We start from the raw sequence: 56977 nt of genomic DNA on the forward strand, positions 1-56977 counted from the left end.
CCGTGCTGCGCAACGGCATGATCGAGCAGGCCAAGGGCATGAGCGGCGTCGAGTTGCAGGTCGAGGACGCGCAGAACGACGTCGCCAAGCAACTCGACCAGATCAAGAACTTCGCCGCTTCGGGCGTCGACGCCATCATCGTCAACCCGGTCGACACCTCGGCCACGCAGGCGATGTCGGATGCGGCGGCCGCGGCCAAGATCCCGCTGGTCTATGTCAACCGCCAGCCGGTCAATGTCGACACGCTGCCAGACAACCAGGCCTTCGTCGCCTCGAACGAGGCCGATTCCGGCACGCTCGAAACCAAGGAAGTCTGCCGCCTGTTCAAGGAAGCCGGCAAGAAGGAAGCCAATGTCTATGTGATCATGGGCGAGCTTTCCAACCAGGCCGCCGTGCAGCGCACCAAGGACATCGACGATGTCATCGCCACACCGGACTGCAGCTTCATCAAGATCATCGACAAGCAGACCTCGAACTGGGATCGCGACCAGGCGCAGAACCTGATGACCAACTGGCTGTCGACCGGCAAGAAGTTCGACGGCGTCATTGCCAACAATGACGAAAGCGCCATCGGCGCCATCCAGGCGATGAAGGCCGCCAACATCGACATGAAGTCGGTTGTCGTCGGCGGCGTCGACGCCACCCAGGACGCGCTTGCCGCCATGCAGGCGGGCGACCTTGATGCCACCGTCTTCCAGGACGCCGCCGGCCAGGGCGCGGGGGCGCTGGATGCCGCGCTGAAGCTCGCCAAGGGCGAGAAGGTCGAGCACAAGGTCTATGTCCCGTTCCAGCTGGTCACGCCGGCCAACATCGACAAGTTCCTGAAGAAGAACTGAGCCGCGGACATACGGAGCGGCGCTCTCGCGCAGCGACAGCGCCGCTCCGCTTCCCTCGGCGCCCGAAGATGCTCGGGGAACGACCGCGGCTGACGGAGGATAGAAGAATTGGCACAGACATCTCACGGCGTCGGCGGGGTCAGCTATGACGCCAGGAAGCGCACATGGCCGGCCGAATTCAACGTCTTCCTGGCGCTCGTCATCCTCGTCGTCGTCTTCGAACTGATCGGCCGGGTCTTTCTCGGCGACAGCTTCCTGTTCAACACCCGCAGTGACGTCTCCGGCCTCTTCAACGAGGCGCGCCTGCAGATCATCATTCTGCAGGTGTCGATCGTCGGCATCATCGCCATCGGCGTCACGCAGGTGATCATTACGGGTGGCATCGACCTGTCCTCCGGCTCGATCGTCGGCGCGACGGCCATGATCGCTATGAGCTTTGCCCAGGTGGCGACCGTCAACGGCAATCCCAACCCCAAGGCGATGTTCCTGGCCCAGGGCTGGACCGACCTGCCCGTGATCGTCCCGGTGCTGGTGGCGATCGGCTGCGGCCTGCTCGCCGGCCTCGTCAATGGCGCGCTGATCGCCTACACGCGCATCCCGCCCTTCATCGCCACGCTCGGCATGATGGTGACCGCGCGGGGCATCGCCAAATGGTGGTCGAAGGGCCAGCCGATCTCGTTCCCGACGGACAGTTTCGCCGCCATCGGCAAGGGCCTGATGCCCGTCATCATCTTCCTGTCGCTGGCCGTGCTGTTCCAGCTGATCATGACCTACACCAGATATGGCAAGCACTGCTACGCGATCGGCTCCAACGAGGACGCAGCGCGCATGTCTGGCATCAAGATCGCCAACCACAAGATCCTCGTCTATGTCATCGCCGGCATTCTCGCCGCGCTCGCCGCCGTCGTGCTCTCCTCCAAGAACCTCACCGCCCAGGCCGGCATGGGCGTCATGTACGAACTCGATGCCATCGCCATGGCGGTCATCGGCGGCGTCTCGCTGTCGGGCGGCCGCGGCTCCATCATCGGCACGGTGATCGGCGCGCTGATTTTCGGCGTTATCATCTCCGGCTTCACCTTCCTGCGCCTCGACGCCTACTACCAGGAGATGGTCAAGGGCGTGATCATCGTAGGCGCGGTCGTTCTCGACCAGTGGCGTCAACGCATGCGGGCATTGAGGGCTTGACCATGCCAGATATCTCCACGACAGACATCGTCCTGAAGACCGAAAACCTGACCAAGCGCTATGGCGGCGTGCATGCGCTTGAAGGCGCCAATTTCGAGCTGCGCAAGGGCGAGCATGTCGCCATCATGGGTGACAACGGCGCCGGCAAGTCGACCTTCGTGCGCCAGATCACCGCCGTCGAGCAGCGGACCAGCGGCCAGGTCTGGTTCGATGGCAAGGAAGTGAATTTCGCCGGTCCGATCGAGGCCCGCGAGGCAGGCATCGAGACGGTGTTCCAGAACCTGGCGCTGGCCGACGACCTCGACGTGCCGTCGAACCTGTTCCTCGGCCGCGAAAAAGTGCTGTTCAATCTCGGACCGTTCTCGATCCTCGACCGCAAATACATGCGCAAGGCAACCGAGGCGGCGCTGGTCCGCACCGCGGTCAAGATCCCCAACCTCTCCAACACCATCCGCCATATGTCGGGCGGCCAGCGGCAGTGCGTGGCGATCGCCAGGACGGCGACCTTTGCCTCCAAGCTGATCATCATGGACGAGCCGACGGCGGCTCTCGGCGTGCAGGAGACGGCGCAGGTCGAAAACATCATCCGCACGCTGAAGGACAATGGCGAGCCGCTGATCCTGATCAGCCACAACATGCGCCAGGTGTTCGACCTTTGCGACCGCATCGTGGTGTTCCGGCGCGGCCGCATCGTCGCCAATCTGCGCAAGGAAAATACCGACGGCCAGGACATCGTATCCTATATCACCGGCGCCAAGACCGGCGAGGCGGAACTCGCGGCCTAAGGGCCGGGCTCGGAGGCGATGGTCATCGCCTTCCCGTCGATTTGTCTTGACCGGAAAATCATTCAGCGCCCATGACCGGCGCCCCGCTTCGAACCATCCCCAGAGGAAAATATCCATGACTGTTCGCTTCGCCCTCCTTGGTGCCGGCCGCATCGGCAAGGTCCACGCCCGCGCCGTGGGTTCCAACCCCCAGGCAAAACTGGTCGCCGTGGCCGATGCCTTCGAGAAGGCGGCGAGCGAATTGGCTGTTGCCTATGGCGCCGAGGTGCGCAGCATCGACGAAATCGAGAAGTCCAAGGACATCGACGCGGTCGTCATCTGCACGCCGACCGACACCCATGCCGATTTGATCGAGCGCTTCGCCAAAGCCGGCAAGGCGATCTTCTGCGAGAAGCCGATCGACCTCGACGTCAAGCGGGTCGAGCAGTGCCTGGCCGTTGTCGACAAGGTCAAGGCGACGCTGATGGTCGGCTTCAATAGGCGTTTCGACCCGCATTTCGCCGCCGTGCGCAAGGCGATCGACGACGGAGCCATCGGCACCGTCGAGATGGTCACCATCACCTCGCGCGATCCCGGCGCGCCACCCATCGACTACATCAAGCGCTCGGGCGGCATTTTCCGCGACATGACCATCCATGATTTCGACATGGCGCGCTTCCTGCTCGGCGAGGAGCCTGTCGCGGTCAGCGCGCACGCCTCGGTGCTGGTCGACAAGAAAATCGGCGAAGCCGGCGATTTCGACTCGGTCAGCGTCATCCTCGAAACGGCTTCGGGCAAGCAGGCAGTCATCTCCAATTCGCGCCGCGCCACCTATGGCTACGACCAGCGCATAGAGGTGCACGGCTCGAAGGGCATGGTGGCGGCCGAGAACCAGCGGCCGGTGTCGATCGAGCTCGCCAACGAGAAGGGCTACACGCGCCCGCCGCTGCACGACTTCTTCATGACCCGCTACCTCGACGCCTATGCCCTCGAGATCGCCGCCTTCATCGCGGCGGCGACATCAGGCAAGAAGGCGGCGCCGAGCGGCGCTGATGGCCTCGTGGCGCTGAAGCTGGCAGATGCCGCTCTGAAGTCGGCGACCACGGGCAAGACCATTCGTCTCGACAAGTAAGAACCGGACCCAACGCACAGGAGCAGAGCGATGAGCGCATCCGCCGATCGCAATTCGAACACACGCGCCATCGTCACCGGCGGTGCGCAAGGCATAGGATTCGCGGTCGCCGAAGCGCTGGCCAACGAAGGCTGCCGGGCGCTGGCGCTCATCGGCCGCTCGCAGGAGAAGGGCGACAAGGCAGTCGCTCATTTCAGGAAATCAGGCGTCGACGCGATCTTCATCAGCGCCGACGTCTCGAAGGTGGCCGACTGCAAGCGCGCGGTCGCCACCGCGCTCTCGCATTTCGGTACGATCAACGCGCTGGTCAACGCCGCCGCCACCTCGGCGCGCGGCTCGCTGGTCGAGACCTCAGAAGAGCTGTTCGACCAGATATTCGACACCAATGTGCGCGGCCCGTTTTTCCTGATGCAGGGCGTGGTGGCGCATCTCTTGGAGAAGAAGGCGCCCGGATCGATCGTCAACGTGCTGTCGATGTCGGCGCATACCGGGCAGTCCTTCCTGACGCCCTATTCGACCAGCAAGGGCGCGCTGATGACGCTGACCAAGAACGTCGCCAACGCCTATCGCTTCAACCGCATCCGCTGCAACGCCGTGCTGCCCGGCTGGATGGACACCGAGGGCGAAGACATCGTGCAGAAGAAATGGCACGATGCGCCCGACGACTGGCTGGCGAAGGCCGAAGCCGCGCAGCCGATGGGCCAATTGGTCAAGCCGGACCAGCTCGCGCGGCTGATCAGCTATATGGTCAGCCCGCAATCGGGCGTCATGACCGGATCGCTGGTCGACTACGACCAGAGCATCGCGGGGTCGGCGCCGGAGTAGGTTCATGCGAGCGATCTGCGTGGCGCACCTTGAATCTATCCTATGTCTGTCTTTGTGAAATCCTGGCCGGTGTAGAGCAAAGCCAAATGATATGCCTTGCAACAGGCGTAGGAAAAGCAATCGCCCATGTTGAGCTGCGCCGGCGAATCGACACCCTTGCCGTAACTGCGTGCGGCTTCGATGGCGAGCCGCCCGACTTCGGCCGAAATGAGGACCTCGCCGATCCCCAAATCCTGCACGAAACGGTCCACGGCCGCATTCGCCTTTGCGACTGCCGCCGGTTGGATGGGTGAAGGCAGGGGGGTCTTTGAACGCGCCAAGGCCATTGCGGTCTCGAAACGAACGATCGCCGAAATGAAGAAAGGCCCGCCATGGGCATCCATCCGGGCGGCGAGTTCTCCTGCCGTGGACTCCGGACGCAACAGAGCGACGACCGCCGAAGCGTCAATGAATAAGCTCATAGCCCCCCTGAAAGCTCGTCCGAATAGGCTCTCATGTCGAAGTCAGGATTATCCGCTCCGATTTCGCCAGCCATTCTGACTGCCTCCGCCAAGCGTTCCGACACAGTTTGGGCACTGCGGGCGCGCTCAATTTCATGCGTCAGGGCCCGGCGAACCGCCTCGGCTTTGCTCGGCGCCTTCGTGAGGCGCTGCACCTCAAGTACCAGCCGGTCGACTTCCCGGTCCTTCACATAAAGCGGCATTGGAGCATATCCTCTTTGGAATATCCAACATATACCTTCTTACATATTCAAACAAGACGCCAATCAGGTGCGTGACATTCAACGCGAGTTCAGCTATAGCCCACGCATGATCAACCTGACCGCCACGTATTGGTACTTTAGGAGCTCGCTGGCGGCGGGAGGATTGCGCTCGATCTGAAGATTGCAGCAACAAGATCCGAACAGCCGCCAGACCTGGCGGCTTTTTTGTTTCAGCCGGCAGGTTCCCAAACAGGAGCAGAAAGCCGTGTTGACCACCACAGACGACCTCCGGGTCAAGGAACTGAGACTGCTGAGCACGCCGGACGAGGTGATGCGCGAGATACCGCGCTCACTCACGGCGACACGCACCGTTGCCGCCTCGCGCAACGCCATTCACTCCATCCTCACCGGGGCCGACGATCGGCTTGTCGTCATCGTGGGCCCTTGTTCCATCCACGATCCGGTCGCGGCCGTTGATTATGCCAGCCGTCTGGCGGCGCTGCGCGAGGCTCTGTCCGACCGGCTCGAGATCGTCATGCGCGTCTATTTCGAGAAGCCGCGCACCACGGTCGGCTGGAAAGGCCTCATCAACGATCCCGACCTGGATGGCAGCTTCAACATCGACAAGGGGTTGCGGATGGCACGCAACGTGCTTTCCGCCGTCAACAATCTCGGCCTGCCGGCGGCGACCGAATTCCTCGATATGACGACGCCGCAATACATTGCCGACCTCGTCGCCTGGGGCGCCATTGGCGCGCGCACGACCGAGAGCCAGATCCATCGCGAGCTGGCCTCGGGTCTCTCCTGCCCGGTCGGCTTCAAGAACGGCACCGACGGCAATCTCAGGATCGCCGGCGAGGCGGTGAAGTCGGCCGCCCAGCCGCATCATTTCATGGCGGTGACCAAAGGCGGACGCAGCGCCATCGCGGCGACCACCGGCAATGAGGATTGCCATGTCATCCTGCGCGGTGGCGTTCAGCCCAACTACGATGCGGCAAGCGTCGAAGCCGCATCGGTCGAACTCGTCCGCATCGGTATCGCCCCCCGTCTGATGATCGACGTCAGCCATGCCAACTCAGCCAAGAAGCCGGAGAACCAGCCCAAGGTCGCGGCCGATGTCGCGGGCCAAGTGGCGGCTGGCGACGAGCACATCATCGGCGTCATGATCGAGAGCAATCTCGTCGCCGGCCGGCAGGATGTCGTGCCCGGCAAGCCACTGGTCTACGGCCAGAGCATCACCGATGGCTGCATCGACTGGGCGACCACGGAGACGGTGCTGCACGGTCTCGCGGGCGCTGTCGAATGGCGCCGGTCGGCGCGCCGCAACTTGCTGGACAGCCGGCAAGGCGCCGCCTGATCTGGGGGAGCATAAGGGCGGCGCTTCCAGTTTCAGTCCAGGACCACGCCGCTCCTAGGCCCCGCAGCGCTCACCTCCTTGCATGTCACCGATCCGCGTGTTACATACTGAACCAAATGGTTCAGTATTCTCCTGCCCGCCTGGATGCCTCGTTCGCCGCGCTTTCGGACGCCACCCGACGCGGCGTTCTGGAGCAGCTCGGCCGTGCGGATGCCTCGATCACGGACTTGGCCCAGAAATTCCATATGACCCTCACGGGCATGAAGAAGCATGTCGGCGTTCTGGAGCAGGCAGGCCTCGTCACGACGCGGAAGGTCGGGCGCGTGCGGACCTGCAAGCTCGGCCTGCGCCGCCTGGAGGAGGAGACGGGATGGATCGAGAGATACCGCCAGCTCTGGGCCGCACGCTTCGACGAGCTGGACAAGGTTGTCGAGGAAATGAAACGGAAGGAGGAAGCCGATGGACGAAACAAGAGCGAATGAGCCCACCCCCATGCAGAACCGCACGACGGTGGAACGGAAGTCCGACCGCGAGCTGGTCGTCACGCGAAGCTTCGACGCGCCGGCCCGCATCGTGTTCGAGGCCTGGACAAAGCCCGAGCTGTTCAAGCAGTGGTGGACGCCGAAATCGATGGGCATGTTCCTGCGTTCCTGTGAGATGGATGTTCGTGTCGGAGGCGGGTACCGTTTGGTGTTCGGGCATGATGACTCGCACCCTGCCGAGTTCTTCGGCAGGTATCTCGAAGTGACACCGCCCACGCGTCTCGTCTGGACCAATGACGAAGGTGGTGACGGTGGACCCGTGACCACAGTGACCTTCGAGGAAAAAGGCGGCAAGACGCTGCTGGTCATGCACGAGGTCTATCCCTCGAAGGAGGCCCTCGACGCCGCCGGCACCGGGGCGGCGGATGCGATGGCCGAGACGTTCGGGCAGTTGGACGAGCTTCTCGCCACGCTTCGGCACGGCGCCGCCTGATCCGGCAGGCGCCAGAAGGCGGCGGTTCGGTTCAGCCCGAGACTACGCCGCCCTCAGCCCTTCCCATGCGGTGAACACGGAGACCGCGAAGAGCAGCAGCCCGGCCGCCCGGCCGGCAAGGATGGTCACCCGTGGATTGGCGATCAGAAGCTTGCGGCTGCGGCCGGCCGATATTGCGAGCCCGCCATAGACCGCGGCCTGCGTCAGCACGGTCAGCAGGCCCATGATCGTCGCCTGCATCCAGATCGGGCCGTAGTCCGGTTTCAGGAACTGCGGATAGACGGCGAGCACGAAGAGGTAGGCCTTCGGGTTGATCAGGCACGTCACCAAGCCCTGGCGAAACGCCTTCCATGCCGAGCGGCTGCCGGCGGGGCCCTCGTTGCCGACGGTGATGGAGCTGCGCATCAGCGTGATGCCGATGAAGGCCATATAGGCGGCGCCCGCAAGCAGCAGCGGCTTGAACAGGATCGGCAAGAAATGCACCAGCAGGCCGACGCCGATAGCGCCGTTCAGCGTGTGCACCATGCCGCCGACCATGATGCCGCCGGTCGCGGCAAGACCCCTGTCGCGGCCGCCGGTCAACGCATTGGCAAGCACGAACAGCATGTCCATGCCTGGAACGGCGATGATGCCGAACAGGAGGATAAAGAACAGCCAGAGATTTTCAGCATAGCCCATGTCAGTTGCCTTTTGTTCCGCTCGGCCCAGCCTCGGCGGAACCTGTTGATTTTCAAATCGATAGGCAGTCCTATAGGCAGGCCCAACTGACGATGGTGTGTCAGTTGTGATCGGTACCGGGTTAGAAAAATGCGCAAGGCGTCACGCCTGTTCGAGATCATCCAGATCCTGCGGCTGGCGCGGCAGCCGGTGACGGCGGCAATGATCGCCGGGCAACTGGAAGTGACGATCCGCTCGATCTATCGCGACATCGCGGCGCTGCAGGCGATGCGCGTGCCGATCGAGGGTGGCCGTGGCATCGGCTACATCCTGCGCCCCGGCTTCGACTTGCCGCCACTGATGTTTTCGATCGAGGAAATGGAGGCGATCGTCCTGTCGCTGGCGCTGCTCGAGCGCACGGGCGACGACGAGCTCAAGCAGGCGGCCAAGCGCGTCGGCGCCAAGATCGCCGGCGCGGTGCCGTCGCCCTTGCGCCAGACGCTCGACGCCAATGCGTTGCACGCCTGGGGCTTCGCCGCGCCCTCCGCAGGCGCGATCGATCTGGCGCTGGTGCGCCGCGCCATACGCGACGAGGAGAAGCTCGAGCTCTCCTATCGCGACGAGCTTGGCCGCGCTTCCGAGCGCCTCATCCGCCCGATCGCTCTGATCTATTACGCCGAAACCGCCAACATCGTCGCCTGGTGCGAGTTGCGCCAGGCGATCCGCAACTTCCGCAGCGACCGCATCGAGGATTGCCGGCCGACCGGGCTACGTTTCAAGGGCGAAGGCGATCGTTTGCGGCAGGTCTGGGTCGACGGATGGGAAGTCAATGCAGCGGCCGCCGGCTAAAGCGACCAGCATAGCGAACCCTACCTTACGTCCACCCAGCGCTTCTCCTCGAAGGAGCGCGCCATGGCGTGCACGGTGCGCTCGATCTCCAGTCCTTCGGCGAACTCGATGAGCCGGGCCGGCTTGCCGGCAAGCCGTGTCAGCAATTCATGGCATTCGATGATCTTGAGGTCGTTGAAGCCGAGGCTGTGGCCGGGCGCCGGCACGAAGAGGTCATAGGGCCTGTGCTGCGGCGCCACCAGAATGGTGCGGTAGCCCTGTTCGGTGGGTCGGTCGGACGTCAGGTAGAGCTGGAATTCGTTCATCCGCTCCTGGTCGAACAGGATCGATCCCTTGGACCCGAAGATCTGGATGGCGATGCGGCCCTTGCGGCCCCAGGCCGAGCGGTTGACCTGCAGCGTGCCGGCAATGCCGTTGTCCAGATGCATCAGCACGCTGGCGATGTCGTAGGTCTCCACCGCGCGCCGGCCGCCTGAAGCCAGCTTGCGGTCGGCATAGGGTTTGGCCATGTCGCAGATGACGCTGCCGACGCGGCCGAACAGCGCCGAGACCAGCGACAGCGGATGCACGGCGAAATCGTCGAGCGCGCCATAGCCGGAAGTCGCCTCGTGCTTCCAGAAGAACAGCGCCTCGGGATCAGCCATGAAATCCTCGTCCATCTCGATGCGCAGATGGTTGACCTCGCCGATGATCTTCTCGTCGAGCAGCGCGCCGATGTGGCGGATGGCCGGGCTCTGGATGTAGTTGTAGCCAAGCGCGGCGACCCTGCCTGATTTCTTCGCCGCGGCCGCCATCGCCTCGGCTTCGGCAAAGCTCGGCGCCATCGGTTTTTCGCACCACAGATGCTTGCCGGCTTCGAGGACAGCGATGGCCATTTCCGGGTGGAACTGGTTCGGCGTTGTCAGCGAGACGATATCCACCTCCGGGTCGTTGACGACGGCGCGCCAGTCACTGGTGGCTTTGGCGAAGCCGAACTCGCCTGCCTTGCGCCTGGCGAGCTCCTCATTGACCTCGCCCAGATGGACGAGCCGTGGTTTGGCCGCATCGGGGAAGACGGCCCCAACGGCGCTCCACGCGATGGCATGGCATTTGCCCATGAAACCCGTGCCGATAAGACCGACGCCAACCATTTTTCGTTCCTCCGCTGCCATAAGCTGAGTGGATGAATTAGTCCATTTTTTCCAGGAATGGAATGTCTGCCTCATTTTTTATGGCGTTCTTGCGCAGGCTCGCTATGATGGGGCAGAGAGGGTGTCCAGACAGGCTTGGGCAGAGGGACGATGGACGAACAGGTACCTCGCGACTTCGAGACGCTGCGTGCCACGATTCTGGACCGGCGCGAGAGCCTGCCCAAGCGCATCGCCCAGATCGCCGCCTACGCGCTCGACAATCCCGACGACATCGCCTTTGGTACCGCCGCCAGCATCGCCGCTTCGGCCGGCGTGCAGCCCTCGACCCTGATCCGTTTTGCCCAGCAACTCGGCTTCGACGGTTTTACCAGCCTGCAGCAGGTGTTCCGCGAGCGGCTGCGCGAGCGCAACTCTTCCTATGACGAGCGGCTGCAGGCGCTGCGCGCCAAGGCCGAGGGCGGTGCCGGCCACCGGGCGATCTTCGATGGCTTCATCGCCGCCGCCAGCACCTCCCTCAACGACATTTCCCGCACGCTGGACGATGCGCATCTGGAAGACGCGATTTCGCTGCTGGCGAAGGCGCAGACCATCTATGTCTTGGCCAAGCGACGCTCCTATCCAGTGGCTTCCTACATCGCCTATGCGCTCGGCAAGCTGAAGATCCGCAACCAACTGATCGAATCGGCCGCCGGCCTGAATGCCGAGATGGTCGGCTTCGCCACACCGGCGGACGCCGTCATCGCCATCAGCTTCTCGCCCTACGCGCCGGCCACGATCGAGGAGGCGCGCGCCATTTCCGAGCAGGGCGTGCCGATCGTCGCCATCACCGACAGCTCGTTCTCGCCGCTCGCCCAGTTCGCCAGGGTCTGGTTCGAGGTTGCCGAGGCGGATTTCGCCGGCTTCCGTTCGCTGTCGGCGACAATGGCGCTGGCCATGGCGCTGACCGTCGGCGTCGGCGAGAAGCGGCGCGACGCGAGCCGTAAGCGCAAGGCTTGATCAGGCGTCCCATCAAGGCAATTTTAGCCTAGGGAATGCTCATTCCATATTGACTATGGATTGGAATTATTATTTCATATTGCCGGCGCCACGCAGCCGCTCGCGCGTGTTACCCAAAACAATGTTGTCCATGACGACAAGACCGACGGGAGGTTCCAATGAGCGAAGCCGTGGACGCAAGACAGGCGCCGCTCGATGTCATCACCATCGGCCGCGCGTCCGTCGACCTCTATGGCCAGCAGATCGGCTCGCGGCTGGAGGACATCACCTCCTTCGCCAAGTCGGTCGGCGGCTGCCCGGCCAATATTTCGGTCGGTACGGCAAGGCTCGGGCTGCGCTCGGCTCTGCTGACGCGCGTCGGCGACGAGCAGATGGGCCGCTTCATCCGCGAGCAGCTGAAACGCGAAGGCGTCAACACCGACGGTCTGAAGACCGACAAGGAGCGGTTGACCGCTCTGGTTCTGCTTTCGGTCGAGAGCGAAGGCGTTTCGCCGATGATTTTCTACCGATCCGACTGTGCCGACATGGCGCTGGCCGAGGAGGATATCGATGAGGCGTTTATTGCCTCGGCCCGTTCGATCGTCGTCACCGGCACGCATTTTTCCCGCCCCAACAGCGATGCCGCCCAGCGCAAGGCGATCCGCATCATGAAGGCCAGGGGTGGCAAGGTCGTGTTCGATATCGACTATCGCCCGAATTTGTGGGGCCTTGCCGGCCACGCCGAAGGCTTTGAGCGCTATGTCAAATCCGACCGCGTCTCGGCCCAGTTGAAGACGGTGCTGCCCGATTGCGACCTCATCGTCGGCACCGAGGAAGAGATCATGATCGCGTCCGGCGCCGACGACTGCCTGAGCGCGCTGAAGACGATCCGCTCCCTGTCCTCGGCCACCATCGTCCTGAAGCGCGGCGCCATGGGCTGCATCGTCTATGACGGACCGATCAGCGACGATCTCGAGGACGGCGTCGTCGGCAAGGGTTTCCCGATCGAGATCTACAATGTGCTGGGCGCCGGTGACGCCTTCATGTCCGGTCTGCTGCGCGGCTGGCTCGGCGGTGAAAGCCTTGCCACGGCGGCGACCTGGGCCAATGCCTGCGGCGCCTTCGCCGTGTCGCGGCTGCTCTGCGCGCCGGAATATCCGACCTTCGAGGAGCTGCGGTTCTTTCTCGAGAACGGCAGCAAGCATCGCGCGCTGCGCAAGGACGAGGCGATCAATCACATCCATTGGGCGACGACACGCCGGCGCGACATCCCCTCGCTGATGGCGCTCGCCTGCGATCACCGTGTGCAGCTCGAGGATGTGGCGACCAAGACCGGCGCCGATCCGGCACGCATCCGTAATTTCAAGGTGCTGGCGGTCAAGGCAGCGGCCAAGGTCGCGGCCGGCCGCGACGGCTATGGCATGCTGATAGACGAGAAACATGGCCGCGAGGCGATGTTCGAATTCGCTCGCCACCCCTTCGCCTGGCTCGGACGCCCGGTGGAACTGCCGGGCTCGCGGCCGTTGCGCTTCGAATTCTCGCAGGACATCGGCTCGCAGCTTACCGAATGGCCCGTCGACCACTGCATCAAGTGCCTGTGCTTCTATCATCCCGACGATCCGGCGGAACTGAAGGAAGAACAGCAGCAGAAGCTGCGCGCGCTGTTCGAGGCCGCGCGCAAAGTTGGACGCGAACTTCTCATCGAGATCATCGCCGGCAAGCACGGCAAGCTCGACGACACGACGATCCCGCGCGCGCTGGAGGAACTCTATGCACTCGGCATCAAGCCGGACTGGTGGAAGCTCGAACCGCAGGCGTCGAGCGGCGCGTGGGCCAAGATCGAGGCGGTGATCCTGAAGCATGATCCCTGGTGCCGGGGCATCGTGCTGCTTGGCCTGGAGGCGCCGCAGGACGAGTTGGAGGCCGCTTTTGCCGCCACGGCCAACGCGCCCATCGTCAAGGGCTTTGCCGTCGGGCGCACCATCTTCGTCCACGCAGCCGAACAATGGCTGGCCGGCAGGATGTCCGACGACGAGGCTGTCGCCGACATGGCGTCGCGCTTCGAACAGTTGACCGAAGCGTGGCTTGCCGCGCGCGGCCGCAAGGCGGCATAACAAGGCGCAACGGCGTAGGGACTGCGGAGGAAAACACCATGAGCAAGACAATCCGCCTGACGATGGCGCAGGCGCTGACCCGCTTCCTGTCCCGCCAGATGACCGAGATCGACGGGAGAAAAACGCCAATCTTCGGCGGCGTCTGGGCGATCTTCGGCCACGGCAATGTCGCCGGCATCGGCGAGGCGCTCTACCAGGTGCGCGACGAGTTGCCGACCTTCCGCGCCCACAATGAGCAGGCGATGGCGCATGCGGCGATCGCCTATGGCAAGGCCAATTTCCGCCGCCGTTTCATGGCCGCGACCTCTTCGATCGGCCCTGGCGCGCTGAACATGGTGACGGCGGCGGCCCTCGCCCACGTAAACAGGTTGCCCGTCCTGTTTTTGCCGGGCGACGTCTTTGCCAACCGCATTCCCGATCCCGTGCTGCAGCAGGCCGAGGATTTTTCCGACGGCACGGCGACGGTCAACGACTGCTTCCGCCCGGTGTCGCGCTATTTCGACCGCATCACCCGGCCGGAGCAGATCATCCCGGCGCTGAGCCGCGCCATGCAGGTGCTGACCGATCCGGCCGAATGCGGCCCGGTGACTTTGTCGCTTTGCCAGGACGTGCAGGCCGAGGCCTATGACTATCCCGAGAGTTTCTTTGCCGAGCGGATCTGGCGCCAGCGCCGGCCGCGTCCGGACCGTGACGAACTGGCGGCGGCCGTGGCGGCGCTCAAGGGAGCCAGGAAGCCGCTGATCATCGCCGGCGGCGGCGTGCTCTACTCCCAGGCTTCCGACGAACTGGCCAAGTTCGCCCAAGCCGCCGGCATTCCGGTCTGCGAAACGCAAGGCGGCAAGTCCTCGCTGCCGGACGATCACCAACTCAACATGGCGGCCGTCGGTGTTACCGGCACTTCGGCCGCCAACCGACTGGCGGAAGAGGCCGACGTCGTGCTGGCCATCGGCACGCGGCTGCAGGATTTCACCACCGGCTCGTGGGCGCTGTTCAAGAATTCCGGCAAGACCATCATCGGGCTCAACGTGCAGCCCTTCGATGCCGGCAAGCACCGGGCGCTGCCGCTGGTCGCGGATGCCTGGGAAGGGCTGGCCGAGTTGGCAACCGCTCTGCAAGGCTGGAAGGCGCCCGCCGCCTGGACCGACAATGCGGCCGCCGGCAAGAAGGCTTGGCAGGCCGATGCGGCCAAGGTGACGGCCTCGACCAACGCTGCTTTCCCCTCGGATGCGCAGGTGATCGGCGCCGTGCAGCGCGCCATGGGCTCAGGCGTGACGCTGCTGCATGCGGCAGGCGGACTTCCCGGCGAACTGCACAAGCTCTGGCAGGCCGGTGCGCCGGGCTCCTACCACGCCGAATATGGCTTCTCGACGATGGGTTACGAGATCGCCGGCGGGCTCGGCACCAAGATGGCCAAGCCCGACGAGGAGGTCGTCGTCATGATCGGCGACGGCTCCTACTTGATGCTCAACTCCGAGATCGTCACCTCGGTGATGCTCGGCCTGAAGCTGACCGTGGTGCTGCTCGACAATAGGGGTTTTGGCTGCATCAACCGGCTGCAGATGGCGACCGGCGGCGCCAACTTCAACAATCTCTTGCAGGACTCGCGCCATGAAATCCTGCCCGACATCGACTTTGCCGCGCATGCGGCGAGCATGGGCGCGATATCAGAGAAAGTGCCGTCGATCGCCGAGCTGGAAAACGCGCTGCAAAAAGCCAAGAAGAACGACCGCACCACCGTGCTGGTCATCGACACCGATCCGCTGGTTTCGACCGATGCCGGCGGCCATTGGTGGGACGTAGCGGTGCCCGAGGTCTCGGCACGGCCTCAAGTGAACGCCGCGCGCAAGGCCTATGACGAGAAGCGGCGGATGCAGAGCGTCGGCGATTGACGCCAGCTCCCTTCTCCCCGTCACGATACGGGGAGAAGGTGCCGGCAGGCGGATGAGGGGCGGCGCTAGCGCCAAAAAATTGAACTGTCTAATCCCGGAGTGACGACTTGAAAGCCAAATTGGGCATGTCCCCCATCGCGTGGTGGAACGACGATCTTGCCGAACTGAGCGATGACGTGTCGCTGGAGGAATGTCTGCGCCAGTCGCGCTCTGCCGGCTTCACCGGCATGGAGATGGGCCGGCGCTTTCCCAACGACCCCGCCATCATGCTGCCGATCCTGAAGGCCGCCGACGTGACGCTGTGCGGCGGCTGGTTTTCCGGCACGCTGGTCGATGAGGAGATGGCTGCCAACAAGGACCGCATCCAGCCGATGATCGACCTGTTCAAGGCAGTCGACGCGCCCTGCATCGTCTATGGCGAGGTCGGCCGCTCGATCCAGGGCGACCGTTCCAAGCCGCTCGCCACCAAGCCGAAGCTCACTGGCGACGAGATGAAGGCCTACGCGCGGCGCCTGACCGAATTCGGCGAATGGTGCGCCGAGCAAGGCATGCCGCTGTCCTATCACCATCACATGGCGGCCGTGGTCGAGACCGAGCCGGAGCTCGACGCCTTCATGCGCCATTCCGGCGAAGGCATCCCACTGCTGCTCGATGCCGGACACCTCGCCTTTGCCGGCGGCGACGTGCTGCGCGCCATCGACCATCATCACAAGCGCATCAGCCACGTCCATGTGAAGGACGTGCGCATGGGCGTGATCGAGAAGCTCGACCGTACGAGGCAGTCCTTCCTCGATGCCGTGGCGCTCGGCGCCTTCACCGTGCCGGGCGACGGTTCCCTCGATTTCGGCGCCATCGTGCAGCGCTTCGCCGACCACGGCTATGAAGGCTGGTTCGTGGTCGAGGCCGAGCAGGACCCGAAGAAGAACCCGCCGCTGAAGATGGCGCAGGTTGGCCACAAGGAGCTGATGCGGGTGATGACATCAGCCGGCTACACGGTGGAGACGCAAGGGTTTCCGAATGCCTGAAGACTGGATTAGCCGTGACGCGCGGTCTATCTGAGGACAGGCTGCTGAATTTCGGATGGCGCGATGAAAGACTATGAACACCCGTTCTTCCGCCCGCTGTGGCGGCGCATCGCCGTCGTGGCCGTCTGCCTCATCTGGTCGGTCATCGAGTTCGCCACCGGCACGCCGTTCTGGGGCGTCATCGCGCTCGGCTTTGCCGGCTACGGCGCATGGCAATTTTTTTATCTTTATAAGCCGGCCGACGAGACGAAGCCTCCGGCCGATCCGAAGGAATAGGCGGTCCATGGCGCGAGCAGTTTTGTGGATTGGATACTGCGAGCGTAACGGATCGCACACGTCGGCGATTGGCCGAAACGCCCCTCGCTTCGTCATCCTAGGGTCTTCGCGACGGAGCTTCGCTCCTGCTCCGCCCCAGGATGACGAAGTTGGAAGGCTAGGATAGGAGAGACAAAATGTCGAAACTGCTCGTCAAGGCCGACAAGGGCCATGGCCGCGTCGCCCATGTGACGCCGAAAAGCGCCGGCTGGACCTATGTCGGTTTCGACCTGCATCGGCTGAAGCCGGGCGAAAGCGCCTCGGGAACGACGGAAGACCGCGAAGTCTGCCTGGTGTTCCTGACCGGCAAGGGTACCGCGAAAGCCGGCGGCAAGGATCTCGGCCTGCTCGGCGAGCGCATGTCGCCCTTCGATGGCAAGCCGTGGTCGGTCTACGTGCCGCAGGGATCGGACTGGTCGGTAACGGCCGATACCGAGCTGGAACTTGGCGTCTGCTCGGCGCCTGGTCTTGGCGGTGGCCTGCCGGTCCGGGTGATCGGACCGGACGATCTCGGCCAGGAGGTGCGCGGCAAGGGCACCAATACGCGCTACGTCACCAACATCCTGCCGGAAGGCCAGCCGGCCGACTCGTTGCTGGTCGTCGAGGTCATCACGCCCGGCGGTCACACGTCGAGCTACCCGCCGCACAAGCATGACCAGGACAATCTGCCTGCCGAATCCTATCTGGAGGAAACCTACTACCATCGCCTCAACCCGCCGCAGGGCTTTGCCTTCCAGCGCGTCTACACCGATGCCGACAAAAGCGGACATCGTGCGCTGGACGAAGCCATGGCGATCGAGGACGGCGATGTGGTCCTGGTGCCCAAGGGCTATCACCCCTGTGCCGCCTGCCACGGCTATGACCTCTATTATCTCAATGTGATGGCCGGACCGAAGCGGACCTGGAAATTCCACAATGCGCCCGAGCACGAATGGTTGATGAAGGCCTGACCGTCTCGCGTTTCCGGCCGAACTTATTGGTCCAGCTGGGAAAAATCGTCGGCTAAGGACCCTAGGGGTCGATTTGCCTTCTAAAACCCGTCAAAGCTTCGTCAATCCGTCATGGAAATCACCTATGGCAGCAGTTCTGACGAGGACTTCCCATGCGTTATGCCATTTATTTCACCCCCCGGCAGGACGAGCCGCTGGCGCGCATCGCCGCCGACTGGCTGGGCCGCGATCCGTTCGGTGCCGCGACCAGGCCGGTTGAGGCCGTTGCCGATCTGTCGGCGGCGGAAGTGGCCTTCCACACCGCCTCGGCACGCCGCTACGGCTTTCACGCGACGCTGAAGGCGCCCTTCCACCTGGCTGCCACGGAGACCGAGACCTCGCTGCGCGCGGCGCTGGATCATTTTGCCGAGGTTACGCCTGTCGTCACGATCCCGCGCCTGGTCGTCAGCCAGATCGACAGCTTCTTCGCGCTGGTGCCGGAAGGGCCGCTGCCGCCGCTCAACCGCTTCGCCGACAATGTGGTACGCGATTTCGACCGGTTTCGCGCGCCGCTGTCCGAGGCCGAGATCGAGCGGCGCAGCCCGGATTCGCTGAAGCCGGCCGAGTTTCGCAATCTCTGCCAATGGGGCTATCCCTATGTCTTCGAGACCTTCCGCTTCCACATGACCCTGTCCGGCCGGGCCGGCCCACAGGAAAGCCCTCGCCTGCGCGCGGCGATCGACAGCCTGTTCGCCGATGTGTTGCGCCAGCCCGTGCTCGTGGACGCGCTGACATTGTTCGTCGAACCCGAACCCGGCGCGCCATTCATGGTGCTTTCCCAGCACGCGCTCGGACGCCGCCCGGCCCGGAAAACCGCCTGAACGAAACCCGACTGCAAGAACCAAGGACTACCCGCAATGACCGCCGAAACTGTTCTTTCCAACGCCCGCATCGTTCTTGCCGACGAGATCGTCGAAGGCTCACTGGTGCTGCGCGATGGCTTGATCGCCGGCATCGATGCCGGTGCTGCCCGGACCGGCGAGGACATGGGCGGCGACTTTATCATTCCAGGGCTGGTCGAACTCCACACCGACCATCTCGAGGGCCATTATGCGCCGCGGCCGAAAGTGCGCTGGAACCCGATCGCCGCGGTGCTCGCCCATGACGCGCAGGTGGCGACCGCCGGCATCACGACCGTGCTAGATGCCTTGCGCGTCGGCATGGACGAGGACGCCGACCTGACATTGGACGACATCCGCAAGCTGGCCGATGCGATCGAGGACAGCGTCGCGCGGGATCGTCTGCGGGCCGATCACTTCCTGCATCTTCGCTGCGAGGTTTCAGCGCCGGATTGCCTCAACGCATTCGCCAATTTCGACGGTGACGAACGGGTCAAGCTGGCGTCGCTGATGGACCACGCGCCGGGCCAGCGCCAGTTCGTCAACCTTGAAACCTATGCCTACTACTACCAGCGCAAGCTGAAACTCTCGGATCGCGATTTCCAGAAATTCTGCGAGAAGCGGATGGACGAATCGGCACGCAACTCCGGGCCGAACCGCGTCTTCATCGCCGCCGCCTGCCAGGAGCGCGGCATCGTGCTCGCCAGCCATGACGATGCGACGTCCGCTCATGTCGACGAGGCCATCGAGCAGGGCGTGCGGGTCGCCGAGTTCCCGACCACCGAGGAAGCGGCGCGGGCCTCGAAGGCCGCCGGGCTCGGCGTGCTGATGGGCGCGCCGAATGTCATGCGCGGCGCCTCGCATTCGGGCAATGTCTCGGCACGCACCTTGGCCAGCGATGGCCTGCTCGACATCCTGTCGTCCGACTACATTCCCTTCAGCCTGATCCAGTCGGCCTTCTTCCTGGGCGACATGGTGGAAGGCATTTCGCTGCCGCAGGCCGTCGCCATGGTTTCCAAAAACCCGGCGCAGGCAGTCGGCCTCGACGACCGCGGCGTCATCGAGCAGGGTCGTCGCGCCGATCTGGTGCGCGTGCGCGTCGACGATCATGTTCCGGTCGTGCGCACCGTCTGGCGGCAGGGGCGCCGGGTGGCATGATGGTGTCGGCCTCGATCGAGCGCGAACTGTCCGCCGAAACCTTTCCGATCCGTCACGGCGTCTTTGTCGCCGTCGTGGGCCCCAGCGGTGCCGGCAAGGACACGGTGATCGGCTACGCCAAGGCGCTGTTTGCCGACGAGACGCAGCTGGAGTTCGTGCGCCGCGTCATCACCAGGCCGAGCGATGCGGCGAGCGAGGACCACGATACGCTGGCCGACGCCGCCTTCGCCGAGGCCGATGCCGACGGCGCTTTCGCCGTCTCCTGGGAAGCGCATGGCCTGCGCTATGGCCTGCCTGCCGATGTCGACTGGTCTGTTTCCAATGGACATGTCGCCGTCGCCAACGTGTCGCGCGCGATCATCCCCACCTTGCGCGAGCGCTATGCCAATCTGGCGATCGTCGAGATCACCGCTTCGCCCGAGGTGCTGGCCGAGCGGCTGGCCATGCGCGGCCGCGAGTCGCGCGGCGAGGTGCTGGCGCGGCTGGCGCGCAGCGCCAATATGAGCTTGTCCGGCCCTGGCGTCACATCGATCGACAACAGCGGTCCGCGCGAAGTGGCCGGCGAGCGTTTCGCCGAAGTGCTGCGCAAGGCCATGGCCTTTTCCGACATATCGGGCCTGATCTGATCCGGACTTGTTTCACCCGCCTGCTTGCGCTGTCGCTGGAAACGCTCCGGGCTGCTGGCCGCATGGGGTGATTCTGGATTACGCTCCGGGGATTCGCCCCAGGGAATCAGGGGTCGAGCCAGACAGGAAGCTTCATGCAGACACTGACACCCGTCCTCTCGACAATCACGGCGGCATTTCTCGCCTCGCTGGTCGAGGTCGTCGAAGCTTTCACCATCGTGCTCGCGGTGGGGGTGACACGCAGCTGGCGCCCGGCATTGACCGGCGCCGCGCTGGCGCTGGCGGTGCTGGCGGCCCTGGTGCTGGCCTTCGGCCCGCTGCTGGCGCTGGTCCCGATCACCACGCTGCAGTTCGTCGTCGGGGTGCTGCTCATCCTGTTTGGTATGCGCTGGCTTCGAAAAGCCATCCTGCGCAGCGTCGGCGTCATTGCTCTGCATGACGAGGAAGCGGCCTTCGCCAAGGAAACCGCGGCCCTCCACCGGCAGGCCGCCGACCGGCGCGCCGACTACCTCGCCGGGCTGGCCTCGTTCAAGGCGGTGCTGCTCGAGGGTGTCGAGGTGGTGTTCATTGTCATTGCCGTCGGCGCCGCGCATGGGCAGACATTTTACGCCAGCATGGGTGCGCTGGCGGCTTTCATCCTGGTGATGCTTGTCGGCCTGGCCGTCCACCGGCCGCTGGCGCGCGTGCCCGAGAATGCGCTCAAATTCGTGGTCGGGCTGATGCTGACCAGCTTTGGCATCTTCTGGACCGGCGAAGGCATCGGCGCCCATTGGCCTGGCGCCGATCTTGCCCTGCTCGCCATCTTCGCCATCGTCGCGCTGGCGTCCTTCGCCATGGTGCGCTGGCTGCGCGGCATCCTTCCAACGGCAGCCGGAGGGCTCGCCCGATGAACGTCCTTCGTCTCGTTGCCAGGGAGGTCTTCGGCATGTTCGTCGATGACGGCAATCTGGCGCTGCTGTCGCTGGTCCTGGTGGCCGCCGTTACCGCGGCGGTGAAGTTGCTCGCGCTGCCGCCGCTGCTTGGCGGTGGGCTGTTGCTGGTCGGCTGCCTTGCCATCCTGTTGCAAAGCGTTCGCCGCGCCGCACGCCAGAGCGGCAGGTAATTTCAGCCAAGGCCGCACGGCGGATCACCAGAGGGTGGCCGCGAAAGGCACGCCACCCCGTCAGCGCCCAGCACCGGTAAGCTATTTCTGCCGGGACTGACCTATTCCGCGGCGGCGCCGACCGCGCCCTTGCGGGCGGCATCGACCATCCGCCGGCGCGCCCGGAACACACCCCATTGCTGGTCGACCAGCACGCCGATGAGGATGACGCCACCCATCACCGCGAAGTTGAGGGAGGAGGGAATGCCGAGCAGGTTGACGAGGTTCTGCAGTTCCTGCAGCAGCACCGTGCCGAGGATGACGCCGATCAGCGAGCCCTCGCCGCCGCGCAGAGAGAAGCCGCCGAGCACCGCGGCCGCAATGGCGTAGAGCTCGTAGAACTGGCCGTGGCTGGCCGGCGAGATCGAGCGCGTGTACATGGCGAAATAGATCGCCGACAGGGCGGTGAGCACGCCGCAGATGACGTAAGCCGCCATGACGACGCGGCCGGTGCGAATGCCGGAATATTTTGCCGCTTCCTCGTTCTTGCCGATGGCGTAGAGATAGCGCCCGAACACCGAGCGGTGCAGCACCACCCACATGACGATGGCGATGACGATCAGCGCGAAGAAGGAGTTCGGCACGCCCCAGGAGCGGCCGGCGGTCAGGAATTCGAGATCGGGAAAATTCTGCCCGAAGGCGAAACCGGCGGTGCCGTCGGCGGTGTAGAAGCGCGCGACGCCGCGATAGATCAAAAGCCCGCACAAGGTGACGACGAAGGGCTGCAGCTTGAGCCGCGTGATCAGCCAGCCATGCGCCAGGCCGATGATGGCGCCGAGCACCAGGATGAGCACGAAGGCAACAGGCCATCCCACGCCGCGCACGGCGATGAAGTCGATGAACAGCGTGCCCAGCAACGCGACAACGGAGCCGACGGACAGTTCGATGCCGCCGGTGATGATGACGAACGCCTGGCCGATGGAGAGGATGCCGAACAGGCCGATCAGGTTCGAGGTGTTGGCGAGGTTGATCGGCAAGAGGAAGCGCGGATTGATGATGGCGACGATCGCCCCGACCACCAGGATCAGGATCAGCAGGCCGAGATCTTTCTTTGTCATCGTCGTCTCCGCTTACGGCCTGTTCGCCGGTTTGCCCACCGCGAGCAAAAGCACGTTTTCCTGGCTGAACTGATCCTTGTCGAGAATGCCCGAGATCTGGCCCTCATGCATGACGGCGATGCGATCGGAGACGCCGATCACCTCTTCCATGTCGGAAGAGATCATCAGCACGGCGACGCCGGCGTCGGCCAATGCCCGCATCAGCCCGTAGATCTCGGCCTTGGCGCCGATATCGATGCCGCGCGTCGGCTCGTCGAGGATCATCACCTTCGGGTTCATGGCCAGCCATTTGCCGAGCACGACCTTCTGCTGGTTGCCGCCCGACAGCGTGCCGGTGCGCGTCTGCACCGAGGGCGCCTTGATGCCGAGGTTTTTCTTCTGCTTCTCGGCGGTGGCGGTCTCGGCGCTTGCGGAGACCAGCGAGCGCCTGGCATGCGCCGGCAGATTGGGGAGTGAAATATTCTGCGCGATCGACAGGTCGAGCAGGATGCCGGTCAGCTTGCGGTCTTCCGGCACAAGGAAGATGCCTTGCGCGACTGCGTCCGCCGCGCTGGCCAGCGTTAACGGCTTGCCGTTGAGCTCCAGCGTGCCGCCAAGGCTGGCTTCGATGCCGAAGAACACCCGCGCCAGTTCGGTTCGGCCGGAGCCGACAAGGCCGGCAAGGCCGAGGATTTCGCCGCGCCTGACGTCGAGATCGACCGGCCGGCTGGGGTAGGTGGGGGTGCGGACGGCCTTGGCCGCAAGCGCCACGGCGCCAGGCGCACGCGCCGCCTCGGAGGCCTTTTCGCGCTCCTTCAGCATGCGGCCGATCATCAGCTTGACCATCTGGTCGTGATTGATGTCGCGCTTGCCGAGCGTCCCGGCCAGCATGCCGTCGCGCAGCACCACGACGCGGTCGGCGACGCGCTCGATCTCATGCAGGCGGTGCGAGATGAAGATGACGCTGATGCCGTCGGCCTTCAGTGCCTTGATGACGTCGAGCAGCTTGTCGGTCTCGGCCAGCGGCAAGCTCGATGTAGGCTCGTCGAGGATCACCAGGCGCGCCTTGATCGACAGCGCCTTGGCGATCTCGACCATCTGCTGCTGCGCCAGCGACAGATCCGCGACCTGCGTGTCGGCGGAGAAGTTGGCGCCGACGCGCTTCAGCAGCGGCGCCACCATGTCGCGCAGTTTCGCGCGGTCGACCAGTCTCAGCGGTCCGGCGCGCAGCGGCTCGCGGCCGAAGAAGATGTTGGCGGCGACGTCGAGGTTTTCGAAGAGGTTGAGTTCCTGGTGGACGAAGGCGATGCCCGAACCCAGGCTCCCCTCCACGCTCAGGCCTTTGTGGGCGGCGCCGTCGACCGTGATGGCGCCGCTATCGGGCGTGGTAACGCCGCCGAGGATCTTCATCAGCGTCGATTTGCCGGCGCCATTCTCGCCGACCAGGCCGATGACCTCGCCCGGCCTGACCTCCATGGAAAACCCGTCGAGCGCCACGACGCCCGGATAGGTCTTGCGCACGTTCTCGAGGCTGAGAAACGGGGTGGTCGCCGCGATGGATGTGTCGGAATAATTCATCATGCCTGACAGCAGCCGGTGGGCCGAAATGGCCCGTTCTGCAGACTGACGACCCCGGCAGGGTTCGTCAATGCGAACAGCCGGCTCAAGCGAAGTTGAGCCGGCTGAACTGCTTCTGGTCTTAGTTTCCAGCCATCGCCTTGAGATTGGCGGCGTAAGCGTCGACGTCATCCTTGCCGATGATCTTGGTCGGGATGATGATCAAATTGCCGGCCGGGATGCCCGACTTGTCGCCCTTGAGATAGGCGGCCATCAGCTTCATGCCCTGATAGGCCCACTCGAAGGGCTGCTGCACGACGGTGGCGGCAATGGTGCCTTCCTTGACGCCGCCCAGCGTGATCGGATCGTCGTCGAAGCCGACGACGGTGATCGAGCCAAGCTTGCCGGCATCGCGCAGCGCTTCATAGATGCGTGGCGTGTTGTAGGAGTAGAAGCCGACCATGCAGGTGACGTCGGGGCTGGCGACCAGCGCGTCCTCGACATTCTTCTTGGCACGCGCCTGGTCAATGTCGTCGCCGCGTACGTCGACGAGTTCGATCTTGGTGCCGGCGAGGCCGTCCTTCATGCCCTGGATGCGCTCCTTGGCATTGTCGGCGCCGAGCAGGCCGACGAAGCCCAGGCACTTGCCGCCGTCCGGCATCGCCTTCTTGGCGATTTCGGCCGCCTGCTTGCCGGCGTCGACATTGGACGAGCCGATATAGGCGACACGCTTGGTCTGCGGGGCGTCGCTATCGGTGGTGAACAGCGCCGTTTGCGAAGCGATCTTGTTCAGGCCATCCGTCGAGGTCTTGGGATCGACGGCCGAGACCATGATGCCCTTGACGCCGGCGGTCACCAGGTCGTCCATCAGCCGCTGCTGGATGGCGACGGAGGATTGTTCGGGATATTTGAGTTCGAGCGTATAGTCGGGCAGTTCGCCCTGCGCCTTCTTGACGCCGGCTTCGGCCGCTTTCCAGAAGTCGGAAGCGCCGTTGACGACGAAGGCCAGCGTCGGCTTGTCGTCGGCGCGCGCGATTGCCGTCGCCGTCAGGCCGACAGCCAGGGCCGCGGCGGCCACGGATGCATTGCGTATCAAGGATTTCATGTTCAACCTCCCGTTTTGGTCAGTCGTAGGGCTGACCGGACTTGCTCACTGGATTGTCTTGCACACTAAATTTGTCTTGCTCACCTGAATTGCCGTCTGCGGCGTGGACGCCCTCCTCCTCAAGGGGTTCCCGGCAGTGAAAGAATGGCGTCGTTACCAGCCACGGCCACGGACTTTAGAGACTCATTCCTCGTTCGTAAATAGTCCGATTTGTCTGACATATCACATATCTGAGACATGGTTTGCGGAAGTCATATCCGCTCCCCATCGGGCCATTCACAGACACTTCCATCGCAGCCGGACCAATGGGGCCGGAGGCGATGGATTGACGGTATAGCGCATCCTTGTATTAGTAAACACTATTAGCAAACGACCGTTCCGGTGGCGCTCTGGTGTCACGGCCGAATCGGTTTGCCGACGCGGTGATGGCTGATCCCACGCAGCGGGGGCTTTGCGACCTCTGGTTTTGCGAGGGCTCGAGCCTGTATGGCGGGAGTGGGCCTAAGGATGGTAATAGTTATTAGTTCGGTCGATGCGCATGTGAATCGGAAGCGTCGCCTCATCTTGTCGGCCCGGCGGGCTACAGCTAGACAGGCTGGGAATTTGGGGGCGGCATGAGCGAGACGACGGACCAGGCCATCAGGAAGCGCCGCAAGGCGGCGGCAAAGCCCAAGGGCCGCGTCACCATGACCGACATCGCACGCGCCGCCGGCTGCTCGCAGGCGACGGTTTCCTTCGTGCTCAACAATTCACCTGGCATTCGCCTGTCGCGGCAGACGCGGGAGCGGGTAATCGAGGCGGCGCGCGCGCTCGGCTACAGCGCCCCCGCCTTCTCCGCGCTGAAGCCCGTTGCGGCTTTTGATGGCCCGGCCTTCGAGGGACTTGACGGCGTGATCGGCTTCGCCGTCGACCAGCTCGCCACCAGCCCGGAAGCGGTGGTCGCCATCGAAGGCGCGCGCCAGGCCTCGTGGAATGCCGGCAACGTGCTTCTGGTGGCGCAGACCATGGGCGACGCCGTGATGGAGCCGCGCGCCATCTCGGCGCTGACCAGGCGCGGCATTTCGGCATTGATCTACATGACCATCTTCACCCGCGAAATCACGGCGCCCGATTTCCTCTACGGCCTCGACATCCCGGTCATCCTGCTCAACTGCTACACGGCGGACTATGCATTCCCCGCCGTGGTGCCCTCCGAAATCGCCGGCGGCCAGAGCTCGACGCGACACCTGATCAGCCACGGCCACCGCCGCATCGCCACCATCACGGGCGAACCCTGGATGCAGGCAGCACAGGACCGGCTGAAAGGCTACCGCCGCGCGCTCGCCACCGCCGACATCCCCTTCGACCCCGAACTGGTGGTCGAGGGCGACTGGTCGGCCAGCGCCGGCTACGCCGCGACAGTGAAGCTCTTGGCCCTGAAGGACCGCCCGACCGCCATCTTCTGCCAGAACGACCGCACCGCGATCGGCTGCTACGAAGCCCTGAAGGAAGCCGGCCTGCACATTCCCGCCGACATCTCGGTCGTTGGCTATGACGACGAGGAAATCGCCCGGCATTTGTTCCCGCCGCTGACGACGTCGATCCTTCCGCACATGGCCATGGGCCAATGGGCGATCGAGCAGCTGGAAGCGCCTGCGATAGTGGGGCGGGGGCGACATCCAATCACCAAGCTGGAATGCCCGCTGGTGGAGCGCGAGAGCGTGGCGGCATTCAAGGGTGTCGCATAAGAGCCGGACTTTTCCTCCCGCACTCGGAGGCAGGCGTCCGCCGTGCTCCCCTGCCTTGGCTTCATCCTGATAGAGGTCTAGCCTGCGCCCGCAGCCAAGGGAGGGGCATATGACGTCGAGTTTCACCGTTCATGACGCGTCCGGCTATGAGCAACTGATGGGCCGCTGGAGCCGAAAGCTCGCGCCCAGCTTCATCGGCTTCGCCGGGCTCGCCCCCAGCGAAAAGATCCTCGACGTCGGCTGCGGCACCGGCAGCCTGGCGTTCGAACTGGCGAAATCCGCCGACCTCGCGGCGATCGCGGCCATCGACTTTTCGCCTGTTTTCGTCGAGGCCGCAAAGCGACGCAACACCGATCCGCGCATCGAGATATCGCAGGCCGACGCCACCGCCTTGCCGTTCGCCGACAATGCGTTCGACCGCGCGTTGGCGCTGCTGGTGCTTCACTTCGTGCCGGAAGCCGGCAAGGCGGTTGCCGAAATGCGCCGGGTGACGCGGCCGGGCGGCGTGGTCGCGGCCGTGGTGTGGGACCATCTCGGCGGCATGGCGGGCATGCGCATGATGATCGACACGGTCGCCGCGCTCAGCGAGAGCGGGCGCCAGCTGCGCGGCCGCTATTGCTTCCAGCCGATGATGCAGCCCGGCGAAATGAAGCGGACCTTCATCGAGCAGGGGCTGGCCGACGTGACCGAAACCGAGCTGATGATCCGCATGGATTACCAGGACTTCGCCGATTACTGGGCGCCGATTTCAGCCGGCGAGGGCCCGCTCGGCAAATACGTGACCACGCTGGAGGCAGCCGAGCGCGAGCGCACCGAGGCTGCCGTGCGCGATGCCTATCAGGCCGGGCGACCGGACGGCCCGAGGTCGTTCGCCAATGTCGCCTGGGCGTGCAGGGGCGTGGCGCCCTGACCGCCCAGGCGCGAAGCGCCTTTGAACCGTGATCAGGCCTGCCGAGCAACCAGATCGGCATAGCGCTGCAGGTAAAGCGGCCAGCCCTGATCGCCGGCGACGCTGTCGCGCACACCTTCCCAGCCCTGGCCATGGCGCTCCAGGTTGCGGTGCTCGATCTCGACGCGGGTACGCCCAGCCGTTTCGGCGGTGAACCGCACTTCCCACTCGCTGGTCTTGGCCGGGTCGGTCTCGATGCGCCATTGCGGGCTGATGTCCCAGCTCAGGAGCACGCGGTTGGGGGGCTCATAGGCCAGCACGCGCGCCCAGCGGCACTCGCTGCCGTCGACGCCGCGGTCATAGACGTGGCCGCCGACGCGAGGCTCGAACACCGTCTCGGCGATCTGGGCTGCAAGCAGGTTATGCTCGGGCGGTTTGAAACTGCCGAAATCCTCGGTGAAGACCTTGAAGGCGCGCTCGATCGGCGCCTCGACGACGACGGATTGTTTCACGGAGGCGATGGGGATCTGGGTGTTCATGGTCACTCCTCTGGTGGGGTCTCGACGGCCAGCTTGTAGGCCGCGAGCGTCTTGCTCCAGAACCGGTCGAGCCAGGCGCGCATCTGGCCCAGCCCGTGCGGATCGATGTGGTAGACGTTGCTGGCGCCCTTCGGCTCCGCGCGCACCAGCCGCGAGTCGCGAAGCACCTTGAGATGCTGCGACACCGCGGACTGCGACACGCTGACCTGCCGCGTGACCTCCGCCACCGAGCGCGGACGCTCCGCGATCAGCTCGAAAATCTGCCTTCGGGTCGGATCGCCCAGGGCGGCAAGCTGTGCGCTATCAACAGTCATGACTTATGATTAGTGCAGGCTGATGGTTGAGTCAAGTGACGGTGCCAGCGGCCAGGTGGCGGCGGGGAAATTTCTAACGAGATAGAGGTTACACTTCATTACGGTGGAAGGAGTTGCGCCAAGGTGGAAATCCGCCAAGGCATGAGACTGGCCGCGCCGTCTATCCCTTGCGTTCTTCAAGGCTGTTGCCGCCATCGACCACCAGCAAGGCGCCGTTGATATAGCTGGCGCTCTCGGAAGCCAGGAACACGACCGCCGCCGCGACCTCGTCGGGCCGGCCGGCGCGGCCCGGCGGCGCATGCAGGGCCGCCATCCGCTCCGCCTCGCTCGACGCGCCGGTTTCGATCCAGCCGGGCGCGACGGCATTGGCGGTGACCCCGTGGCGCGCCGCTTCCAGCGCCAATGTCCGGGTCAGGCCGACCATGCCGGCCTTCGCCGCGGAATAGGCGGCGGTGCCCTGGTAGGATACCAGCGGCCCGGTCACCGACGCGACGTTGACGATGCGCCCATACCCCGTTTCGACCATCGCCGGCAGAAACGCCCTGGTGACGAGAAACGCGGTCTTCAGGCTGGTCTCGATGCCCCGGTCCCACTCGGCCTCGCTCATCGCCAGGAACGTCTTGTCCACGGACGGCGACGCCAGCGATCCCATGCCGGCATTGTTGACCAGGATATCGACAGCGCCGGCCTCGGCCCGCAGCCGCTCCACCTCCGCGGCGATGGTGAGATCGGCGACCCCAGCCGTGGCATCGACGCCATCGCCGCGAAGCTCGCCAGCGCGCTCCAGCACCCGCGCGCTGGCGCCGGTCAGGAAAACCGCATGCCCGGCCCGGCCAAACTGCCGCGCAATGGCAAAGCCGATGCCGTCAGCCGCGCCGGCGCCGGTGATCAGGACACGTCTGGTGGTGGTTGTGGCCAAGTCTGGCTCCAAAACCCCTTCGGGCCAAAAGTGTTACCCATGTCTCCGGTATAAACCGTAACCTATGTGTCCGGAACGGACCTTGGAAGCATGGCGCACCCGACAGGATTCGAACCTGTGACCTCTGCCTTCGGAGGGCAGCGCTCTATCCAGCTGAGCTACGGGTGCAGCCCCACAGATAGGGATTTTTGCCACCAGAAAAGCCTTCGTTCCCAAATACTTATCCGGTCATTAATTGAATTCTTATCCTGCGCGGCTTTGGCGCGCAAGGCGCTCGTTTGACGCATTTTCTCGACCTCGCTGTGACGCCGTTGTGACACTGTCAAGCCGAAGGGGTACACCATTTTCTGAACTCCCACAGGCAGCTTGGCGGGGAACAGGCCGGCACATGGTCCGCTCACCACCCAGAAAAAGTACTATTTCACCAAAGGCTATCTAAGGGGCGAGTGAACCTGCAAGTCTGGCCGGCAGCCCTCGTCCCCGTACCGTCCAGCCTACCGCTTTGCACGCTCCCGTGCGGCTTGGCGCGCAAGAGCCTCTCGGATTGCTTCGCCATAGCCGCGCGCATCAAGCAGCTTGTCGAGTAAATTCACAGGCTCTTGGTAGACAAGATCGGTTCGGCCATTCCACGCCTTAAATCGGGTTGGGGCAATTCTGATCACCTCAGCTTCAAGCAACTGGATAGTGGCTTCGTTCCCCGGAATGGGCACATAGACCGCTCCACAATAAGCCGCGATGAATTCGTTTCGAACCGCTTTGGCAACTTTTGCATCAGCGACGTTGCTCCGGTCAAAAGGGTCACGCCACATCCGGCCGCAGCAGTAGACTTTCGAGAAGTAATGGCTGTGCGTTTCCGACCCGGTGCGGTGACGCTGATGAATTCGCTTGTGGAAATTCTCCGCCGCTCGCGAGGTCGAGCCAATGTAGCGGAGCTCGCCTTCGTGATTGATGAGCCCGTAGATACCTCGCTGCCGCTGGGGAAGGTCAGGCGTCCGCACGGCATCTTGAGTCGCAAGGGAATGCAAAATATCAGCTGGGGTCATGTTAAGATCTCCTCCTTGGCACAAGTACAGGGGTCCCGCCTCATTCCAGGCGGGGTGAAAATCACTTTTACGGGTATGAGATCGGCGATTAGGGCCGGAAGGTATTAAGTTCCTTTTTCGTTATGAACGTCCACCCCGTAGCCTTCACGATGCCCCAATTTCCTTGCGCGTTGGGGCGGCGCCAGCGTGGTTCTCGTATTTCGTGAAGGGCGGCAAGCGCTTGGTCGAACGTATCAAAGAGGCGTTCTGATCCTTTCTCACCGACCATGAACCCGCTACGACGTCGAAGGCCTGGGTGAAAGATAGTGCCATCAGAAGCAACAGGTACACGGAAGCGTTCGGATGTATCTGCTGCGTCCTTGGGTTCCTGCCAGATCGAAGGCCAAAACGCGCTGCGGCCTGCTAGCCAAGCTGCTGCCTGTTCTACGGGGATACGCCCGTTTTCCGAGGCAAACTGAGCATCTTTGCCGGACATGAGATTGTGGACTCGCCCCACTGAAAGCCCAGCAAAGGTCGCAAGAGAGGTCGGATCGATGGATCCATGTCCTTCGTCGAGCGCCCTTCGCGATGCCGCGAGGTCCAGGATGAAACCCGGCACAGAACGACTGGGGCGATCGCCCAAGGCTACCATTTTTTCGCCGTCCTGAAGACCGAGCTCAATTATCCTCCTCGCGTCTTCGGGCTCGGGCTCCTCCAGAACAGCGCCATAGAGTCCGAAAAAGGCCAGGTTCTCAAAGAGCAAAACAGCCTTCCAAGCGCCGAAGTCCTGAAACTGTTCGATCTCGCGGCCCCGGGCTTTCAAAACGAATTCCTCGAATGCTGCGCAGGTGCTCTTCAGCCAAGGACGCACATCCCAATCCTCATTGCTCTCGCTTATCCTTCGCGATTGCCAGTGCTGATATCGGAGGAGGTATTCGTCCGAGAGTTTCATGGGTGACCTCAATTTTGTGAAAAACGTATCACACGCTCAGCCTTCTTTTGTCAAGGCTGGCGTGAATTTATTTTTTCACGAATATGAGGCTACTGGCGACGCTGAACCGCGAACCACACCATCCGATTGATCCGAGGACAACCAGCACGGCTCGCTCCGGTGCTCGGAAGATCAACTCACACAGGTGCTGCGCCTACTGCCAAGCGGCTCGGGTCCGCTCGTGGCCGTCAGAAGCTTGATTTTAATTAGCGCGTCTACATCCGGAAGCGCCTCCTTTACGAAAGGCCGCGGCAGGCAACGACTAAGCAGCCTCCAGCCTCAGGATCTCATTTGTTGCATAATGGCGGAATTCCTCCGCCGAAGTGAAACAGCGAAAGCCAGCTGCACTAGCCAGCGATAGAACTCCGACTGGCTCATTCAGCAGCACCGCGACTGGCCCGGTGAGTCCCGGTTGCAGGCCGTCAGGCCAAGCCAAATCGAATATGGCCTTTTGGTCCCCCGTAAGGGAGTCGGCATAATCGTAGCTGACCTGCCCACGAGGCAGTCCCTGAGTTTCAACCCAGTCATTGAGGGCCTCTAGCTCCAATTCCTCTGCTTCGCTCGTCACGCCGCCTATCGGGACAGGTTCCACTGTGACAGTCACTGCGGATGCGCCCAACCATTTGGTGTCGCCGTGCAGTAACTCCTCGAAACGCCTGTTGGCTTCTGCAGCCAGGAGTTCCTTTCGTGCTTCCAGGAAGTCGCGGTAGCGTTCGATCTTCCAGAGCGCGGGATCGGTCGGTACCCATTGAGACGCCAGCGCGCCAGGATGCTTGGCCTCCACCTCTGCGAAGTAGACCTCAGGCAGACGATCACTAATGCTCAGATTAGTGTCCTTCGTCAGAAAACAGAAGTTGGCCAGAGCATTCACGTCGGACCGGTTGTGCTTTCGCTTGTAAAGCTGCGCCTTTGGAAATACATGGTGCACCTCCAGGCGGCTCATCTTTCCCAACAGGTTCGCCTTGAGTGGAAGTCCTGTACCCCAGTCTCTAGCCGCCCCCATACGCGTGAGCATGTAAAGGATCGGATAGAAGCGAGCGCCTAGGCTCCAACCCGTGAAATGGGCCGGCTCCACCCGAAAGCCGCCATGCCACAGCCTAAGTCGCTCGAGAAGTGCGTCGAGACCCCCCTGCGACCCCTCGAGCGCCGCCAGATCCTGGTCGATAAATGTTTCCGTTGACCCAGAAAACCGGCCCCACATTCCTGCCTGTGCAAACCAGAAGAGCAGCTTGTCGCTCTCAACCGCGTCTAGCGAACCCTTTTTCTGATCCATAAACCGGACCATCACTGGCACCCCAAACCGACCAAAAAAGACCTGATCGTGATCGAGGCCGAGCCTTCCAGCTATAAGGTTGAGGCTGGCGTCGACGTGCTTTGAAGCGCGCTTCAGACCATCCTGAATGTCGAGTGCGTCCTTGTCGTGTAGATAACTAAATTTGGCCTCGCCGGTAAGGACTGTGTTGACCGAGCGTAGCAACCAATCGAGATTGAAATTGTAGCCGGCTTTTGTCCAGTCCTTGAGCTTGAGCTTCATGGACTCTCGGGCGTCGGGCCATTCTGCACAAATCTTGGCCAAGGCAAGATCGCCTTTAGAGAGCTTGGTGCCGCCGCTGTTCACCCGGTTGAAGATATCGACGACAACATCCAGCGTTTTGTCCGTACCTGTAACCTCCTCGATATGCAGAGCGATGTCGGTTATACCGAGCAGCGTGCTCAGACGACCGGCATAGACACCAACATAGGCAAGCTGATCAGGATTGGTGGACAGGGCCGCAATGAAAGTCCCAAGCCCCGTCGTGCCGGCCTGCATCAATTTCGTCACATCGATCCAGAGTGGATCGTCCTGCATCTTGACGGGTTGGAAAAAAGCGAAGGTTTCCGTGCCGAGGTGGAAACGCAAACCTGTGAATGCTTGCGGGTTTCCGTCGAAGAACTTGGGCGGCTTACCGCGAACTACTCCGTAGAGCGTCGTCATTCGCTGCTGCCCGTCGAGCAACAGCTTTACAATCCCGGCAGCCAGTTGACCGTCACCGCGATGAGCGGCCGATTTGGACTCTGTCGCCCAGACCAAGAGGCCTCCGACAGGGTGACGGCGATAAAGTGAGTCGAACAGGCCCCGGACCTGGTCGCGGTTCCACACATATCCTCGCTGAAACTCAGGCAAGGCCATATGGCCGCTGTCGATATGGTCCAGTATCGTGGAAATTTTCATTCGTCCCCCCAAAACTTAACAACAATTGCCAACGCGCACGGGACGGCGCGCCTGGCCAATCCGGCTTCGTCCAAGGCTTAGATTTTGAGCTGATATTCGTGCTCAAGGTATTGAAGCACACGATCCAGGCCATTCATTATGTGGAGTTCGTTGGCTCCGAACGCATAGTAGCCGCCGATCGGCATCGGCCTTCATGTTTTCATCGACATAGCGCTTCTTGATCTTCGTGCCCTCTTCATCGCGAAAGGTGATTGGATACCGAAATTCACGGCCTTCGCCTTGGAAGACGCCACCCGGTCCCCAATTTTGGATATTTGCATTGTAGCATTCATTGCCGATTATGGACTCAAACTTGATAAGAAGCGTCTTGCGAGCCTTCGTCAATTTCTTGCGTGCCATGTCCCCTCCTCAAGAAAGATAAAGCTGTTAAATTTGTATCTTCTTCACGTCGCCGCGCGTCCGACGATATCCATGAGCTTCTCATAGCTGGTCACAACATCATATCTGACGCGATCCTCAGTGACGCGCCGGCCAATCTCGTCGAAAAACTTTCTCGCGCATTCGATCTTGGTGTTCTCTTCCTGGCGCAGCTTCATTGAGGACATCGTGCCCTTAGTCTCGGCGACAAAGAAAATGTGCTTGACGCTGCCCTCCCTGAACGCAATCGCCCAATCCGGGTTGTAGTCACCGACCGGCGTCGGGATCAGGAAGCCGCGAGGCAGCTTTGCATAGACAACCACCTCGTTACCCGCGTCGAGCTCCACGGCAAATCGGCGCTCGATTTCAGAGTCCGTGATAGCATAGTCGTAAATGTGGTTCTTAAGCTTCCCGCTGGCCCTGGAGAAATCCTGTCCGGTCTGGTTGCCCGTGAAAATATCGACCTCGTAACATTCCGAAAGACTGTCATAGGCAAGGCGCTCGATGACCATTGCCGCTTTCTGCTCGGTAATAATCCGAGAAGCCTCCGAGATGAAATGTTCCGGATTTTGCTTGAACTGGCCGAAAACGCCAGCTGTGATCCGGGTAAGGATCTCCGCCACGGTTTTTCGCGTCAGTTCCGTCAGTTCGGCGATTTTGCCCAGGAGATCGTAGCGAACCACCGAGTGGACGCTATCTGCTCGGTAGGTAGCCTGCTCGTTTTCACCAAAGCCGGTAGCGTGGATAAGCTCTTCATGAGTGAGAGCATCGCGCTGGATGCCCGTTTTTACTGTGTATTGGAGCGGCGTCACTCGCAGTCGGTCATCGAGCGCGCTCGCGCATTTGCGAACGAGTTCATCGGAGTCAAAATCTACGCGAAAAACAGCCTTCCGGTTGATACGCGTCCACAGCTCCTGAAACTCCTTCTTGTCGAAGTTGTCGTTCAACGGGTTGGTCTTGGGTTTCCGACCATCCTCGACCTTTGGCAACTGCGCATCGCTGAACACGCTATCGACGAGCTGGAATATCTCGCTGGCGTGAGGTTTCAGCTCGTCCGGCAACTCTGCCAGGATTCCCGCTTCCTTGGCCTCGTGGTAGGCCTTCGAAATCTGATCCGCATCGTCCGAGTAATCGTTCTTCACCAGGTAGCGATAGATCTGCTTTGCCATCGCCGGCGTGATCTCGATCGGCCCGGCCTCGGTCGTTATGGTCTTGCCAGCGAAATAGGCCTCGGTCGCCTTCCTGGGTCGCGACGTCAGGGTATCGGCTATTTCCTTCTGCAGGCCACTGACGAAATCCTTGTAGCTCTCGCTGGCAACGACTGTGAGCACATTGATATCGTGGACGACAGCGGGGTGATCCATCCGGTCGCCGTGCTGGTCGACTGATAATCGCAGGCCGCGGCCAACCTCCTGGCGCCGCGAGATCGTATTGTCGCTATGCTTGAGCATGCATATGACGAATACGTTGGGATTGTCCCACCCTTCCCGGAGCGCCGAATGGGAAAAGAGGAAGCGGGTAGGCTCTCCGAAGGAGAGCAGCCGCTCCTTGTCCTTCAATATCAGATCGTAGGCGTCCACATCGTCGGAGTCGACTGCGCGTACGCCGACCACGGGATCCTTCAGCCGGTTCGTCTTCTTGTCGATCGAGAAATAGCCATTGTGGGTCGCCGCAGCGGCGATACCGGCTAGGTGCTTACGATAGGCTTCATTGTCGATCGCCAGCTCCGAAAGATATTCCGCCTTAAGAAGCTCATACTCCTCCTCAAACACGCGCGCATATTCACCCTTCTCGTCGGGCCGGTCGTAGTCTCGATACTTCACCACCTCGTCGATGAAGAACAGCGACAGCACCTTGATGCCCTGAGCGAAGAGCTGCTTCTCCTTGTCGAGGTGCGTCTTGATGGTTTCGCGGATCTGGATGCGCCTTATGTCGCGCTCGGAGACATCGCCGGTCGCTTCACCTGCCCGAAGCACTGCGCCGTGCTGAACTCGACGGTGTCGTTGCGGGCATCGATCTGCGAGATGGTGAAGCCGTTACGATACTGGTCCAACTCGCCGGACTCGGCGAAAAGATCATCTCGGAACTCCAACCGCTTGAGCTGATGTTTGATCGCGCCGGACTTGAGCTTCACCTCCAGCTCGATCCGGGCCACCGGCGCTTTCTTCGAGATGTCGATGCCCTCAAGGTACAGATAGGCGTTCGTGCCCGCGAGGCCGCGGGTCTGGATCCCCCGCACGGCAATCTTCTTCACCAGCTTTTGGTTATAGGCGTCGAGCGCGTCGAGCCGGTGGACGCGGCTATGCTGAGTCCGATGGGTAGCCGAGTAGCGCAGGATCATTAGCGGCTTGAATTTTGGCAGCGCCTCCATCGTGGCGGCGCCTTCCATCTTTTGCGGTTCGTCGAGGATCAGGATGGGTCGGTTGCTGGCGATCACGTCGATGGGTTTGCGCGACTGGAAATCGTCCAGCTCGTCGTAGATGCGCCGGTTGTCGGCGCCGCGGGCGTTGAACGCCTGGATGTTGATCACCATGACGTTGATGCCGGCGTCCGATGAAAAGCTCTCCAGCTCGTGCAGCCGCTTGGAGTTGTAGATGAAGAAGCGGGCTTTCTTGCCGTAGCTTTCCGTGAAATGGTCGGCGGTGATCTGCAGCGACTTGTAAACGCCCTCCCGTATTGCGATGCTGGGCACCATGATGATGAACTTCGACCAGCCGTAGCGTTTGTTCATCTCAAAGATCGTCTTGATGTAGCAATAGGTCTTGCCGGTACCTGTCTCCATTTCGATGTCCAGGTTGAACTTGCACCCGGCGCTGGAGACGAGCTTGTCCGAGATAGGCAAGTTTTGCCGCCGCTGGACTTCTTTGATGTTGGCCAACACCTGGAGGTCGGTGAGCGCGATGTCAGCGTTCTTGAACCCGTCCTCAAAGGCGCTTGCCTGTGCCTTTCGGCCGGGATCGATCCGGTAGGTGACGCCGGCGACCAACGGCTGCCCGGCAACGCAGTCGACGACCGACTCGACGGCATTGGTCTGATAGGGCTGGACCTTGAATTTGAGCTTCATGGCGGGGGCGCTGCTTTCATATTTCTTTCGTGGCTTTCGTAGTCTTTCTTACGATGTTCACGCTTCAGTCCATGAGTCGCCAATCGGGCAAAGCTCGGGAGCCCGCGTTTCGCATACGGCCGCTCCTCCTTAAGTGACTGAGAAGATTGCCAATTTTATTTCTTTTTTGATTAGCGTCCAGCGCATCGCTGAGCTTGTTCCAAAGAAGGTCGTCAATGTCCTTTCGTGAGGCCCGCCCGAACTTTCGTAGAAAATTGACCACCATCTCCTCATAATGATGATCGTCGAAGGGCCGAGTCTTGATGTACTGCGCCTTCTGGGAAGTAGCATCGGCCACTGTGGCGGACACGTGCAGATTTGGCCTCCGGCCCTCAATTAGCTTGGCGCGCCGAAGCCTTATGACGGCGTCATCCGGAATAGGCAGCTTTTTCTGCACGCGGTCCAGCGCAAGAACATCCTGGAGTTGAAGGCCGGAGTTTTCCATCAGCCTCCGCGTGTAGGCTGGATCCACGACGCCGCCATGGATCGTCAAGCAGACACCATTGTCGGAAAGCGCATAGTCGGGAAGCGGGAAATAGCGCTTGCGCTGCTCATCGAACATCCGATGGATCCCATAGCCCATGGTGTCGATCATGTTCAGTTCTGTCATGGCCTGGGTCAGGAAGGGATTGCGATAGCGGCGGGGAGTTTTGGTTCCCGCTACATAATCGTCCGGTCCGCCTTCAAAAAAGGTTCCTTCATTCTCGAAGGTCAACTTTGCGGGATACTCAGTGACGACGACGCGGCCACTACGACTGTAATCTTGATGGGCAATGCAATTATGCAACGCCTCCAGAACGACCACCTGGTCGTATTTTGAAACTTCGTACGGCAGCAACTCGTCCTCCGGGAGAAGTCGGAGCTGGATGTTCCGGATCTTTCGGAACAACTCGGTTGTCTTCAGCAAAAAGGGTGGGCCGAAGTGCTCATAAGCCCGTTCAGGCCCCTCCAACTTCCAAGTTATTTGGGCGGGATGAGGCGAAAGAAGATAGGCCGACTCAGGCTTGCCAAGCAGTAGCAACGCCGTTCGGGTGATCTTGCCATCCTGGGTCACTTTCGCACGGTCGAGCATGGTCTCCAATCCCCAGCTCGCGATCTCTTCCGATGTGAACCGGTTGGCGTGCTTCTTCGAGAAAGCTGCCCGTGCGCGTTGACATGCCAAGGGATCCAAATGATCCGTGGTGGCAGTCTCGACCACCTGCGCGCTCCAATCGCCGCTCAGCGTCTGGTTGCGGATTTCGTCTTGCTTGTCCAAGCCCATGGGAGCAAGGCTTTCGCCTGCCCGGGCGTGGTAGTGCCCCTTCCAGGCTATCGGCAGTCCCCGCGGTGCCGCCGGTACTTCCATCATCACCACACGTCCGCTGGGATCATGCAGTTCGTGGATGTTGCGGAACGTGACGCTTGGCTCGGTATCTGCGGTAATCTGCTGCTTCAGCGACTGCAGCCTGTCAGGCTGAACACGATAATCAGTGCCGACGATAGTGCGTGTTGAGTTTCTGACGCCGAAGACAAGCCACGCGCGCTCCTTGCCACGAAGGTTCGCTTCGTTGGAAAGAGCCGAGAAATACCGACCTATCTTGTCGGTATCGAATGTGTCGGTCGCTTCCTTGAATTCTACAACTTCGTTCTCCCATATGGAGATAAGTTCGGTCAGAACGGCTTTAAGCGCGGCATCCATCGTCTCAGACCGACTTGACGTCAGTGCCGGGGGAGAGCTGGCGGAACACTTGCTCGACATTGATCTTCACGGCGTCCGAGACGAAGCCGTTGTCGCGGAAAACCACGCGCAAGGGCTCGTGGCTGGCGAGTTCCTTCACCAGTTCCTCGGTCACGCCCGTATCGAAGCAGGCGACGAGCGCGTTCTCGTCCACGAAAAAGATGGTCTTGCCCTTCACCGTCTCGCGACGGATCGGGAGCGTCAGATCGACGCCCCAATCGACGAGCACCTGGAAAAGCAGGTCTTCGGCGGTGCGGTCCGGCTTGATGTTGTCAACCGCGTGGAGCAGGTCCCTCTGATCGACCTCATCCGGACGGTAGTAGACGTCCTGCATGTTCGACGTGTCGATTTTCAGGACGCGAAAGCCGACATCCTTGTTCCAATCGGGATGGGATTTCTTACTAAGAACTTCGGCTCCGGCACGCCGGATGCGTTCCTTCGATATCTCAGCGATGGTTTTGTAACCAGCCTTAAAGGCCTCGGATTGGTCATGGGTCGGCTCCGGTAGTTGAACCATGATGAACCTACGACATCCGCCGTCCAGAGCATTTTTTCTTAAAACCGCATGCGCCGTAGTCGAGGCACCGGCGAAGAAGTCCATTACAATAGCCTTTGGGTTTGCACCCAGGTCGATAATGTACTCCAGCAGTCCGATCGGTTTAGGATTTTCAAAAAGGACAGAATTACCAAATATCTCATCCATCTCGCTAGATCCGGATGTATTTAGCGGAGCAAAATCCCACAAAGTAGTCCACGTTGCGCCATCTTTTACATCGCACAGGAAGCGCTTGAGCTTTGGGGACGCCTCCCCATCGCGACCAAAGTAAATCTCATCGTTAGAAATAAGATTGTTAATGCGCTCGCGATTAAAGCGCCAATTTCCGTTGTTGGTGGGATAGAATTCTTTGCCTGTGTTTGGGTTTACAATTGGAAAATAAAGCGCTTGGGAGTACCTCCCGCCTTTGACATTGGCAGTCAAGTCGCCAGCAACCCACGGGCCCTTTGGGTGGTTATCTGGGTTCTTGTACCGAGCGATCTGCTCATCGCTTCTAGGCCGGAGATTAAGTCCCGTGAGGTCCTTCTTTATGTAAACCAGGATATAATCGTGTTGGGCACCGATTACCTTATCGTTGGGCGGTGTATTTCTCTTCTTCCAAATGATCTGGGCTGCAAATTGCTCCTCGCCGAAAATTTCATCGCATATCTTTCGAAGGTTGGAGACTTCGCCGTCGTCGATCGATGTCAAGAAGACTCCGTCATCGGAGAGTAGGTTTTTCGCAAGACGCACACGAGAATACATCATCGTGAGCCAGTCGGAGTGGAAGCGGCCGTTTGAGTCAGGGTTAGCGACCAACTTCTCTCCTGTCGCGCTTGTCTGCAGGGATTTTAGCAAGAATGCTTCTGAGTCTTCGGAAAAGTCATCGTCGTAGACGAAATCTCGACCCGTATTATAGGGTGGATCGATGTAGATGAGCTTTACCTGCCCCAAATAGGTTTCTTGAAGAAGCTTGAGCGCTTCGAGATTGTCGCCTTCGATGAAGAGGTTGCCTGTCGCCTCGAAATTTACGCTTTCGCCAACTGCGGGACGAAGCGTCCTTGCAATGGGTGCATTTGAGGCCAGCAGCGCCTCCTGCTTTCCTGGCCAGTCCAAGCGGTAACGCTCCCATCGGCCGTCTACAATGTGGTCGCTAAGCTCTTGGCGAAGCTGATCAAAATCGACAGCCAGCCGGGCCTTCCCGGTATTGTCCGTTGCCTCGGTGACGCAGCCGGGAAACAGCGCGCGGATTTTCGCGATATTCTCCTGTGTCAGGTCGGGGCTGTGCATCTTCAGCTTTTCCATACTTGTCCTCTTACTTGTCCGTCACAGCGCCGAAGGGATCGCCTGCGGTCAGCCACTCCAGTTCCTGTTTCGCCGCTCGCAGTTCGGCATTGATCGCCACGCGCTTGTTGAATTGCTTCTCGCGGGCGATCCGCGCCCGGATCCGCTCGATGTCGCGCGCCTTCGCCTTGATCGCCTCGGCCAACGCGATACGCGCCTCCAGCGAGACCGGAGCCACCCCTGGCGCGGCGGTGAAAGGCGCCTGCGGCGCTTCGCCCATGCCGGGGACCAGGCGTTCAGTCTGCGCGGTGACCAGCGGGCTCAGCAGTCGCTCGTAGAGCGAGCTCATATCCAGTGCTAGAGGAAACGGCGTGCGCGGTGTATCGTTGGCCAGCCACTGGGTCTCAAAATAGTCGCCTATCACCCGGCGGGTGCTGTCTGCCTCGCTCGGTCGCTTGTAGGCGGCAGCGAGCTTGACGCGGCCATTGTGGGTCAGCTCGAAGATCAACGGAAAGGGGACCGCCCGGTCGATGGCGCGCAGCACGTCGCGGTCCAATGTCGTGGTCTTGAGCGAGACGCGAAAGACCTGGATCTCGATCACCGTCTTGGTGGCGGGCAGGTTGATCGTCTCAGGAGCCAGCTTGTAGGACCAGACAATCTGGTCAACCTCGCGCACAAAAAGGTCCTTTAGCGCGGCGTTGGCGCCGGCGTGCTCGTATATCTTGTTCTTCGGCACGACGCGACCGAAGGCGGCGCTTTTGGGATAATCAAAGAAGGCCGTCATGCGCTGACCCCTCGATCACGACAAAGGCGATCAGCTCGAAATCATTCAACCCAGCGATGCTATGCACCAGCGCCGTAGTACGGCCACTGCTGAACAGGCTGTCGATATCCTTCTCTTCCTTCACTTCGATCATCGATCGGATGGCGCTGCTCAGCAGCTCGGAGTAACGATCCATCTTCCGGCCGTCCTGCGTGCGCTCGTTGAAGGTGCGGCAGACGTCGTGGATCGGTTCTGGCCGGCCTTTGCAGCTTGAACGGACGAGGTCGAGCAGGCGCTTCACCTCGGTGTGGTCAGCGACGATCTCGCCGTCATTGCCGATATAGACCAGATAGTAGGGGTGCAGCCGGTTCTGCTGGTTGATGTTGACGCTGTCGTGGATGTTCTTGAGCGCGAAGATCGCGCCCGGTCGAAGGCCCAGCTCAGGCTGCGCGGGAACAACTGCGTGCATACCGTTCGGCAGGTTGTCGAGTTCGCTGTGCTCCTTGACGTAGTTGAGCAGGTCCATCCGGAAGTCGTTGAGGCCGAGATCCGTGATCGAGATGCCGGTCTTCACATCCTCTAGCTCGATGACCTCTTCCTGAAGGCGCTTCAGTTGGTCCTTGCGATAGGCGATGTCGCTGCTCTTGGCGGTGAGGACATTGTCATCGCCGGTGGCGCTCACGTCGGCGATGACCATGCGGTTTTCGACGCGTTCTTTGAGGTTGATGTACTCGTCGAGCGAGATGTCAGGCCAATAGTTCACCAACTGGATTTGGGCGTTCTGCGACCCTATGCGGTCGATCCGGCCGAAGCGCTGAATGATGCGCACCGGGTTCCAGTGGATATCGTAGTTGACGAGATAGTCACAGTCCTGAAGGTTCTGGCCTTCGGAAATGCAGTCCGTTCCGATCAGGACATCCAGCTCGCCGGGCTCGTTGGGCAGAACGATAGTTTTCTCCTTGGATCGGGGCGAAAAGAGCGTAAGCACACCCTGAAAGTCATAGCTCTTCTTGAGCGTGGTTTTCGGCATGCCGGAGCCCGTCACCTTGCCGGTCTGCAATCCAAGCTGCTGCGCGAACGGCGCCAGATTGGCATAGAGGTAGTTCGCGGTATCGGCGAAGGCCGTGAAGATCAGAACCTTCCTGTTCCCAGGATTGAGGGGCTCGCGCACCTTCTGCCGGAGCACCTCCAAGAGGTGCTGAAGCTTGGCGTCATCGTCCGGTTCGACTTTGTCCATCGAGGCGGTCAGGTCCTCGATGAGCACGAGATCGGCCTTAAGATCATGCTTCCACGACGGCAGATCCATGTCGCCAAGGCTGATCTGCACCTTCTTGCCTACGGTGAAGTCGCCCAGTCCGGCCAAATCGTCGTCTTCATCGTCGAGCAACTCCTCGTCAGCCAGAAAATCGCTCACACTTAGCGTGCCGCCTGACCGCTCGAAATCGTGAATGGCATCCAAGGCTCGCGCGATGTTCCCGCTGAGCGAGCGCAAGGTGAGACGGAACGCTTCGACGGAGCTTTCGAGGCGCTTGAGCAGGTTGGTGGTCATCAGCGCCTGAAGGCTGCGTTCGCGATCGGCCTGCCGAAGCTTGCCCCGGCCACCCTCCACCTGGGTATCGTAAATCTCCTCGTATCTCCGGAGCCGGCTCGGAAGGATGTAACTGATGGGGGCATACACCGCGAGCTTCAGCAACGACAGTTGGGAGAAGATGTCGTTCAGGCCCATAACGTCCACCCGCTGCGTAATAGGACAGTGGAAGGACAGCGGCTTCCGGCGCTGGGGGAACTTGCCGATATCCTTCGTGTCGTAGAAGGTCTCGATGTGCCTGCGCGACCGGGCGATCGTCACGGCGTCGAGAAGCTCGAAGAAATCGAAATCCAGCGCCTTGAGGATCGAGGCTGCTGTCCGCTCGTCCGGAGGCAGCAACGTCCATGCGTTGAAAGCCTTCTGCGCACGGCGGAAGATTTCCTCGATGCTGGTTTGCGACTTCAGGTTCTGGCTGAGAGCCTCCGACTGCCCTTCGTAGGCGAGCGCGAGCTGGTTGCGCAGGTCGGTGAAGCGATTGTTCACCGGCGTCGCGGAGAGCATCAGGACCTTGGTCTTTACGCCTTCGCGGATGACGTTGTTCATCAGTTTCTGATAGCGAGTTTCCCGGTCCTTGAAGACATCGTTGTTCCGGAAATTGTGCGACTCATCGATCACGACGAGATCGTAATTCCCCCAGTTCACTCGGTTGAGCGGAATGCCGAAGGACTCGCCCGTCGTCCGCGACAGGTCGGTGTGGCAGAGGACATCGTAGTTGAAGCGGTCCTTGGCAAAAACGTTGGTCGTCAAGTTGGTATTGTAGTTCCGCCAGTTATCGGCGAGCTTCTTGGGGCAGAGCACCAGGACGGATCGGTTGCGTAGCTCGTAGTATTTGATCACGGCCAGCGCCGTGAATGTCTTGCCCAAACCGACACTGTCGGCAAGGATACAGCCGTTATAGGTTTCGAGCTTGTTGATGATGCCAGTGGCGGCGTCCTTCTGATAGTTGAAGAGCTTATTCCAGACCACGCTGTCGCGGTAGCCGGTAAGGTCGTTTGGCAAAACGTCTTCGTCGATGTCCTCGAGGAAGTCCTGGAAGATGTTGTACAACATCAGAAAGTAGATGCGCTCCGGCGAATTCTCTTGATAGACTGACTCGATGTGGTCGCAGATTGCGGCCGTGACATCCTCTAGCTTCTCCGGGTCTGACCAGATTTGATCGAACAGCTGGAGGTACATCTGCGTGTGGCTCGGATCGTCGAACCGAGTCACAAAATTCGAGACGGCGTCGCCTTTCTGGTAGCCGAGATCGACAGCGGTGAAGCCGCTGATCGGCATGTAGGCAATTCCGCTGTCGACGCTCGCCACATGCAGGAACTGCTGCATCGGGGCTTTCTTTGTATTCGACCGAAACCTGGCCTTCTTGCGGATCCAGTCGGCGCATTCGCGCGCCACGGCCCTTTGCGTCAGCTTGTTGCGGAGCTGTATTTCAAACTCCGTTCCGTAGAGGCCGCTCTCCCGCCGCGCTTTCGGGATGAAGAACTCCCGCCGCTCCTTGCGCAGGCGGTCCGTGACGTCTGCCGGCACGAACGTCGGAGCAGTGAAGATAAACTGAAGGCTTTCAATCTTGGAAAGCTCGACCTTGAGCGCTTCGAAGGCATAGATTGAGAAGCAGGACGCAGCAATCTTAACCCGCGCTCCGCGTTCGATCACGCCCTTCAGATCGTCTCCAAGCCGCTCCGAAATATTGTCGATGATCTTCATTTCGATTGTCGACGCTCAGCAGCGGCGACTGCCCCTCTCGTGACACCCCTGCCGGCTGGTCGCCGGCCAGACCTAGCGCCGAATTTTAGACGAACGGGTCCGCGGCCTTGATAAGGAACTCCGTTGACTGTTCGGTCGCCGGTTCAACTACCAGCCCTCTGCGCTCAAGCCAAGCATAGCTGACTTCCCATGGTGCGACGGAGCGATCAACGAGCCAACTCGTAACCTCATCTGGGCGATAGAAGACGCGGTTTCCCTTGCCTGAAACTGGCGGTTCTGGGTTGGGCCCGCTTTCGCGGACACGCCAGTTAGCCAACGACTGAAGACTGACCCCAAGCATCTTGGCAATCGTCCGGCTCGGAAGTGCCCGCCAAGGCGGATGTGGGGAACGTTCAATCTGCTCAGCTTGTTCAGATCGCGATGAGTTGAGCGTTGGTGAATGGTCCGGTGCTGGCATGTAGATAATGTAGTTTTTTCCTATTCTTTTTCCATCTCTTTCACAAGAGAATGAATAGGTAAATCACTACATTACCTACACCACCACCAGCAGCCTGACTCGCGACTATCTGGAATTATTACCGCGTTTCAGGCGAATGCCCTGCCATTCTTGCCCAGACGCGACCCGCTTTTGATGCAGAGAGGTAGTCCTCTCGATGGCGGCCTTGAACGATCGTTCGCTCATCGGCTTGATCCGTTCCAAAAGAGACCATGTCTCGTAGTCGCCATACAAGTCGCGGGCCATCACCCGACCGGCAGGCTCTAGGACACACCGATCCTCGAGGAAGCGAAGTGCCTGATTGTGGTGCTTCAGGATCTCCGCGGTCTTGCGCCTCACGGGTTCGGGAATGTCCAGTCCGCGAGACGTGTAGTCCTGGTATCCTTGCAGCAGCAGGTTCATGATGCCGGGAGCTTCCCCCATCAGCTTCTGCGGCAGATGCTTGTCGACGGCCCCATCAGGCACGACCCTGTCGAAGGGCACGAACAAAAGGCGGCGAGCGATACCGGCGTCGCTAGCGTCGAACAGCGGAGAAAAATTCGAGACCATCACAATTAAGGCGTTGAAATCGAACTCGAAGACTCTTTGTGCAGAAACCGGGCTTTCATCCGCTCTCCGCCTGTCATCCTTTTCATCAGCGCGGAGTCGAGCTTCTGGTCAGCACTAAGCTCCGACGTCGTGACCAGCCGAACCCCGCACAAGGCGGCGATATCATTGTTGATCGCCGGCTTGTTATTCTGCCTCATGAACGTCTCGGGGTTGGCAGTCGCCGCGTAAGAACCGAGTGCATGCCGAACGGCTTCGGCAATCGTGGATTTTCCATTCCTTCCTGGTCCCACGAACACGGCCAGTTTCTGCTCACCACCCCTTCCCGAGAGCGCATAGCCATAGAGGCGAAGCAGAAATTTGACGCTATCTTCATCAATGGCATCGTCGAGCGTGCGATGAAAATGCGGCGCTTGCGCCTTGGGATCATAGGCGTAGGGGAGGATTGTCCGAAGCCGGTCCGTGGGATCATGATCTCGGAGTTCCATAGATCGCAGGTCGAGCGTACCGTTTTGAAAGTTGAGGAGATCAGGGCAGTCAGGCCAGTCATCCACGTCGAGGAGCTCAGGCGCTGAGCGGGCCAGTTTGGCAATATTTGCGATCGGCGTGCTGCGACGCAAGGCTCGAAGCTGTTTGGTGCGCAAGGTCCGCATCTCGCCGGCCAGTGTCTGGTCGACGTCCAAGGCGTCATGCAACTCGCCGACCAGATCCTTGACGGACTCCTGCACGAAAAGGCCCTGCAGGTCCGATTTCCACACACCTGCATCAAAAGCAGCCAACCGAACGAGGGGCTGTACCGAAGCTTGTCTTCGGAGCGACGAGCGAAAATCTCCGCGACGCCCTGTTCAGTCAGATCCGATGCAGGCTCATAGCGAGACACACTCGCCGCAATGCCCTGAACTTCGGCGATGGGCAGAGGTCTTTCGAGACCATGGTTCACAATTCCCAGCTGGTTCTCGATATATTCGCGAGATGCCCCCCTGCGTCGAAGTCGTCCAGCGACGCTCGTCAGTGCAGTGTTTCTGTTGCCCTGCTGGATGGCCTGCTGCCCGGGAGCATGCTGCCTGCTGGACCTCGTTCCCAGGATAAGCTCAATGAGCCGCGGTGCTTCTGAAATAGTCATTAGAGGTTCACCCATTCGTAGGTCTGGCCACAGGCATGCATCGAGGGAGGTGCCACGATAAAGCCGCCTTCGCCCCGAATGTCGAGCCCAGGACCAAGCTTGCCCGCGCTATTGCGAACGTCTTCGTCAAGCGGATAGCGATAATAGAAGTGGAGCCCACCCGAACCGGACTTGGCGGTCAGCGTTTCCGGCAGTTCGATTTCTTGCCGCAGCCGCTCAAGCGACTCCATGCCGCCGTTCTTGTGATCAACGTCGAGAACAACGACACCCGACTGAGCTCCAGTTGCGATGCCGATGTTGGCGATAGGCCAGCGACTGAACCACGCGCCGATCTGAACCGGATCGGTCGTAGCCGCCTGTTGCCAAGCCGGGATGAGCGGCCTCTTTCCAGCTGCCGGCCCGCCCATCCGCGGACTGGCCACCGGCAGGATGCGGAAACCGAACGTCTCCGCGAGTTTGATTGCTTCATTTTGCATGGAAGACATGCCCTTTTTTGATTTCGACGTGACGGCATGTCGTAAGCGAATTTTGTTTTGAAGAGGCTGCTCCCGAGCTTTCCAAGCTTACCCTAGAGTATCACCCACATTCCTGCTCGAATGCTGCCAAGGTAGCCAGCGGAAGGCCATGCATCGCCCTCTTTTCCAAAGCCCCTGCTTAGCGCCGTGACGGGAGGAGGCAACACGGTACCACATGTCCTTCTCAAGCCGGCGCATCTCTTCGCTCTCCTCGATATCGATCCCAATGATCTCCCCGTCTATGAAGATGAGCTTCGTAGTCGAGGCTGCAACCATGGTGAGCTTTTGAGAAATCTCGGAAACCAATTCCTGGATACGCGTGTGAAGAGCGGCCAAAGCGATTGAGCGACAGGATTTCGGGTGTGGTAAGCAGAGCCACAGAGATGGTTGAAATCCGGTACCCACATCAAGTTGCAGGGGTCAGGCGATGCATGCCAGCCTCGCATTGTCTGCACCGCCCAAAATTGTTTGGAGAAGTCCTCGGGGAAAACGATCTTGTCGGCCCCGCCATTGTGAGTGATGACCAGATTACCGCGCTGATTGACGTCGATCTTGATGGCAATTCGCGGCTTTCGGCCCTCGTCCGACACGGTCCTTGACCAGTTGGTCGGATCCGACAGTTCAGCCACGTTGGCCCTTGAACAACCGTAATCCCTGTTCTCGCAATAGGCGATCAGGCCGTCCCAAGATGATCGGGTCCGACGCGAAGCCTGATATGATTTCGCCAGCTCCAGGAATTTCTCCGCTGATGCATCCAGTGACAGCAACCGTGCCAGTTTTCTACTCCGCATGGATAGGTTCCTTTGTTGATCTGACAAGTTTGCGGGCGATCGATCTGGCGGTGAAATGGGCATAGCGGACCAGCATGCGCGCGTCCTTGTGACCGCTGATCAGCGCCACTTCCGGCAGCGACAGACCCATTTCGAAAAAGCGGCTGATTGCTTCATGACGCAGGTCATGAAACCTCAAATCCACAATGCCGGCTCTCCGTTTCATTCGTTCCCAAGCTAGCCGCGCGGCATTCGGTGAAAAGGAAGTATACGGCCATCGTCCCGGGAGATTGCGCTGATCAGATCGCGCGCCGACGGTGAGAGTGGAACCGTCCGCTCTTCTCCATTCTTGGTTTCCCTGAGGTAGGCCAGCCGCCGATCGAGATCGACATTGCTCCACGTGAGCGACAGCAGTTCGCCACGTCGCATGCCAGTCTCCAGGGCGAGCAGGACGAGGGGTCTCAGGTATTTTGGGCCGCGATCGCATTCCCGCAAAATGGCTTCGAATTCGCCCGGCATGAGCCGTCGAGATCTCGCTCCGGCTTCGCGTGGTCGGGACACGTTCGAAAAGCATTGCTTTGGAACCGGGAATTGCCACTCATCCGCGGCCGTGCGCAGACAGTGCAGAAGGATCACCCTCTCACGCCTGACAGTCGATGGAGAGACGACCGAAAGCCTGTCGTCGCGGTAGCTCGCGATTTGCCGGGGTGTAAGGCGCTTCACGGAAACGTCAGCAATAGGATGCCGCTGGATCGCCCGCATATGAGCCAGTTCCGCTGCTCTGCCGCGTTTGTGCCGGGTGATTGCTTGGGAATACCGGTTGAGGAGGTCCTTCAGCCTGCAGGAACGCTCCTTCTGACCGTTTGCCCGCAACTCGCCCTCGTCGAAGCGGCCTTCCTGTTCTCTCGCCCACTTCGCGGCCTCGGCTTTCTTGCCGAACGATCTGGTGATCGCCCTGTGACCTTCCCGGCGGACCTGCGCCTGCCAGGTTCCGCCCCGCTTTCTGATTGATGCCATGCTTGTCCGTCCATTTGCTGTGACAACGTTGTGACAGGACGGGTATTGGGAGGGGGCATCGCGCAAAATTGGCGCGAAGATACCAATTAAATCAAAAGCTTGAGTGGCGCACCCGACAGGATTCGAACCTGTGACCTCTGCCTTCGGAGGGCAGCGCTCTATCCAGCTGAGCTACGGGTGCTTTCAGGGCGAAGAGCCCGGAAAACGAACCAGCCGGCGAACCGGCAAGTCACGGCTTCTTAGCGGAAGCGGGCGCGGGCTTCAACGGGCAATTGGCGGCGTTGCGAACTTGGCTTGATGCGTCTGGGCCTCGCGTACGGCATCCTGCTCTTCGCAGGCTCAGGGCGTTCGAAGCTCGAAAGGCCAAGCAGTTGGCTTTTCGTCCGCTACACGGACCACTCCTCACCCCTTCACTGCTCTACCGGGCTCTTCACCGGCCGCCGCCCGCGCACCGCCCGCTTTGCCTTCTTGGCGCTCGCCAGCTCATGCATGGCATCGAGCTGCATCTGCTGCATCTCGGCCAGCCGCGTCCATTGCCGCGAGATGAGGTAGTCGAGCTTTTCGTGCAGGTGGCGGACTTCCAGTTCGGCCTTGAGGTTGACGCGGTAGTCGTTGAAGGAGCGCAGCCGATCCTTGGCCTCCGTCCGTCTCTGGCTCATCATGATGATCGGCGCCTGGACGGCGGCGATGCAGGAGAGCAGCAGGTTGAGCAGGATGAAGGGGTAGGGGTCGAAGGCGCCCGCCATGCCCGCGATCAGGTTGATGCCGATCCACACCAGGAGCACACTGGCGAACGAGATCAGGAACCACCAGCTGCCGCCGAATGCGGCCATGTTGTCGGAAACGCGGTCGGCGAAGGAGCGGTGCTCCTCGAATTCTTCTTCACTGTTCTCCGAGATCGTGTCCTGCCGGGCGATCGATTCCACCACCTGGCGGTCGAGCTCGGAGAATTCGCCGTGCTCCTGCTGTAAGAGCTCCTCCATGTAGCGCATGCGGTAGCGGCCGAGCTCCTCGCGGCTGATGCGCGCGCCCTTGGGCAGGTCGGGGTGGTCCGAATGAATGCGGTCGGCGAGGCTCGGACGCAGCGTGTCGATGCGTACAAGGTCGCGCTTGCGGAATTTGCGGCCCGAGATCGCCGACGGCTTTTTCTTGGGCTTCAGCCGCGATGCGCCGGGACCTGATGGCTCGGAGTCCGGCACTTCGGGCGTGTCGAAATGCTCGTCGGAAACCTCGTGCGAATCCTCTTGCGTGGTCGGCGCCTCGAAATACTCGCCGCCGCTGTCGTTCTCATTGTCGGCCGACTTCTGCTCGGATGCCTTGGGAACGGTGCTCATGATGGGCTCCTGCGCTGTAAGTTAGGATACGCTGAGGCGACGGCGCCTATCCACTGTCGGATTCGCAGCCTATGCCACGTCTTCCGCACGATTGCGTGACAGTCGCAAGACGATAGCCGGCTGCAAGGTTTTTACAGTGACCAAGGCACGACTTGGGTCGGCGTCCGCCCAAGGGCGGACCGTGTCTTCACCGTTCATCGTTCACAAAGCCAGGCAATTGGCTTTTTGTCCGCTGCGCGGATCACGCCTCACTTCACTGCTGTTCGGCGAACATCAGCCTGGTCTTGGTGTCGGCCATGGTGGGCGACAGGCTGCGCTGGATCAGCGCTTCGACATGGTCGTTGCGCTGGCGGGCACTGTCGGCGCCCATCACCACCACGATCAGCTGGCGGCCGTCGGCATCGTAGGAGGTGACGATGTTGAAGCCGGAAGCCCTGATATAGCCTGTCTTGATGCCGTTCACGCCGCGCACGCGGCCGAGCATGTCATTATGGCCGCGCACCAGCCGGCCGCGAAACATGAAGTCGCTTTCGGAGAAATAATGGAAGTGCTGCGGGAAGCGCCGCTGCAGTGACATGCCGAGCACCGCCATGTCGTGGGCGGTCGTCATCTGGCCGTCGTCGGGCAGGCCCGATGCGTTGCGGAAGGTGGTGCTGCTCATGCCGAGCTGGCGCGCCTTGGATGTCATCATGGCGGCGAACTGGTCTTCCGAGCCGCCGAGATATTCGCCCACCGCCACGGCCACGTCGTTGGCCGATTTGACGACGATGGCGCGGATGGCGGAATCGACGTCGATCGTCTCCCCGCGCCGGAAACGCATCTTGGTCGGCGGCTGCGAGGCGGCGTGGTCGGAAACCGGGATTTGCGTTTCCTTGGTGACGCGGCCGGTCTCCATCGCCTCGAACAGCAGATAGAGCGTCATCATCTTGGTCAGCGAGGCCGGATAACGCTGCGCCGTCGAATTGACCTCGAACAGCTGCTTGCCGCTCTTTCCGTCGACGACGATGGCCGCGTATTTCTGCGGCGGCGCCGGCACGGCCAGAACGCTGTCGGGCGGGGCCGTGGTCGAGCAGCCGGCCGTCAGGGCCGCCAGGGCCAGGACAGCCAGGATTTTCTGGAAGAGCGGAAAGAGACGCGGCAAGGACAAGGGCTGGACTGTTCTGGCGATGCTGTTGCTGAGATAAGGCGAAGCTAACGTAACGCGGCGGGTGCGTCCATTTGGTTAATGCCGGTTAGCCCCGGGAATGTCGAGTGCCGGCGCGACCTGTTTCCCCACCCGCCAAAGCGGGGAAGAGGAACCAGGCCTTGCCACCGCCCGAAATCGCCCGTTTCCTGTCTTTCCTTGCCAAAGCAGCGTTTCCCGTGGGAAGGAGCGTGGCATCTGGCGGCAGGGGGGCTCGCAAATGGCTGACATTGGGGCTGGCGCCGCGCCGTCATTGATCAGGGCGTCGCTCAGCCGCACCGGCAAATGGGCCGGGAGCATCGCCTTCATCGGCGGCGCCGTTTCCGACATCCTCAACCCGCTGGCGCCGTTTGCCGCCTATATCGCGCTGGCTGCCTCGATCGCGGCCGTCGTCATCGCCATTGCCATCGTGCTCAGGCTCGTGCTGGCGGCCAAGGCGCTGCCGGCGCTGGTGTTCGCCACCAGTGCGGCGGCGGTTGCCGGCGGCGTCTACGCCGTGCAGAAGGAGACCAATTCGCAGAACGGCATCATCGCCAGCCTGGTGCCGGCGATCGCGCAACTGCAGCAGTCGATGGGCATCGTCGCCGAAAAGGTGGCCAGGATCGAGCAGACGGTCACGCAAACCCAGAAGACCGTCGAAGAGGTCAAGAAATCGACCGACACGGTTGCCCAGAAAACCGATCAGATCGCCTCCGCCCAGCAGCAGCAAGCGGCCCAAGGCGCCGCGACGCAAAGGACCGTCGAAGCGGTCAAGCAAACCACCGAGACACTCGTGGGCGGCCAGCAGCAGCAAGTGGCCCAGGCCGAAAAGCTTCAGGCGACGACTGAGCAGATCGCCGCCTCGATCGACACGATAGCCAAGGAGTTTGCCACCTTGGCCGCGCAAGGCGGCGCCATCGCCGAGCCGAAGCGGCCGGACGAGTTCTACCACAATGCCCGCGTCTACGAGCTCTCGGGCGACATGCTCAACGCGCGGCGCTCCTACCTCGCCTTTGCCGGCCTCGATGTCGATGCCATCGACCCCTATACGCGCTTTGCCACACTTCTGCGGGTCCAGGATGGCAAGGCCGGCGCCCGCGAGGTGTTCGGCCAGCTCGCGGAGAAAGCCAAGGCGCCATCGATCAAGCTCGTCCACCTGCTGCAGTTCGACGATACCCAGCGGCTCGACAAGCTCAACGCCTTCATCGCGGCCAATCCGGACTATGCGCCGGCCTATTTCCTGTTGGCGCAGGAGTTCTCGGAGGATCGGCTCGGCAGCCAGACGCTGGCCGATAAGCGCAGCGAAGCCCAGGCGCTGACCAAGTTCGTCTCTTACGAGAAGCATGGCGGGCTGCTCGGATATTTCGTCGACCAGACCCAGCTTGCCGACTGGCTGGACCGCGGCCGCAGCCGGCTGGCGGCCCTTGGCGACGTGCTCGACCCCGCCCGCTTTGCGCCGTCGCTGACGCCGATGCGTTCCAACCAGGGCTGGTCGATGACCATTTCGCTGCCCGAGCCGGCGACCGCGATATCCTGGCGTCTTGGCGGCAGCGGTCCCTTCACCGACACCGGCCTGCTGGCGCTCAACGACCAGCGAACCGGCAAGCCGATGCCCAATCCGAGCTTCGAATTGCCCGACAGCACGGCGCAGACCACGATCGCGATCAAATACCTCGACATCAGGGGGCGCGAGACAGGCCCGTTCGACATAGGCTTCGACCCGGATGCCGCCCTGCAACAGGGCAACAAGCAGATCCTCGACCAGTTCTGGACCTCATGGATCGCCTTCGACGCCAGCGGCAATCATGGGCTGGTCTATTTCACGCAGATGCTGTCCTACCGCTGCGCCATCAAGGAAGTGCATTACAGCCTGAATGGTGCCGCGCTCGACAAGACCCTTCCCATACCGCCCTGCAATGCCAGGGATCCCTACGCCATCCCCGATGATTTCCAGCCCTATTTCAAGGTCGCCGAAGGCGTGACCTCGATGTCGGTGCAGGTGACCTATACCGACGGGACGAAATCGCCGGTGCGGGACTACAAGCGGCAATAGGGCTGGCATTTTCCGACGAAGCGAGCGCGAAACCGATGCAAAATACGCGCCCGCGCGCTTGCGCGGTGCGCCGAACGGGTTCTTCTTGGCACCCTTCGGATTCGGGTGAGAGAGCCATGGATACAGTCACGATCAACGCCAAGGGCATTTCGGTTTCGCTCGACCTCACGGTCGGCCACATCGCCGACATGATCATCGAGAGCGGCGCGCGCCGATTGAAGCCGCTGCACCGCGCACCCTGGGTCGACGCGGGCGAGACGCTGCCTCCAGACCTGCCGCGGGGCACCGTCCGGCTCTCCGGCGACTTTCTGTGCGCGCCGTTTTCGCGCAGCGATGTCGAGGAGGCGCCGCTGCATGGCTGGCCGGCCAACAGCGCCTGGGATGTGGTTGACAGCGGCGCCACGGATGGCGGCTGGCGCGCGGTTTTCCGGCTGCGCCACAAGGTGATGGGCGCCAGCGTCGACAAGATTTTCACGCTGCGCGACGACCATCCTTTCCTCTACCAGGAACATGTGTTTTCCGGCGGGTCCGGCGCGATCTCGGTCGCCCATCACCCGATGACGGCAATGAAAGGCGGCGGCAGGCTGGCTTTCTCGCCGAAGCGGTTTGCCGCCACGCCAGCCGACCCGCTGGAGCCGGACCCCGTGCGCGGCCGCTTCATGCTGGCCTACCCCGGTCGGTCGTCGGACCTCGGGCATTTCCCTGCTGCCGGCGGCGGCACGCTCGATCTGGCGGATTACCGCATGGATGACCGGCGCGAGGATTTCCTCACCCTGGTCGAGGCCGACCATGGCGGGCCGGGCTGGACCGCGCTGGCGCGCCAGGCCGAGGACGATTTGGTGCTGGTGCTGAAGAACCCGGCCGAACTGCCTGTTACCATGCTCTGGTTCAGCAATGGCGGGCGCGACTACGCGCCGTGGAGCGGCCGCCATCTCGGCGTGCTCGGCATCGAGGATGGGCGCACCGCGGTCGGCCACGCCGCCTCGCTTGGCGACAACTGGCTGAAGCGCGAGGGCGTGGCGACCGCGTTCGAGCTCGGCCAGGATCGCGTCTCGTTCCGCCATGTCATCGGTGCGTTGCCCCTGTCGGGTGGCGGGCCTCCGCGCGCGATCACCACGGCGGGTGGCCACCTGCGGTTGGCTGGCGCCGCGGCATCGGAGGTCCCGTTCGATAGCGAATTTCTGCGTATCGGCCAGCCAGCGGCGCGCTGAAGACAAAGCCGTAACGGACTAATCGCAGTCGCCACTGCTGACTCCACAACCGGTCGCTCTAAATCGTGCAAATCGCGGTTTGAAATTTCAAGCGACCGCCGACAAGATGCGTCCAAAATCTGCGGAAGGAGCCGAAAAATGTCCGAAATCGCCCACCTCGCCGCCACCATCTTCAAGCGTGCCGGCAAGGCAAATCGCTTCATCGTCGCCATTGCCGGGCCGCCGGGCGCCGGCAAGTCGACACTGTCGGCAAGCCTGCATGACCTTTTGCCGGAAGGCGCGGTGGAGGTCGTGCCCATGGACGGCTTCCACTATGACGACATCGTGCTCGAGCGGCGCGGTCTGCGGGCGCGAAAGGGCGCGCCCGACACGTTCGACTTTGGCGGCTTCGAGACGCTTTTGAAGCGCATCCGCGCCGGCGAGGCCGAGATTGCCATTCCGGTGTTCGACCGCGGCATGGAATTGTCGCGCGCCGCCGCGGCAATTGTCGGCGCCGAGACCAAGTTCATCCTGGTGGAAGGCAATTACCTGCTGCTAGACGAGGAGCCGTGGTCGCGCCTGGCGCCGCTGTTCGATTTCTCGATCTTCGTCGACGTGCCGCGCAACGAGCTCGAACGCCGCCTGATGGAACGCTGGCACGAGCATGGACGGTCCGAGGCGGATGCGCGCGCCTGGATCGCCTCCAACGACATGCCCAACATCGAACGCGTGCTTGCGCGGCGCCGGGCGGCCGACCTGGTCTTTGGTCAACCCGGTTAATTTTCAGTATTTTTCGGCCGGAACCTTAAGACTTACAACGCGTTATCCCGATCAGGCAATCATGCCAGAAGAGGGATTCCGTCCGATGGCAACAAACGCAAAAAAGCCCGCCAGGGGCAAGTCGGCACAACCGAGGGCGCAGTCGACGGCCGGGGCTGGCCCGGCGATCGCCCAGCGCTCCAAGGATGCGAAGGCCTTCGGCAAGGCGGCGCCGAAAAAAGTCGTGCCAGGGTCGAAAGCGACCGTGCCGAAAGCGGCCGCCAAGCCCGCCCAGGCGAAGAAGCCGGCCCCAGCCGGCGGCTCGAAAGCAGGCGGCGGCTCGAAGGTTCGCACCGCGGCCAATGTCGCCGCTGGCGCGGTCGTGGCCACGGCGCGTGGCGTGGCATCCCTTGCCGCCTCCGTGGTCGGCAGGGGCGGGCCCAAGGCGAAAGCAAAGTAGGCCGCTCTTCCCGTGGGCTGACGGGTTCAGCCTCGCGCCGGAATGGTCAGGCCTTTCTGCACCGCCGGCCGCGCCAGGCCTCGCTCCAGCCAGGCTGCCAGATTGGCGAAATCGTCGAAGCCGACCAGATCGCGGGCTTCGTAGAAGCCGATCAGGTTGCGCACCCAGCCGAGCAGCGAGATGTCGGCGATGGTGTAGTCATTGTCCATGATCCACTTGCGGCCCTTCAGCCTGACGTCGAGAACGCCGAGCAGGCGGCGCGATTCGTCGCGGTAGCGCTCCAGCGGCCGCTTGTCGGCGATCTCGCGGCCGGCGAATTTGTGGAAGAACCCGACCTGGCCGAACATCGGCCCAATCGCCGCCATCTGGAAGAAGACCCACTGGATCGTCTCGTAGCGCCGCGCCGCGTCGACAGGCATGAGCAGGCCGGTCTTTTCCGCCAGGTAGAGCAGGATCGCACCGGATTCGAACAGGCCGATCGGCGCACCGTCCGGTCCGTCGGGATCGATGATCGCCGGGATCTTGCCGTTGGGATTGAGCGACAGGAATTCCGGGGTCCAGCTCTCGTTCTTGCCGATGTTGATCAGGTGCGGCTCATAGGGCAGGCCGATTTCCTCCAGCGCGATCGAGATCTTCACGCCGTTCGGC

The 56977-nt window shown here is 61.8% G+C and carries 54 protein-coding genes, 2 tRNA genes and 1 pseudogene (2 of these 57 only partly in view); 26 read left to right on the plus strand and 31 right to left on the minus strand.

All coding sequences use genetic code 11. From position 1 onward, the window contains the following. The 5 genes from LB524_RS07995 to LB524_RS08015 all read left to right on the plus strand — a co-directional run. Positions 1-836, plus strand: partial view of a sugar ABC transporter substrate-binding protein gene (locus tag LB524_RS07995; RefSeq protein ID WP_015314570.1) — the 3' portion only. 106 nt of this gene lie to the left of the window's left edge; the window shows 836 of its 942 coding nt (coding positions 107-942); its start codon lies beyond the left edge, outside the window; its stop codon occupies positions 834-836. Between the two features lie 108 nt (positions 837-944). After that, positions 945-2021, plus strand: coding sequence for an ABC transporter permease (locus tag LB524_RS08000; protein WP_224525057.1), 1077 nt, complete (start codon positions 945-947; stop codon positions 2019-2021). Between the two features lie 2 nt (positions 2022-2023). Continuing rightward, positions 2024-2806 (plus strand): ATP-binding cassette domain-containing protein, encoded by a 783-nt coding sequence (locus tag LB524_RS08005; RefSeq protein ID WP_015314568.1) that lies wholly within the window; start codon positions 2024-2026, stop codon positions 2804-2806. 115 nt (positions 2807-2921) lie between these two features. Further along, complete coding sequence (gene iolG, locus LB524_RS08010; protein ID WP_224525060.1) at positions 2922-3917, plus strand: inositol 2-dehydrogenase; 996 nt, start codon at positions 2922-2924, stop codon at positions 3915-3917. A gap of 30 nt (positions 3918-3947) precedes the next feature. Further along, positions 3948-4742, plus strand: a complete 795-nt coding sequence (locus tag LB524_RS08015) for an SDR family oxidoreductase (protein ID WP_224525062.1) — start codon at positions 3948-3950, stop codon at positions 4740-4742. A 35-nt stretch (positions 4743-4777) separates the two neighbouring features. Here LB524_RS08015 and LB524_RS08020 read toward each other — a convergent pair whose 3' ends face one another. Further along, positions 4778-5203, minus strand: coding sequence for a type II toxin-antitoxin system VapC family toxin (locus tag LB524_RS08020; RefSeq protein ID WP_224525064.1), 426 nt, complete (start codon positions 5201-5203; stop codon positions 4778-4780). Continuing rightward, positions 5200-5445, minus strand: a complete 246-nt coding sequence (locus LB524_RS08025) for a type II toxin-antitoxin system VapB family antitoxin (RefSeq protein WP_015314564.1) — start codon at positions 5443-5445, stop codon at positions 5200-5202. Before LB524_RS08025 ends, LB524_RS08020 begins: the two co-directional genes overlap by 4 nt. Before the next feature lie 265 nt (positions 5446-5710). On the opposite strand from LB524_RS08025, the gene LB524_RS08030 reads away from it, so the two are divergent. From LB524_RS08030 to LB524_RS08040, 3 genes are all read left to right on the plus strand, one after another. After that, positions 5711-6802: a 3-deoxy-7-phosphoheptulonate synthase gene (locus LB524_RS08030; RefSeq protein ID WP_224525075.1), complete on the plus strand. Its 1092-nt coding sequence runs from the start codon at positions 5711-5713 to the stop codon at positions 6800-6802. 116 nt (positions 6803-6918) lie between these two features. Further along, entirely contained in the window at positions 6919-7284 is a 366-nt protein-coding gene (locus LB524_RS08035) for an ArsR/SmtB family transcription factor (RefSeq protein ID WP_015314562.1), read from the plus strand. 10 nt (positions 7285-7294) lie between these two features. After that, the gene (locus LB524_RS08040) at positions 7295-7777 is read left to right on the plus strand and encodes an SRPBCC family protein (protein WP_224525077.1); all 483 of its coding nucleotides are present in this window, start codon (positions 7295-7297) and stop codon (positions 7775-7777) included. A 42-nt stretch (positions 7778-7819) separates the two neighbouring features. Here the strand turns inward: LB524_RS08040 and LB524_RS08045 are convergent, their stop codons facing one another. Further along, on the minus strand, positions 7820-8455 hold the full coding sequence (locus LB524_RS08045; RefSeq protein WP_140615369.1) for a LysE family translocator: 636 nt from the start codon (positions 8453-8455) through the stop codon (positions 7820-7822). Between the two features lie 129 nt (positions 8456-8584). On the opposite strand from LB524_RS08045, the gene LB524_RS08050 reads away from it, so the two are divergent. Then, the gene (locus LB524_RS08050; RefSeq protein WP_224525079.1) at positions 8585-9283 is read left to right on the plus strand and encodes a helix-turn-helix transcriptional regulator; all 699 of its coding nucleotides are present in this window, start codon (positions 8585-8587) and stop codon (positions 9281-9283) included. 20 nt (positions 9284-9303) lie between these two features. Here LB524_RS08050 and LB524_RS08055 read toward each other — a convergent pair whose 3' ends face one another. Next, positions 9304-10413 (minus strand): Gfo/Idh/MocA family protein, encoded by a 1110-nt coding sequence (locus LB524_RS08055; protein ID WP_224525082.1) that lies wholly within the window; start codon positions 10411-10413, stop codon positions 9304-9306. Between the two features lie 150 nt (positions 10414-10563). Between LB524_RS08055 and LB524_RS08060 the strand changes: the two genes are divergently transcribed. The 11 genes from LB524_RS08060 (at position 10564) to LB524_RS08110 (ending at position 21445) form a co-directional block, all read left to right on the plus strand. Then, a complete protein-coding gene (locus LB524_RS08060; RefSeq protein WP_015314557.1) occupies positions 10564-11409 on the plus strand; it encodes a MurR/RpiR family transcriptional regulator in 846 nt (281 codons plus the stop codon). A gap of 158 nt (positions 11410-11567) precedes the next feature. Next, on the plus strand, positions 11568-13502 hold the full coding sequence (locus tag LB524_RS08065; RefSeq protein WP_140660211.1) for a bifunctional 5-dehydro-2-deoxygluconokinase/5-dehydro-2-deoxyphosphogluconate aldolase: 1935 nt from the start codon (positions 11568-11570) through the stop codon (positions 13500-13502). A gap of 38 nt (positions 13503-13540) precedes the next feature. Beyond that, the gene (gene iolD / locus LB524_RS08070) at positions 13541-15391 is read left to right on the plus strand and encodes a 3D-(3,5/4)-trihydroxycyclohexane-1,2-dione acylhydrolase (decyclizing) (protein WP_224525086.1); all 1851 of its coding nucleotides are present in this window, start codon (positions 13541-13543) and stop codon (positions 15389-15391) included. 107 nt (positions 15392-15498) lie between these two features. After that, positions 15499-16416 carry a myo-inosose-2 dehydratase gene (gene iolE / locus LB524_RS08075; protein WP_224525089.1) on the plus strand — a complete coding sequence of 306 codons (918 nt, stop codon included), beginning with the start codon at positions 15499-15501 and terminating at the stop codon, positions 16414-16416. Positions 16417-16479: 63 nt separating this feature from the next. Then, entirely contained in the window at positions 16480-16692 is a 213-nt protein-coding gene (locus LB524_RS08080) for a DUF3329 domain-containing protein (protein WP_224525092.1), read from the plus strand. A gap of 176 nt (positions 16693-16868) precedes the next feature. Beyond that, positions 16869-17681, plus strand: coding sequence for a 5-deoxy-glucuronate isomerase (gene iolB / locus LB524_RS08085; protein WP_224525108.1), 813 nt, complete (start codon positions 16869-16871; stop codon positions 17679-17681). 152 nt (positions 17682-17833) lie between these two features. After that, positions 17834-18541 (plus strand): DUF1045 domain-containing protein, encoded by a 708-nt coding sequence (locus tag LB524_RS08090; RefSeq protein WP_140615355.1) that lies wholly within the window; start codon positions 17834-17836, stop codon positions 18539-18541. A 36-nt stretch (positions 18542-18577) separates the two neighbouring features. After that, positions 18578-19717, plus strand: coding sequence for an alpha-D-ribose 1-methylphosphonate 5-triphosphate diphosphatase (locus LB524_RS08095; RefSeq protein WP_140824240.1), 1140 nt, complete (start codon positions 18578-18580; stop codon positions 19715-19717). Continuing rightward, entirely contained in the window at positions 19714-20343 is a 630-nt protein-coding gene (gene phnN, locus LB524_RS08100; RefSeq protein ID WP_224525109.1) for a phosphonate metabolism protein/1,5-bisphosphokinase (PRPP-forming) PhnN, read from the plus strand. Before LB524_RS08095 ends, phnN begins: the two co-directional genes overlap by 4 nt. Before the next feature lie 134 nt (positions 20344-20477). Beyond that, positions 20478-21233: a COG4280 domain-containing protein gene (locus tag LB524_RS08105; protein WP_224525111.1), complete on the plus strand. Its 756-nt coding sequence runs from the start codon at positions 20478-20480 to the stop codon at positions 21231-21233. Continuing rightward, positions 21230-21445 carry a hypothetical protein gene (locus tag LB524_RS08110; RefSeq protein WP_140615349.1) on the plus strand — a complete coding sequence of 72 codons (216 nt, stop codon included), beginning with the start codon at positions 21230-21232 and terminating at the stop codon, positions 21443-21445. Before LB524_RS08105 ends, LB524_RS08110 begins: the two co-directional genes overlap by 4 nt. A 101-nt stretch (positions 21446-21546) precedes the next feature. On the opposite strand, the gene LB524_RS08115 is transcribed toward LB524_RS08110, so the two are convergent. The 3 genes from LB524_RS08115 to LB524_RS08125 all read right to left on the minus strand — a co-directional run bounded on the left by LB524_RS08115 (position 21547) and on the right by LB524_RS08125 (position 25183). Beyond that, positions 21547-22542, minus strand: a complete 996-nt coding sequence (locus tag LB524_RS08115) for an ABC transporter permease (RefSeq protein ID WP_224525114.1) — start codon at positions 22540-22542, stop codon at positions 21547-21549. Between the two features lie 12 nt (positions 22543-22554). Then, entirely contained in the window at positions 22555-24099 is a 1545-nt protein-coding gene (locus LB524_RS08120) for a sugar ABC transporter ATP-binding protein (RefSeq protein ID WP_015314545.1), read from the minus strand. Positions 24100-24220: 121 nt separating this feature from the next. Further along, complete coding sequence (locus tag LB524_RS08125) at positions 24221-25183, minus strand: sugar-binding protein (RefSeq protein WP_015314544.1); 963 nt, start codon at positions 25181-25183, stop codon at positions 24221-24223. 614 nt (positions 25184-25797) lie between these two features. Here LB524_RS08125 and LB524_RS08130 point away from each other — a divergent pair. Further along, positions 25798-26910, plus strand: coding sequence for a LacI family DNA-binding transcriptional regulator (locus LB524_RS08130; protein WP_181166461.1), 1113 nt, complete (start codon positions 25798-25800; stop codon positions 26908-26910). A 109-nt stretch (positions 26911-27019) separates the two neighbouring features. After that, a complete protein-coding gene (locus LB524_RS08135) occupies positions 27020-27820 on the plus strand; it encodes a class I SAM-dependent methyltransferase (RefSeq protein ID WP_140824238.1) in 801 nt (266 codons plus the stop codon). 32 nt (positions 27821-27852) lie between these two features. On the opposite strand, the gene LB524_RS08140 is transcribed toward LB524_RS08135, so the two are convergent. The 23 genes and pseudogenes from LB524_RS08140 to LB524_RS08245 form a co-directional block, all read right to left on the minus strand. Then, positions 27853-28338, minus strand: coding sequence for an SRPBCC family protein (locus tag LB524_RS08140; protein ID WP_015314541.1), 486 nt, complete (start codon positions 28336-28338; stop codon positions 27853-27855). Positions 28339-28340: 2 nt separating this feature from the next. Continuing rightward, complete coding sequence (locus LB524_RS08145; protein ID WP_015314540.1) at positions 28341-28652, minus strand: ArsR/SmtB family transcription factor; 312 nt, start codon at positions 28650-28652, stop codon at positions 28341-28343. A gap of 160 nt (positions 28653-28812) precedes the next feature. Beyond that, a complete protein-coding gene (locus LB524_RS08150) occupies positions 28813-29571 on the minus strand; it encodes an SDR family oxidoreductase (protein ID WP_224525116.1) in 759 nt (252 codons plus the stop codon). Positions 29572-29662: 91 nt separating this feature from the next. After that, a tRNA-Arg gene (locus tag LB524_RS08155) sits at positions 29663-29739 on the minus strand. Between the two features lie 326 nt (positions 29740-30065). Then, positions 30066-30614 (minus strand): GIY-YIG nuclease family protein, encoded by a 549-nt coding sequence (locus LB524_RS08160; protein WP_224525118.1) that lies wholly within the window; start codon positions 30612-30614, stop codon positions 30066-30068. Between the two features lie 88 nt (positions 30615-30702). Then, the gene (locus LB524_RS08165; protein WP_224525120.1) at positions 30703-31545 is read right to left on the minus strand and encodes a hypothetical protein; all 843 of its coding nucleotides are present in this window, start codon (positions 31543-31545) and stop codon (positions 30703-30705) included. A gap of 301 nt (positions 31546-31846) precedes the next feature. After that, entirely contained in the window at positions 31847-33796 is a 1950-nt protein-coding gene (locus tag LB524_RS08170; protein ID WP_224525125.1) for a DUF262 domain-containing protein, read from the minus strand. Positions 33797-33898: 102 nt separating this feature from the next. Then, complete coding sequence (locus LB524_RS08175) at positions 33899-34195, minus strand: hypothetical protein (RefSeq protein WP_224525127.1); 297 nt, start codon at positions 34193-34195, stop codon at positions 33899-33901. A gap of 44 nt (positions 34196-34239) precedes the next feature. Next, positions 34240-36189: a hypothetical protein gene (locus LB524_RS28975; RefSeq protein ID WP_224525129.1), complete on the minus strand. Its 1950-nt coding sequence runs from the start codon at positions 36187-36189 to the stop codon at positions 34240-34242. Next, complete coding sequence (locus LB524_RS08185; RefSeq protein WP_224525132.1) at positions 36141-37277, minus strand: DEAD/DEAH box helicase family protein; 1137 nt, start codon at positions 37275-37277, stop codon at positions 36141-36143. Before LB524_RS08185 ends, LB524_RS28975 begins: the two co-directional genes overlap by 49 nt. Before the next feature lie 64 nt (positions 37278-37341). Then, positions 37342-38994 carry an RNA-binding domain-containing protein gene (locus tag LB524_RS08190; protein WP_224525136.1) on the minus strand — a complete coding sequence of 551 codons (1653 nt, stop codon included), beginning with the start codon at positions 38992-38994 and terminating at the stop codon, positions 37342-37344. A gap of 4 nt (positions 38995-38998) precedes the next feature. Further along, on the minus strand, positions 38999-40873 hold the full coding sequence (locus tag LB524_RS08195; protein WP_224525139.1) for a site-specific DNA-methyltransferase: 1875 nt from the start codon (positions 40871-40873) through the stop codon (positions 38999-39001). A gap of 10 nt (positions 40874-40883) precedes the next feature. After that, positions 40884-41636 carry a DUF4391 domain-containing protein gene (locus tag LB524_RS08200; RefSeq protein ID WP_224525142.1) on the minus strand — a complete coding sequence of 251 codons (753 nt, stop codon included), beginning with the start codon at positions 41634-41636 and terminating at the stop codon, positions 40884-40886. Further along, positions 41620-44904, minus strand: coding sequence for a helicase-related protein (locus LB524_RS08205; RefSeq protein WP_224525145.1), 3285 nt, complete (start codon positions 44902-44904; stop codon positions 41620-41622). The genes LB524_RS08200 and LB524_RS08205 overlap by 17 nt, the downstream gene beginning before the upstream one ends. Positions 44905-45466: 562 nt before the next feature. Then, positions 45467-45949, minus strand: coding sequence for a hypothetical protein (locus LB524_RS08210; RefSeq protein ID WP_224525148.1), 483 nt, complete (start codon positions 45947-45949; stop codon positions 45467-45469). Between the two features lie 5 nt (positions 45950-45954). Beyond that, on the minus strand, positions 45955-46725 hold the full coding sequence (locus tag LB524_RS08215; protein ID WP_224525151.1) for a phage/plasmid primase, P4 family: 771 nt from the start codon (positions 46723-46725) through the stop codon (positions 45955-45957). 95 nt (positions 46726-46820) lie between these two features. Further along, a pseudogene (locus LB524_RS29065) lies at positions 46821-47084 on the minus strand (primase C-terminal domain-containing protein); the annotation flags it as partial. After that, complete coding sequence (locus tag LB524_RS08225) at positions 47069-47545, minus strand: bifunctional DNA primase/polymerase (RefSeq protein ID WP_224525167.1); 477 nt, start codon at positions 47543-47545, stop codon at positions 47069-47071. The pseudogene LB524_RS29065 and the gene LB524_RS08225, both read right to left, overlap by 16 nt. Before the next feature lie 819 nt (positions 47546-48364). Next, a complete protein-coding gene (locus tag LB524_RS28805; protein ID WP_318012219.1) occupies positions 48365-48559 on the minus strand; it encodes a tyrosine-type recombinase/integrase in 195 nt (64 codons plus the stop codon). 32 nt (positions 48560-48591) lie between these two features. Further along, entirely contained in the window at positions 48592-49371 is a 780-nt protein-coding gene (locus LB524_RS28810) for a tyrosine-type recombinase/integrase (RefSeq protein ID WP_263486537.1), read from the minus strand. A 104-nt stretch (positions 49372-49475) separates the two neighbouring features. After that, positions 49476-49552: transfer RNA gene (locus tag LB524_RS08235), tRNA-Arg, on the minus strand. 229 nt (positions 49553-49781) lie between these two features. Then, positions 49782-50705 carry a DUF1003 domain-containing protein gene (locus LB524_RS08240; protein WP_224525170.1) on the minus strand — a complete coding sequence of 308 codons (924 nt, stop codon included), beginning with the start codon at positions 50703-50705 and terminating at the stop codon, positions 49782-49784. A gap of 253 nt (positions 50706-50958) precedes the next feature. After that, a complete protein-coding gene (locus LB524_RS08245; RefSeq protein ID WP_041163258.1) occupies positions 50959-51852 on the minus strand; it encodes a D-alanyl-D-alanine carboxypeptidase family protein in 894 nt (297 codons plus the stop codon). 256 nt (positions 51853-52108) lie between these two features. Between LB524_RS08245 and LB524_RS08250 the strand changes: the two genes are divergently transcribed. The 4 genes from LB524_RS08250 to LB524_RS08265 all read left to right on the plus strand — a co-directional run bounded on the left by LB524_RS08250 (position 52109) and on the right by LB524_RS08265 (position 56329). Further along, positions 52109-53920, plus strand: coding sequence for a methyl-accepting chemotaxis protein (locus LB524_RS08250; RefSeq protein ID WP_224525173.1), 1812 nt, complete (start codon positions 52109-52111; stop codon positions 53918-53920). Between the two features lie 116 nt (positions 53921-54036). Continuing rightward, on the plus strand, positions 54037-55131 hold the full coding sequence (locus LB524_RS08255) for a hypothetical protein (RefSeq protein ID WP_224525176.1): 1095 nt from the start codon (positions 54037-54039) through the stop codon (positions 55129-55131). Positions 55132-55269: 138 nt separating this feature from the next. After that, positions 55270-55890 (plus strand): nucleoside triphosphate hydrolase, encoded by a 621-nt coding sequence (locus LB524_RS08260; protein WP_140615341.1) that lies wholly within the window; start codon positions 55270-55272, stop codon positions 55888-55890. A gap of 85 nt (positions 55891-55975) precedes the next feature. Further along, the gene (locus LB524_RS08265; RefSeq protein ID WP_224525186.1) at positions 55976-56329 is read left to right on the plus strand and encodes a hypothetical protein; all 354 of its coding nucleotides are present in this window, start codon (positions 55976-55978) and stop codon (positions 56327-56329) included. A 26-nt stretch (positions 56330-56355) separates the two neighbouring features. Here LB524_RS08265 and LB524_RS08270 read toward each other — a convergent pair whose 3' ends face one another. Further along, on the minus strand, positions 56356-56977 hold the 3' portion of the coding sequence (locus tag LB524_RS08270; RefSeq protein WP_140615337.1) for a glutathione S-transferase family protein. Its footprint extends 83 nt past the window's final position; the window shows 622 of its 705 coding nt (coding positions 84-705); its start codon lies off the right edge, out of view — the gene reads right to left on this strand; its stop codon occupies positions 56356-56358.

The organism is Mesorhizobium sp. ESP6-5 (assembly GCF_020164695.1).
GTDB classification, from domain to species: Bacteria; Pseudomonadota; Alphaproteobacteria; order Rhizobiales; family Rhizobiaceae; genus Mesorhizobium; species Mesorhizobium australicum.

Excerpts from the sequence above, each read along its gene's own strand:
- LB524_RS08025 (WP_015314564.1), bottom strand. The coding sequence starts at position 5,445 with ATGCCGCTTTATGTGAAGGACCGGGAAGTCGACCGGCTGGTACTTGAG.
- LB524_RS08065 (WP_140660211.1), top strand. The coding sequence starts at position 11,568 with ATGAGCGAAGCCGTGGACGCAAGACAGGCGCCGCTCGATGTCATCACC.
- LB524_RS08265 (WP_224525186.1), top strand. The coding sequence starts at position 55,976 with ATGGCAACAAACGCAAAAAAGCCCGCCAGGGGCAAGTCGGCACAACCG.
- LB524_RS08005 (WP_015314568.1), top strand. The coding sequence starts at position 2,024 with ATGCCAGATATCTCCACGACAGACATCGTCCTGAAGACCGAAAACCTG.
- LB524_RS08165 (WP_224525120.1), bottom strand. The coding sequence starts at position 31,545 with ATGAAACTCTCGGACGAATACCTCCTCCGATATCAGCACTGGCAATCG.
- LB524_RS08190 (WP_224525136.1), bottom strand. The coding sequence starts at position 38,994 with ATGGATGCCGCGCTTAAAGCCGTTCTGACCGAACTTATCTCCATATGG.
- LB524_RS08120 (WP_015314545.1), bottom strand. The coding sequence starts at position 24,099 with ATGAATTATTCCGACACATCCATCGCGGCGACCACCCCGTTTCTCAGC.
- LB524_RS08240 (WP_224525170.1), bottom strand. The coding sequence starts at position 50,705 with ATGAGCACCGTTCCCAAGGCATCCGAGCAGAAGTCGGCCGACAATGAG.
- LB524_RS08250 (WP_224525173.1), top strand. The coding sequence starts at position 52,109 with ATGGCTGACATTGGGGCTGGCGCCGCGCCGTCATTGATCAGGGCGTCG.
- LB524_RS08020 (WP_224525064.1), bottom strand. The coding sequence starts at position 5,203 with ATGAGCTTATTCATTGACGCTTCGGCGGTCGTCGCTCTGTTGCGTCCG.
- LB524_RS08175 (WP_224525127.1), bottom strand. The coding sequence starts at position 34,195 with ATGGCACGCAAGAAATTGACGAAGGCTCGCAAGACGCTTCTTATCAAG.
- LB524_RS08060 (WP_015314557.1), top strand. The coding sequence starts at position 10,564 with ATGGACGAACAGGTACCTCGCGACTTCGAGACGCTGCGTGCCACGATT.
- iolB (WP_224525108.1), top strand. The coding sequence starts at position 16,869 with ATGTCGAAACTGCTCGTCAAGGCCGACAAGGGCCATGGCCGCGTCGCC.
- LB524_RS08110 (WP_140615349.1), top strand. The coding sequence starts at position 21,230 with ATGAACGTCCTTCGTCTCGTTGCCAGGGAGGTCTTCGGCATGTTCGTC.
- LB524_RS08045 (WP_140615369.1), bottom strand. The coding sequence starts at position 8,455 with ATGGGCTATGCTGAAAATCTCTGGCTGTTCTTTATCCTCCTGTTCGGC.
- LB524_RS08115 (WP_224525114.1), bottom strand. The coding sequence starts at position 22,542 with ATGACAAAGAAAGATCTCGGCCTGCTGATCCTGATCCTGGTGGTCGGG.
- LB524_RS08225 (WP_224525167.1), bottom strand. The coding sequence starts at position 47,545 with ATGCAAAATGAAGCAATCAAACTCGCGGAGACGTTCGGTTTCCGCATC.
- LB524_RS08170 (WP_224525125.1), bottom strand. The coding sequence starts at position 33,796 with ATGAAAATTTCCACGATACTGGACCATATCGACAGCGGCCATATGGCC.
- LB524_RS08185 (WP_224525132.1), bottom strand. The coding sequence starts at position 37,277 with ATGAAGCTCAAATTCAAGGTCCAGCCCTATCAGACCAATGCCGTCGAG.
- LB524_RS08015 (WP_224525062.1), top strand. The coding sequence starts at position 3,948 with ATGAGCGCATCCGCCGATCGCAATTCGAACACACGCGCCATCGTCACC.
- LB524_RS08080 (WP_224525092.1), top strand. The coding sequence starts at position 16,480 with ATGAAAGACTATGAACACCCGTTCTTCCGCCCGCTGTGGCGGCGCATC.
- LB524_RS08200 (WP_224525142.1), bottom strand. The coding sequence starts at position 41,636 with ATGACGGCCTTCTTTGATTATCCCAAAAGCGCCGCCTTCGGTCGCGTC.
- LB524_RS08050 (WP_224525079.1), top strand. The coding sequence starts at position 8,585 with ATGCGCAAGGCGTCACGCCTGTTCGAGATCATCCAGATCCTGCGGCTG.
- phnN (WP_224525109.1), top strand. The coding sequence starts at position 19,714 with ATGATGGTGTCGGCCTCGATCGAGCGCGAACTGTCCGCCGAAACCTTT.
- LB524_RS08105 (WP_224525111.1), top strand. The coding sequence starts at position 20,478 with ATGCAGACACTGACACCCGTCCTCTCGACAATCACGGCGGCATTTCTC.
- LB524_RS08125 (WP_015314544.1), bottom strand. The coding sequence starts at position 25,183 with ATGAAATCCTTGATACGCAATGCATCCGTGGCCGCCGCGGCCCTGGCT.
- LB524_RS08195 (WP_224525139.1), bottom strand. The coding sequence starts at position 40,873 with ATGGAAAAGCTGAAGATGCACAGCCCCGACCTGACACAGGAGAATATC.
- iolD (WP_224525086.1), top strand. The coding sequence starts at position 13,541 with ATGAGCAAGACAATCCGCCTGACGATGGCGCAGGCGCTGACCCGCTTC.
- LB524_RS08130 (WP_181166461.1), top strand. The coding sequence starts at position 25,798 with ATGAGCGAGACGACGGACCAGGCCATCAGGAAGCGCCGCAAGGCGGCG.
- LB524_RS08090 (WP_140615355.1), top strand. The coding sequence starts at position 17,834 with ATGCGTTATGCCATTTATTTCACCCCCCGGCAGGACGAGCCGCTGGCG.
- LB524_RS08160 (WP_224525118.1), bottom strand. The coding sequence starts at position 30,614 with ATGACCCCAGCTGATATTTTGCATTCCCTTGCGACTCAAGATGCCGTG.
- LB524_RS08140 (WP_015314541.1), bottom strand. The coding sequence starts at position 28,338 with ATGAACACCCAGATCCCCATCGCCTCCGTGAAACAATCCGTCGTCGTC.
- LB524_RS08135 (WP_140824238.1), top strand. The coding sequence starts at position 27,020 with ATGACGTCGAGTTTCACCGTTCATGACGCGTCCGGCTATGAGCAACTG.
- LB524_RS08210 (WP_224525148.1), bottom strand. The coding sequence starts at position 45,949 with ATGGTCTCGAATTTTTCTCCGCTGTTCGACGCTAGCGACGCCGGTATC.
- LB524_RS08255 (WP_224525176.1), top strand. The coding sequence starts at position 54,037 with ATGGATACAGTCACGATCAACGCCAAGGGCATTTCGGTTTCGCTCGAC.
- LB524_RS08035 (WP_015314562.1), top strand. The coding sequence starts at position 6,919 with ATGGTTCAGTATTCTCCTGCCCGCCTGGATGCCTCGTTCGCCGCGCTT.
- iolG (WP_224525060.1), top strand. The coding sequence starts at position 2,922 with ATGACTGTTCGCTTCGCCCTCCTTGGTGCCGGCCGCATCGGCAAGGTC.
- LB524_RS08055 (WP_224525082.1), bottom strand. The coding sequence starts at position 10,413 with ATGGTTGGCGTCGGTCTTATCGGCACGGGTTTCATGGGCAAATGCCAT.
- LB524_RS08260 (WP_140615341.1), top strand. The coding sequence starts at position 55,270 with ATGTCCGAAATCGCCCACCTCGCCGCCACCATCTTCAAGCGTGCCGGC.
- LB524_RS08095 (WP_140824240.1), top strand. The coding sequence starts at position 18,578 with ATGACCGCCGAAACTGTTCTTTCCAACGCCCGCATCGTTCTTGCCGAC.
- LB524_RS08205 (WP_224525145.1), bottom strand. The coding sequence starts at position 44,904 with ATGAAGATCATCGACAATATTTCGGAGCGGCTTGGAGACGATCTGAAG.
- LB524_RS08145 (WP_015314540.1), bottom strand. The coding sequence starts at position 28,652 with ATGACTGTTGATAGCGCACAGCTTGCCGCCCTGGGCGATCCGACCCGA.
- LB524_RS08040 (WP_224525077.1), top strand. The coding sequence starts at position 7,295 with ATGCAGAACCGCACGACGGTGGAACGGAAGTCCGACCGCGAGCTGGTC.
- LB524_RS28810 (WP_263486537.1), bottom strand. The coding sequence starts at position 49,371 with ATGGCATCAATCAGAAAGCGGGGCGGAACCTGGCAGGCGCAGGTCCGC.